Annotated in this window: 50 protein-coding genes and 1 riboswitch (2 of these 51 cut by a window edge); of the genes, 29 read left to right on the top strand and 21 right to left on the bottom strand. The window is 43.6% G+C overall.

Annotated features, from left to right (window positions below; genetic code table 11):
* The 4 genes from T426_RS0105360 to T426_RS0105345 all read left to right on the top strand — a co-directional run.
* Positions 1-761, top strand: the end of a protein-coding gene (locus T426_RS0105360) for a tetratricopeptide repeat-containing sensor histidine kinase (protein WP_025864602.1). It extends 1348 nt beyond the left edge of the window; 761 of the gene's 2109 nt are visible here — the last part of the coding sequence; its start codon lies off the left edge, out of view; it ends in the stop codon at positions 759-761.
* 128 nt (positions 762-889) lie between these two features.
* Positions 890-1165, top strand: a complete 276-nt coding sequence (locus T426_RS0105355; RefSeq protein WP_025864601.1) for a hypothetical protein — start codon at positions 890-892, stop codon at positions 1163-1165.
* A 35-nt stretch (positions 1166-1200) separates the two neighbouring features.
* Positions 1201-1926: a class I SAM-dependent methyltransferase gene (locus T426_RS0105350; RefSeq protein ID WP_025864600.1), complete on the top strand. Its 726-nt coding sequence runs from the start codon at positions 1201-1203 to the stop codon at positions 1924-1926.
* A 1-nt stretch (position 1927) separates the two neighbouring features.
* Entirely contained in the window at positions 1928-3919 is a 1992-nt protein-coding gene (locus T426_RS0105345; protein ID WP_025864599.1) for a DUF4954 family protein, read from the top strand.
* Between the two features lie 27 nt (positions 3920-3946).
* On the opposite strand, the gene T426_RS0105340 is transcribed toward T426_RS0105345, so the two are convergent.
* A complete protein-coding gene (locus T426_RS0105340) occupies positions 3947-5893 on the bottom strand; it encodes an OmpA family protein (protein WP_025864598.1) in 1947 nt (648 codons plus the stop codon).
* 389 nt (positions 5894-6282) lie between these two features.
* Between T426_RS0105340 and T426_RS0105335 the strand changes: the two genes are divergently transcribed.
* From T426_RS0105335 to T426_RS22830, 5 genes are all read left to right on the top strand, one after another.
* A complete protein-coding gene (locus T426_RS0105335) occupies positions 6283-6495 on the top strand; it encodes a hypothetical protein (RefSeq protein ID WP_153637593.1) in 213 nt (70 codons plus the stop codon).
* Between the two features lie 222 nt (positions 6496-6717).
* Positions 6718-7050 carry an iron chaperone gene (locus T426_RS0105330; RefSeq protein ID WP_025864596.1) on the top strand — a complete coding sequence of 111 codons (333 nt, stop codon included), beginning with the start codon at positions 6718-6720 and terminating at the stop codon, positions 7048-7050.
* A gap of 3 nt (positions 7051-7053) precedes the next feature.
* Complete coding sequence (locus T426_RS0105325; protein WP_025864595.1) at positions 7054-7662, top strand: class I SAM-dependent methyltransferase; 609 nt, start codon at positions 7054-7056, stop codon at positions 7660-7662.
* Positions 7663-7809: 147 nt separating this feature from the next.
* The gene (locus T426_RS0105320) at positions 7810-9384 is read left to right on the top strand and encodes a peptide chain release factor 3 (RefSeq protein ID WP_025864594.1); all 1575 of its coding nucleotides are present in this window, start codon (positions 7810-7812) and stop codon (positions 9382-9384) included.
* 67 nt (positions 9385-9451) lie between these two features.
* The gene (locus tag T426_RS22830) at positions 9452-10027 is read left to right on the top strand and encodes a DUF2179 domain-containing protein (RefSeq protein ID WP_025864593.1); all 576 of its coding nucleotides are present in this window, start codon (positions 9452-9454) and stop codon (positions 10025-10027) included.
* Between the two features lie 64 nt (positions 10028-10091).
* Here the strand turns inward: T426_RS22830 and T426_RS0105310 are convergent, their stop codons facing one another.
* The 8 genes from T426_RS0105310 to rpmB all read right to left on the bottom strand — a co-directional run bounded on the left by T426_RS0105310 (position 10092) and on the right by rpmB (position 14231).
* Entirely contained in the window at positions 10092-10268 is a 177-nt protein-coding gene (locus T426_RS0105310) for a hypothetical protein (protein WP_153637592.1), read from the bottom strand.
* A gap of 28 nt (positions 10269-10296) precedes the next feature.
* On the bottom strand, positions 10297-10677 hold the full coding sequence (locus T426_RS0105305; RefSeq protein WP_025864591.1) for a phage holin family protein: 381 nt from the start codon (positions 10675-10677) through the stop codon (positions 10297-10299).
* 29 nt (positions 10678-10706) lie between these two features.
* Positions 10707-10985, bottom strand: coding sequence for a YtxH domain-containing protein (locus T426_RS0105300; RefSeq protein WP_025864590.1), 279 nt, complete (start codon positions 10983-10985; stop codon positions 10707-10709).
* A 174-nt stretch (positions 10986-11159) separates the two neighbouring features.
* Positions 11160-12455, bottom strand: coding sequence for a 30S ribosomal protein S12 methylthiotransferase RimO (gene rimO, locus T426_RS0105295; RefSeq protein WP_199898587.1), 1296 nt, complete (start codon positions 12453-12455; stop codon positions 11160-11162).
* 90 nt (positions 12456-12545) lie between these two features.
* Positions 12546-13493: a signal recognition particle-docking protein FtsY gene (gene ftsY / locus T426_RS0105290; protein WP_025864588.1), complete on the bottom strand. Its 948-nt coding sequence runs from the start codon at positions 13491-13493 to the stop codon at positions 12546-12548.
* A 136-nt stretch (positions 13494-13629) separates the two neighbouring features.
* A complete protein-coding gene (locus tag T426_RS25480; protein WP_081782436.1) occupies positions 13630-13782 on the bottom strand; it encodes a DUF4295 domain-containing protein in 153 nt (50 codons plus the stop codon).
* Between the two features lie 8 nt (positions 13783-13790).
* Positions 13791-13973: a 50S ribosomal protein L33 gene (rpmG, locus tag T426_RS0105280; protein ID WP_025864587.1), complete on the bottom strand. Its 183-nt coding sequence runs from the start codon at positions 13971-13973 to the stop codon at positions 13791-13793.
* 15 nt (positions 13974-13988) lie between these two features.
* A complete protein-coding gene (gene rpmB / locus T426_RS0105275; RefSeq protein ID WP_025864586.1) occupies positions 13989-14231 on the bottom strand; it encodes a 50S ribosomal protein L28 in 243 nt (80 codons plus the stop codon).
* 417 nt (positions 14232-14648) lie between these two features.
* Here rpmB and T426_RS0105270 point away from each other — a divergent pair, with 417 nt between their 5' ends.
* From T426_RS0105270 to T426_RS0105255, 4 genes are all read left to right on the top strand, one after another.
* The gene (locus T426_RS0105270; protein WP_025864585.1) at positions 14649-15296 is read left to right on the top strand and encodes a peroxiredoxin; all 648 of its coding nucleotides are present in this window, start codon (positions 14649-14651) and stop codon (positions 15294-15296) included.
* Between the two features lie 116 nt (positions 15297-15412).
* On the top strand, positions 15413-16228 hold the full coding sequence (locus T426_RS24970; protein ID WP_027585378.1) for a CPBP family intramembrane glutamic endopeptidase: 816 nt from the start codon (positions 15413-15415) through the stop codon (positions 16226-16228).
* A 133-nt stretch (positions 16229-16361) separates the two neighbouring features.
* Entirely contained in the window at positions 16362-17192 is an 831-nt protein-coding gene (locus T426_RS0105260; RefSeq protein WP_025864583.1) for an SMP-30/gluconolactonase/LRE family protein, read from the top strand.
* Positions 17193-17471: 279 nt separating this feature from the next.
* Positions 17472-18566, top strand: a complete 1095-nt coding sequence (locus T426_RS0105255; protein WP_025864582.1) for a hybrid sensor histidine kinase/response regulator — start codon at positions 17472-17474, stop codon at positions 18564-18566.
* Here the strand turns inward: T426_RS0105255 and T426_RS0105250 are convergent, their stop codons facing one another.
* Genes T426_RS0105250 through T426_RS0105235 form a run of 4 tightly spaced genes read right to left on the bottom strand, consistent with a single transcriptional unit; the run spans position 18567 to position 24879 of the window.
* A complete protein-coding gene (locus T426_RS0105250) occupies positions 18567-19874 on the bottom strand; it encodes a glycosyltransferase family 2 protein (RefSeq protein ID WP_025864581.1) in 1308 nt (435 codons plus the stop codon).
* A 10-nt stretch (positions 19875-19884) separates the two neighbouring features.
* Positions 19885-21270 (bottom strand): TackOD1 domain-containing metal-binding protein, encoded by a 1386-nt coding sequence (locus T426_RS0105245; RefSeq protein ID WP_027585377.1) that lies wholly within the window; start codon positions 21268-21270, stop codon positions 19885-19887.
* A gap of 53 nt (positions 21271-21323) precedes the next feature.
* Positions 21324-22424: an HlyD family secretion protein gene (locus T426_RS0105240; protein WP_025864578.1), complete on the bottom strand. Its 1101-nt coding sequence runs from the start codon at positions 22422-22424 to the stop codon at positions 21324-21326.
* Between the two features lie 37 nt (positions 22425-22461).
* A complete protein-coding gene (locus T426_RS0105235) occupies positions 22462-24879 on the bottom strand; it encodes a hypothetical protein (protein ID WP_027585376.1) in 2418 nt (805 codons plus the stop codon).
* A 104-nt stretch (positions 24880-24983) separates the two neighbouring features.
* Between T426_RS0105235 and T426_RS0105230 the strand changes: the two genes are divergently transcribed.
* From T426_RS0105230 to T426_RS0105215, 4 genes are all read left to right on the top strand, one after another.
* Positions 24984-26543 (top strand): hybrid sensor histidine kinase/response regulator, encoded by a 1560-nt coding sequence (locus tag T426_RS0105230; protein WP_025864575.1) that lies wholly within the window; start codon positions 24984-24986, stop codon positions 26541-26543.
* Positions 26544-26606: 63 nt separating this feature from the next.
* Positions 26607-26811: riboswitch (cobalamin riboswitch) on the top strand.
* A gap of 97 nt (positions 26812-26908) precedes the next feature.
* Complete coding sequence (locus T426_RS22820) at positions 26909-28042, top strand: PKD-like domain-containing protein (protein WP_025864574.1); 1134 nt, start codon at positions 26909-26911, stop codon at positions 28040-28042.
* Positions 28032-30092, top strand: coding sequence for a TonB-dependent receptor (locus T426_RS0105220; protein ID WP_027585375.1), 2061 nt, complete (start codon positions 28032-28034; stop codon positions 30090-30092). Before T426_RS22820 ends, T426_RS0105220 begins: the two co-directional genes overlap by 11 nt.
* An 11-nt stretch (positions 30093-30103) precedes the next feature.
* Entirely contained in the window at positions 30104-31180 is a 1077-nt protein-coding gene (locus T426_RS0105215) for a YncE family protein (RefSeq protein WP_199898586.1), read from the top strand.
* A 272-nt stretch (positions 31181-31452) separates the two neighbouring features.
* Here T426_RS0105215 and T426_RS24965 read toward each other — a convergent pair whose 3' ends face one another.
* From T426_RS24965 to T426_RS24960, 3 genes are all read right to left on the bottom strand, one after another.
* The gene (locus T426_RS24965; protein WP_025864571.1) at positions 31453-32454 is read right to left on the bottom strand and encodes a hypothetical protein; all 1002 of its coding nucleotides are present in this window, start codon (positions 32452-32454) and stop codon (positions 31453-31455) included.
* 47 nt (positions 32455-32501) lie between these two features.
* Positions 32502-33212, bottom strand: a complete 711-nt coding sequence (locus T426_RS0105205) for a hypothetical protein (protein WP_027585373.1) — start codon at positions 33210-33212, stop codon at positions 32502-32504.
* 311 nt (positions 33213-33523) lie between these two features.
* A complete protein-coding gene (locus T426_RS24960; RefSeq protein ID WP_199898585.1) occupies positions 33524-34396 on the bottom strand; it encodes a phosphatase PAP2 family protein in 873 nt (290 codons plus the stop codon).
* Positions 34397-34746: 350 nt separating this feature from the next.
* On the opposite strand from T426_RS24960, the gene T426_RS0105195 reads away from it, so the two are divergent.
* Both T426_RS0105195 and T426_RS0105190 read left to right on the top strand, forming a co-directional pair.
* Positions 34747-35337: a DUF4251 domain-containing protein gene (locus T426_RS0105195; protein ID WP_025864568.1), complete on the top strand. Its 591-nt coding sequence runs from the start codon at positions 34747-34749 to the stop codon at positions 35335-35337.
* A 426-nt stretch (positions 35338-35763) separates the two neighbouring features.
* Positions 35764-36342, top strand: a complete 579-nt coding sequence (locus T426_RS0105190; RefSeq protein WP_025864567.1) for a DUF4251 domain-containing protein — start codon at positions 35764-35766, stop codon at positions 36340-36342.
* 138 nt (positions 36343-36480) lie between these two features.
* Here the strand turns inward: T426_RS0105190 and T426_RS0105185 are convergent, their stop codons facing one another.
* The 3 genes from T426_RS0105185 to T426_RS0105175 form a co-directional block, all read right to left on the bottom strand.
* Positions 36481-38190 carry a SusD/RagB family nutrient-binding outer membrane lipoprotein gene (locus tag T426_RS0105185; RefSeq protein WP_025864566.1) on the bottom strand — a complete coding sequence of 570 codons (1710 nt, stop codon included), beginning with the start codon at positions 38188-38190 and terminating at the stop codon, positions 36481-36483.
* 19 nt (positions 38191-38209) lie between these two features.
* Complete coding sequence (locus tag T426_RS0105180) at positions 38210-41278, bottom strand: SusC/RagA family TonB-linked outer membrane protein (RefSeq protein ID WP_027585372.1); 3069 nt, start codon at positions 41276-41278, stop codon at positions 38210-38212.
* Positions 41279-41772: 494 nt separating this feature from the next.
* Positions 41773-43008, bottom strand: a complete 1236-nt coding sequence (locus T426_RS0105175) for an ROK family transcriptional regulator (RefSeq protein ID WP_025864565.1) — start codon at positions 43006-43008, stop codon at positions 41773-41775.
* 475 nt (positions 43009-43483) lie between these two features.
* On the opposite strand from T426_RS0105175, the gene nhaA reads away from it, so the two are divergent.
* Both nhaA and ung read left to right on the top strand, forming a co-directional pair.
* Positions 43484-44827 carry a Na+/H+ antiporter NhaA gene (gene nhaA / locus T426_RS22805; RefSeq protein WP_025864564.1) on the top strand — a complete coding sequence of 448 codons (1344 nt, stop codon included), beginning with the start codon at positions 43484-43486 and terminating at the stop codon, positions 44825-44827.
* A gap of 129 nt (positions 44828-44956) precedes the next feature.
* Positions 44957-45619 (top strand): uracil-DNA glycosylase, encoded by a 663-nt coding sequence (gene ung / locus T426_RS0105160; RefSeq protein WP_025864563.1) that lies wholly within the window; start codon positions 44957-44959, stop codon positions 45617-45619.
* Between the two features lie 31 nt (positions 45620-45650).
* On the opposite strand, the gene T426_RS0105155 is transcribed toward ung, so the two are convergent.
* Positions 45651-46301, bottom strand: coding sequence for an HAD family hydrolase (locus T426_RS0105155; protein WP_025864562.1), 651 nt, complete (start codon positions 46299-46301; stop codon positions 45651-45653).
* Between the two features lie 233 nt (positions 46302-46534).
* Here T426_RS0105155 and T426_RS0105150 point away from each other — a divergent pair, with 233 nt between their 5' ends.
* The 3 genes from T426_RS0105150 (at position 46535) to T426_RS0105140 (ending at position 50877) form a co-directional block, all read left to right on the top strand.
* Complete coding sequence (locus T426_RS0105150) at positions 46535-48616, top strand: prolyl oligopeptidase family serine peptidase (RefSeq protein ID WP_027585371.1); 2082 nt, start codon at positions 46535-46537, stop codon at positions 48614-48616.
* A gap of 180 nt (positions 48617-48796) precedes the next feature.
* Positions 48797-49381 (top strand): penicillin-binding protein activator LpoB, encoded by a 585-nt coding sequence (locus T426_RS0105145; RefSeq protein ID WP_025864560.1) that lies wholly within the window; start codon positions 48797-48799, stop codon positions 49379-49381.
* Positions 49382-49476: 95 nt separating this feature from the next.
* Complete coding sequence (locus T426_RS0105140; RefSeq protein WP_025864559.1) at positions 49477-50877, top strand: COG3014 family protein; 1401 nt, start codon at positions 49477-49479, stop codon at positions 50875-50877.
* 174 nt (positions 50878-51051) lie between these two features.
* On the opposite strand, the gene T426_RS0105135 is transcribed toward T426_RS0105140, so the two are convergent.
* The gene (locus tag T426_RS0105135; protein ID WP_025864558.1) at positions 51052-51507 is read right to left on the bottom strand and encodes a Dps family protein; all 456 of its coding nucleotides are present in this window, start codon (positions 51505-51507) and stop codon (positions 51052-51054) included.
* Between the two features lie 101 nt (positions 51508-51608).
* Here T426_RS0105135 and T426_RS0105130 point away from each other — a divergent pair, with 101 nt between their 5' ends.
* From T426_RS0105130 to T426_RS0105105, 5 genes are all read left to right on the top strand, one after another.
* A complete protein-coding gene (locus tag T426_RS0105130; RefSeq protein ID WP_025864557.1) occupies positions 51609-52556 on the top strand; it encodes a LysR family transcriptional regulator in 948 nt (315 codons plus the stop codon).
* A gap of 439 nt (positions 52557-52995) precedes the next feature.
* Entirely contained in the window at positions 52996-54183 is a 1188-nt protein-coding gene (locus T426_RS0105125) for a helix-turn-helix domain-containing protein (protein WP_025864556.1), read from the top strand.
* 167 nt (positions 54184-54350) lie between these two features.
* Positions 54351-54932, top strand: a complete 582-nt coding sequence (locus T426_RS0105115; protein WP_025864555.1) for an RNA polymerase sigma factor — start codon at positions 54351-54353, stop codon at positions 54930-54932.
* Positions 54933-55085: 153 nt separating this feature from the next.
* Positions 55086-56138, top strand: coding sequence for a FecR family protein (locus T426_RS0105110; protein WP_025864554.1), 1053 nt, complete (start codon positions 55086-55088; stop codon positions 56136-56138).
* 88 nt (positions 56139-56226) lie between these two features.
* On the top strand, positions 56227-57671 hold the 5' end (the start) of the coding sequence (locus T426_RS0105105) for a TonB-dependent receptor (protein WP_051538851.1). Its footprint extends 1927 nt past the window's final position; the window shows 1445 of its 3372 coding nt (coding positions 1-1445); its start codon is at positions 56227-56229; the stop codon falls past the right edge of the window.

The raw sequence follows: 57671 nt of genomic DNA, 5'->3' as shown, positions 1-57671 counted from the left end.
AGTTCAACCAGGCTTATCGGGAAATGAATAAGGAACTACGTACCCTGAATTCAGAAAAAGACACGTTCTTCTCCATTATCGCTCATGATTTAAAAAATCCTTTTCACGCACTACTGGGCTTATCCTTCTTGCTAAAAGAAGACTATCCCAAATTAACGGACAATGAGCGGGTAAATTTCGCCGGCGAAATCAACCAGACCAGTATCAAGATATTTCAGATGCTCGAAAACCTTTTGGCCTGGGCCCGCACACAGACCAACCAAATTGAATATAACCCGGAATACATCAATCTGAGTGAGTTCGCAGAGGAGCTGTACGAGAATACCATCACACAAGCTCATGAAAAAGATATTTCCCTTTCGGTTGACATCCGGAAACAACATCAGGTATTTGCCGATACTTTAATGCTGGAAACGATTTTGAAGAATCTTGTATCCAACGGAATAAAATTCACCCCCAAAGGAGGAGCAGTCCGGTTAAAATCGGAACTGGAACCGGAAAGCGAATTTCTGAAAATTTCAGTATTCGACACGGGTGTGGGACTTACACCAGAGGAACAAGGCAAGCTATTTCGTATTGACAGACATTTGCGCAAAACAGGAACCGAAAGTGAGGAAGGTTCCGGACTTGGGTTACTTGTATGTCAGGAATTCATAAAAAAACACGGAGGTCAGATTGGAGTAAACAGCGAACCCGGTAAAGGCAGTCACTTCTGGATTACGTTGCCCATCTCTGAGAAAACTTCCGGAATGCATAAATAGTTTAAATAACCGCCCTCTCATTTTTCATTCGATGAACAGATCCATACGTTCGTCAGAAAGTTTTCAACCTTTATCAACAAAACTTTTATCTCGCTTGCTCTTTTCGTAAATTAAAGTCAAATAAATCGATGATGGAGCATTTCCGTAAAATAAATTATGCCCATATAAAAGAATACATCCTCCAATCCTCCCGGAATGGAAAGACTCTTCATCTCTCTGATTTTAATGCCCGTTTCTGGTTACACAACGAAAAAGTAAACCTCGACCAGGTAAAAGCAATTTATCGCTTAATGGGTAATATCCAAAATGTTATCATTCCATCGGGAGATTATAAAGGATTATATTTCTTTTCTGAGCAACAGAATATCTATTACAAATACGAACACACCGCTGTTACTGTTTAGGTAATTTGCTTACTTTGCGGGGTCAATCGTATATCATGGGAGTTTTAACCAGAGAGAATGATCCGATGGGAGCTGCCATATGGGATCATTACACAGCTGCCGGAAAGCATCTAATTACAGTAAAGACAGATATTGCGGAAGATGAGGAGCTTTCCCCCGAATACCTTTTCAGAGATTTTAGTCAGATGCCGGATATCGAGCAAACGGCCCTCAAAAAAAGCAAGGGGCATGTCCTTGATGTAGGTGCAGGTGCAGGTTCTCATGCACTTTGGCTGCAGGAAAAAGGACTGACGGTAACGGCAATAGATATTTCGCCATACGCTTGCCAAACGATGGAAGAAAGAGGTGTTCGGGACGTTCGTCTTCAGGATGTCATGCAGTTAGAAGATGAACAATTTGACACCATTTTATTATTGATGAACGGACTAGGTATAGCTGGAACGCCCGATGGATTGAACCTCCTCCTCAAACACTTGAAAACACTGCTAAGACCAGGTGGCCAGATACTGGCTGATTCAGCTGATTTACTGTATCTCTTTACCGATGAAGAAGGTGAAATCTGGGTCGATTTGAATTCAGATACATACTATGGACAGGTTGAATACCGTTTAAGCTACCGTGAGGTGAAAGGCAATCCTTTCAACTGGCTTTTTATCGACCGGGAAACACTCACAGATATTGCACAAGAGAACGATTTACAGGTAATCGAAATGATAGAAGGTTCCCAGCATGATTACCTAACTGTATTAAAAAATATTTGAAATGGACCACACCAACAGAAAACTGACATCCGAAGAAATTGAAATGCTGGAACAACGCCACTGTACCGCAGAAGATTGGACTCAAGTCAGCGTTCCGCACGATTTTGACACAAAAAACCTTCGAAATGTGCATTTCTACGGAACCAATGTTTTGGGACGATTCGATAAAAAAATAAAATTCTTTAACGGAATCGAAAAACCCACCGGGATTTATGATGCTTCGTTGCACAACTGCACGATCGGAGACAATGTTCTCATTCGTGGAGTGCAACACCTGATAGCCAATTACGATATAGAGGAAGATGTAGTCATTAAGAATACAGACCAGGTCGTGGTAACCGAGTCTTCCACTTTTGGGAATGGCACCATGGTAGCCGTTCTTGATGAAGCCGGCGGACGCTCCATCCCTATTTACGACCATCTTTCAGCGCACCTCGCCTACATGATGACGCTGTACCGCCATCGGCGTGACTTGCAAGAGAAACTGCTTGCCTGGGTAGAGAAATATGCCGAAAGTCGCCGTTCAGAAAGAGGGTTCATTGGAAAAGGTACAAGAATTCTCAACTGTCATTCGATTATTAATGTATATTTTGGTCCCTACGCCGTAGCAGAAGGTGTTCATCGGTTGGAAAATGCCACGTTGAACAGTAAGTTGGAGTCTCCGGTAGTGCTAGGTTCGGGTGTAATTGCCCGCAATTTTATCGTTAGTTCGGGTTCCGAAATATCGGATGGGGCCATTGTCGAGAATTGTTTCATTGGACAAGGTTGCCAACTAAGTAAACAGTATTCAGCTGAAAACTCTCTTTTCTTCGCAAACTGCCAGGGTTTTCACGGTGAGGCCTGTTCCATATTTGCGGGACCGTATACTGTGACGCACCATAAATCGACACTACTGATTGCCGGAATGTTCTCGTTCCTGAATGCAGGTTCAGGTTCCAATCAGAGTAACCATATGTACAAGCTTGGACCGATTCACCACGGCATCGTGCAGCGAGGTTCCAAAACAGCCAGTGATTCCTATCTTCTTTGGCCCGCCAAAATTGGCCCATTCACGCTGGTTATGGGACGTCACTATAAAAACTCCGACACATCCGATTTGCCCTTCTCTTATATGATAGAAAACAAGGATGAAAGTTACCTGATGCCGGGTATCAACTTACGTAGTGTAGGTACCATTCGCGATGCCATCAAGTGGCCCCGAAGGGACAGGCGAACCGATCCGGATACACTCGATTTCATCAATTTCAACCTGCTCAGCCCGTTTACCATACAGAAAATGTTACGAGGACAGCGAGTTCTGGAAGACCTGCAGAATATTTCAGGGAAAACATCTCAAACCTATTCCTATAGTTCAACCATCATTAAAAATTCTTCTCTTCAGAAAGGATGGCAGTTGTATAACATGGGAATCACCAAATTTTTGGGTAATTCCGTGATTACGAGGCTGAAAGATTCCGGAATAAAGACAGAAGCAGAAATGCGTCAGCGCCTTACTCCCGACACAAAAATCGGCGAAGGAGAATGGATTGATTTGGGCGGATTGATTGCTCCTAAAAAAGAAATTTCTTCCTTGATGAATAAAATTGAATCAGGTGAAATAGAAAATCTAACAACGACATGGCAGTGGTTCGCCCGTCTTCATAAAAATTACTATGAATACGAATGGACCTGGGCTTCTCACCTTTTGGAAGAAAGACTCGGAAAACCCATTTCCGAAATGACCGTCGGTGATATTAAAGGAATGGTCGAACGTTGGAAAGAAAGTGTCGTTTCGCTCGACAGAATGCTTTATGACGATGCCCGTAAAGAATTCACCCTGAAGTCACAAACTGGTTTTGGATCAGACGGAAATGAAGAAACTCGTTCGCAAGATTTCGAAATGGTGAGGGGAACATTTGAAAATAATCAGTTTGTCAGGGAGATTCTGGATCATATTGAACGAAAATCCCGCCTGGCCGATGTCATACTCGAACAATTAAATCAACTCAAATAAATGAAAGCCGGAAATTCCGGCTTTTTTTTATTGCTGATTAATCTCCAATTTTTTCACAAGACGAAACTCGGTTCTCCGATTACGGGCTCGTCCATCTGCCGTTGTATTGTCGGCAACAGGCTGAGTAGCTCCATAACCTTTGGCAACTAAACGCTGAGAGGAGATACCTTTTTCTTCCAAATAACTAACCACAGCTTGCGCCCGCTGTTTCGAAAGCTTGAGATTATGAACGTCTGTTCCGGTATTATCGGTATGGCCGGCAATTTCCACCATCCACTGCGGATTCTTCTCCATAAATGCTAAAACCTGTTTCAACTGCAGGAAAGATTCCGGCTTCAGCGCTGACGAATCTGTATCGAAAAACACATTTCGTAAAGCGGTTACACTTCCGGCTTTCACTGGCTGAAGTGCAATTTCCAACTGAAATGGTTTCGATTTTTCGTAGGACTTGGTTAAATCAAAATGTTCGGAATAAAACAGATAGCCGGGAGTTTCGACATTTAGCGCGTAATCTTTTCCTGCCGGAAGGCACAAAAGAAAATGTCCGTCAAAAGCATCAGGCCGGGTTTGCTCGTAGATACTATCACTCTGCAGATTAATAATCTGCACAACCGGAGCAAGTGGTTTTGAAGTTTTCGCATCGAATACTTTGCCGGCAACGTAGCTTACAGCATCAGGCCTCAACTCTTCCGGAAGGACAAAATGAAAAATGTCTCTTCCTCCATACCCTTCCCGGTTCGAAGCAAAATAAGCATTCCGTCCTGTCACATCTACAATCAGGCCGTCATCATCTTCGTTCGTATTAATTGGATACCCCAAATTTTCGGGAACTGAAAAACCGTCTCCTTCATTTCTGGATACAAACAAATCTTTCCCGCCCAAACCGGGCCAGTAATCAGACGCAAAGTAAAGTGTTTTACCATCGGCATGTATAAACGGAGACGACTCATTTCCGGGCGTATTAATCGCTTCCATATTGGTTACTTTTCCATAGACCGGTAAACCCGATGGCGTAATGCTGGTTCTTTCAGCGCGCCAGATATCCATTTTCCCTTTCCCTCCTTTTCGGTTACTGGCAAAATAAAGATAGCGGCCATCGGCCGAAACAGATGGCTGCGATTCCCAGCCGCGGGTATTCACAGGCGACATCAGGTTGAGTGGCTTCATCCATTTGCCGTTACGCTTTACCGTAAAATAGATATCGCAACTCCCATAGCCGTCCTCCCGGTTGCAAGCCGTAAAGAATAATAAGTCTCCGTTTGCCGAAATACATTGTGCGCCTTCATTATCGGGAGTATTCACTGGTTTCCCCAATGGTTCAGCCACGGACCAACCGGCACTGTCCAGATGCGAAGAATAAAAATCTTCCTGAGGGAAACGCAGCGACTGTCCGGTCGAATCAACAGTAATCAATCGCGTAAACACCAATTGATTCGCTTCCGCATTCAGGCTGGGCCAATATTCGTTTTCGCTGGTATTAATTGCGGGACCAAGATTTTCAGGATGAAACGGAACCGGATGCTGCACCGCATAACTGGCAAATTCGGCTGACTTCAGCAAACGCCTTGCGCCATTCTCCTTCTTGGGCGAAAGCCTGAAATAACGCTTTAGGTTAACAACAGCCGTATCATACACTCCTTTTTGATATTCGAGCATTGCCAGAAAATAGAATCCTTGCGGGTAATCAACCGAATCAACCGCCAAACCAGCCCTTAAATGTGCTGCTTCCAAATCCTTCTTCTTTTCCCAATGATAAATATCGGCCAGAGCAAAGTGAGCCATTGCGAAGTGATTATCCATTTGAAGCACGTGTTGAAGCTTATCAACCGCTTCGTTGTTTTTCCCTTGCTGAAACAGCTGTTTTGCTTCGTTAAACTCACGCTGAACTCGGGGATTTACCTCTTTTTGTGACTGACCATTGCCAGAAACAGAAAAGCACAATACAAAAAACAGAATAAAAAATAAGTGGCGCATATAATGTAATCAGATTCTTTCCGTTATTATAGAGAGTGTTACAATGAAAAAAAGCGTTTATTTTTCAATTTTAGGTTGCAAACTAATTAAAAAGATTTGTATAATTACCAATAAATAATCGAAGTCGCATCTACGAACATAAACAATTAACAACTAACAAATTAAAAAACAAAAGAATAAATAAGCATCCGCAACAGAACAACCGCCAAATGATGAAAAGGCGATATTCCTTCAGCTCTGGAATGATACCAGAAGATATCCATCCGAATTAAGTTAAAGAGCATACTTTTTCCTTGAATTTAGATGTAAATTTTAAGTTGAAATTAATATCAGAATTTGATAGTTTTATTCCGATATCGCAAGCCGAAACGGATATTAATCATCACGTTATGAAAAAAAAGAATTTTAAAAGAAACCGGGATGTAATGGATGGCCGAGATGATTCGCTCCGTCCGAAAAGAATTCGCCGAAAAGAGAAAAATGCCTATCTCTTAAGCGAAGAAGAACTAAATGAAGATCTGGACGATTGGGAAGAAATTAAGAGTTATAATCAATTAAATGATGATGACGAAGAGGATTTCGACGATGAGGATGATTATTAGTCAAACGATTCGTTATTCCTAACCATTCAAACCAACTGAAAATATAAAGAGGAGAGGCTACTCTCCTCTTTTTTTATCCTTCTTACCGACATAGCGATGCCATACAGCATGCAAACCATGTATCCATCTTGTATGTTTCATAAATTAAAACAGTCACATATCATGATATTTTGTTAACTTGGTACATCCGCTGTACACAAGTCAAACACTAATACGAACGTCATGAAAACAGAAGCCATTACCGTTGATGAGTATCTGACGACAATCCCGGAAGATCGGGCACGGGTTATTGCCAGGGTTCGTTCGATGATTCAGAAATACTTTCCTGATATTGAAGAAACAATGGAATATGGGATGCCTACGTACAAACCATTCTGTGCCATTGCCTCACAAAAGAAATACCTGACGTTTTATCTGTTTGACGGTCGAAAAATTGAGAAATACCGTGATCGGTTTGCGAACGCCAGCATCGGAAGAAGTTGCATTCGTTATACCCATCCGGAAGAACTGCCACTGGATGTGCTGGAAGAAATTTTTGAGGAACTGAAATCGTGAAGAATGGAGTCGTATTGGTTTGCCCGTATTTATGATCCGTTAGTGGAACCGGTATTAACCGGATTAAGAAAAAATCTGACAGAATCGCTGGTCAATTTAAAAATAACGAACATTCTGGATGTCGGCTGCGGAACCGGCAGCCAGCTACGTCGGTTGGCTGACAATGGAATTCAGTGCACCGGAGTCGACCGTTCGGATGGCATGCTAAAAGTGGCTCGTAAAAAATCGTCCGGCATAGATTATGTCCAGGCCGATGCCACCGCATTACCCTTTCGTGACCATCATTTTCATGTAGTACTGATTTCATTGGCATTACACGAAAAAGGCCCGGAAGAAGGACGCCTGATTCTGAAAGAAATGCTCCGTGTACTAAAGCCCGATGGATATTTGATCATTGTCGATTACCATTTCACCGAAAACCGTAAATGGATTGCCGAGAAAGCTGTTTCTTTTGCCGAGTTTATGGTCGGTGGCGACCATTACCGCAATTTCCGTTATTACCGAAAAAATGGTGAGTTGAACAACATTATTGATGGCCTGCCCGTAAAGTATCACTCTTCCCGAAATTTTGCAGGCGGAACCATTGCACTCAACTTCTATCAGCCCGCATAGTCCGGACACTTAAAAGTCTGGTTGCTCCTCACACGAGAGGCGTTTACGAAGTACCCGGAACAGGCACGAGGTAACCCTTTTGTTTTCATTCCCCAAGGTTTCTCCGATGTCCGAAAAAGGCTATCTTTGCCCACTCAAAAGTTAGTTATGGGTTTTAAAGAAGAAATAAAACGCCGCAGGACCTTTGGAATTGTGAGTCACCCTGATGCGGGTAAAACCACATTAACCGAAAAGTTATTGCTTTTCGGGGGTGCCATCCATACGGCCGGAGCGGTAAAAAGCAATAAAATCAAGAAAAGTGCGACTTCTGACTTCATGGAAATTGAACGTCAGAGGGGAATTTCGGTGGCCACTTCCGTGATGGGATTCGAATACCAGGGTTACAAGGTTAACATTCTGGATACACCCGGTCACCAGGATTTCCAGGAAGACACGTTCCGTACGCTGACGGCTGTTGACAGCGTCATCATTGTCATTGATGCGGCAAAAGGCGTGGAACCACAAACGGAAAAACTGATGAATGTATGCCGGATGCGAAAAACGCCGGTAATTGTGTTCATCAACAAAATGGACCGCCCGACAAAAGATTCCTTCGACTTACTGGACGAGATTGAAGAACAGTTAAAAATTAAAGTTCGTCCGTTAAGCTGGCCCATCAACGATGGTCCCGATTTTAAAGGAGTTTACAACATCTTTGATAAAAATCTGAAACTCTTCGATCCCAGTATTACGGAAATTGAAGAAGGTATCAACTTTGAGGATCTCAATTCTCCCGAACTGGAAAATTACATCGGAAACGATGCTGATGTGTTGCGCGAAGAGTTGGAGCTGGTAGAAGGCGTATATCCCGAATTCGATGCAAAAGAATATCTTGCCGGAGATTTGGCACCCGTCTTCTTCGGAAGTGCATTGTACAACTTCGGGGTCCACGAGTTGCTGGATACATTCGTACGCATTGCTCCTCATCCACGCCCGAAAGATGCTGAAGAACGTGATGTCGAGCCGTCGGAGGAGAAATTTACCGGCTTTGTCTTTAAAATTCACGCCAACATCGATCCCAACCACCGAAGCCGGATTGCGTTTGTCAAAATCTGCTCCGGAACCTTCCAGAGGAATACCAATTACAAGCACATGCGATTGGGAAAGAATTTCAAATTCTCCAGCCCGACAGCCTTTATGGCTTCCAAAAAAGAAATTATCGAAGAAGCTTATCCAGGCGATATTGTTGGTATTCCGGATACTGGTAATTTTATTATTGGTGATACGCTTACCGAAGGTGAAGACCTGCATTTCAAAGGAATTCCATCATTCTCACCCGAAATTTTCCGATATATCGAGAATGCCGACCCGATGAAATCCAAACAGCTCAATAAGGGAGTGGACCAGCTGATGGACGAAGGTGTTGCTCAGCTTTTTACCAGCGAATTGAACGGCCGGAAAATTATTGGGACTGTTGGAGCACTGCAGTTTGAAGTAATTGAATACCGGCTAGAACATGAATATAACGCCAAGTGTCGGTGGGAAAATCTTTCGATGTACAAAGCATGCTGGATTGAAAGTGACGACAAAGAGAAACTGGCTGATTTCAAAAAGCGAAAACACAACAAAATGGCTAAAGACAAACACGGACGAGACGTCTTTATGGCCGATTCGCCATTTATATTGGATATGGCTCAACGTGATTTTCCGGAACTAAGCTTCCATTTTAAGTCAGAGTTTTAAAAGATACTACCCGGGACAATTTCCCGGGTTTTTTCATATTTTGCCAAAAACTTAAACCAACAGACCAATGGATGCTAACTTCATCGATTCAAATCTATTCAATTACCTGCTCCTTCCGTTGATGATATTCTTCGCACGGATTATGGATGTAACCGTAGGAACCATTCGCATTGTTATGGTGTCGAAAGGAAAGAAAAATGTCGCGCCGATACTGGGCTTCTTTGAAGTATTTATCTGGATACTGGCCATGAGTAAAATTGTCCAGAACCTCGACAACTGGGTATGCTACATTTTTTATGCAGGAGGTTTTGCTGCCGGAAACTTTATTGGTCTGATGATTGAAGAGAGACTTGCTGTTGGCATTGTCCAGCTTCAAATCATCACCCGGATGGATTCGACCAAACTGATTAATGCCCTGAAGAATGCGGGATACGGTATCACACATCATAATGCAGAAGGAGCTACCGGAAAATGGGTCAGCATGATTTACAGCATCGTGAAGCGAAATGATTTAAATAATGTAGCCGACATAATCAAGCAACATAATCCCAATGCGTTTTATTCCATTGCCGATGTCAAGTTTGTCAATCGTGGAATAACCGCACCTCCGTACGATCTTTCCGGAATTAGAATGGGGAAGTAACCAACAATAAACAAGGGAGCATCAAAAAGTGCTCCCTTGTTTATCCTTTGTAAAGAATCAAATGCTATTTGCTTCGGTTTAACAACCATTGTCTCACCCCCGTAATAATCGGAAGCAAAGCTTTGGCCATCAAGCTTCTCGCAATATTTTCAGGACTTATTTCATTTCGAATGGATAACCAACTGATATTCAACCGATGCTCAGCCATTAATACTTCGTACTCCATTCTGAGACGTTCCATCTCCACATCTTTTAAACTTCGTAGTTTTCTATTCTTTTTCATCATCATCCTCTTGCATTTTTTTCTGAGAGAAAACCATGTTGTAGATATTGGATAGAACCGATTGTTCTATCCACTTCCTGCTTAACAGGTAGAATATAAGTCCAAAAACCACCAGTCCCGCGGCTAAAATAAAAAATCCAAGGGCCGGATTTTCGAGCCACTGACCAATGAGAATAGCTAATCCGATAGAAGCAAAAAACAGTACCAGAATAGCCAGCAGCCAAATGATTGTCGTTGAGAAAAACCGTGAAAAAACACGTGTACTTTCCTCGACAAACGTCAGCTTCTGCAATTCTATTCTGGCCGAAACGTACTCTTTCAAGTTTTGGCTCAGCTTTTCAGCATCTTCTGTCAGGTTATCTTTCATAAGCATTTAATTATTGTCTATAGGATACGTTACTTGGCTTCACTTGCCGTTTTTGACTTCTTCAACAGTTCACTTAGCTGCTTCTCCAGATCCTGAATTTTTTTGTTCAATACCTCTTCAGCTTTTGATTCCTGTGTTTTCAGTTTCTTGCCCATAGCTTCAACTTCGCCTTCAAGCTCACCCAGTTTATCGCCAATCCACTTACGAGTGTCTTCGCCTTTCTGTGGCGCGAACAGTAGTCCTACGGATGCTCCAACTACTGCTCCAATCACAAATGTTCCGAGAATTCCATAACCATATTTGTCCATAGCTTTAAATTTTTAGTGATTAACTTATTAGAAACAACAGCTAGAAGACAAATATGTTTACTAAAGAAGCTTAAATTCTAAGGCATTAGGTAAAAAAAGATAAAAAATTAAGCTAACTGATGGAAACAAAAAAAAGGTATAAATATGCATATTTATACCTTTTCAATTCGGGGTTTATTTTGTTATTCCATAAAGATCATAATCGTTGGTATGGGTAATTTCGACCTGACAAAAAGTTCCTACTTCCAGCTCCTTACCCTGACTATCGATATACACTTCACCATCCACTTCGGGTGAGTCAAATTCGGTACGGCCAACATAAAAGTCTTCGTCTTTGCGGTCGATGAGGACTTTCATTTCTGTTCCCACTTTCTCAGCAGTAATCCCGGCGGCAATCTCCTGTTGGATCTCCATCAGTTCAGCTGCACGTGCCTCTTTTACCTCCTGGGGAACATCATCTTTGTAGTTTTCGCCGGCGTAAGTGTCTTCTTCAAATGAATAAGGAAAAACACCCAGCCGTTCAAAACGCATTTCGCGAACAAATGACTTCAAATCTTCAAAATCCTCTTCCGTTTCGCCGGGATGCCCAACCAACATGGTTGTACGAATATGAATTCCGGGAACCTCTTTCCGGATACGGTTCAACAATTCAATGGTCTTTTCCCGCGTAATATTCCGGCGCATAATTTTCAGCATCCGGTTGCTTGAATGCTGCAAAGCGATATCGAGGTAACGGGCAATATTTTTCCGCTCCCGCATTACCGGCAGAATCTTATGTGGAAAACCAGCCGGATAAGCATAGTGTAGTTTAATCCACTCGATACCCGGAATATCGGCCAGCTTATTGAGCAACTCGTCCAGCATATTTTTTTTGTACCGGTCCATACCGTAAAAGGACAAATCCTGCGCAATAATCAGCAGTTCTTTCACACCTTTCTTCGCCAGCAGCGTTGCTTCCTCAATAATGTCCTCCATCGGTTTGGAAATATGCTTTCCGGTCATGCGTGGAATGGCACAATAGGAACAAGTCCGGTCGCAACCTTCCGATATTTTCAGAAAGGCATAATGAGAGGGCGTTGTTAAGTAACGCTCGTTGCTGAGACTCATATAGTAATTGGCCTTCAGATCGGTGATCATTTTCTTCACCTCAAACTTTCCGTAAAATCCATCCACTTCCGGGATTTCGGCAACCAATTCATCGCGATAGCGAGCCGACAGACAACCAAAAACAAAAATTTTATCGACCATGCCTTTATTCTTGGCGTCGACAAAGTTCATAATTGCTTCCACTGATTCCTCTTTCGCATCCAGAATGAACCCACACGTATTGACTGCCACAATCCGGGCATCGGTATCATTCGAGTCATGCACCACATCGTATCCATTATGCTGAAGCTGGTTCAAAAACAATTCTGAATCAACCAGGTTCTTCGAACATCCCATGGTTACCACATTCACTTTTTTCTTCATCACTATATCCTTTTTACTGAATGTTTTCCGGCATATACAAAAAAAGGATGCACAAACGGCATCCAACAATCTATCGATTTACCGAATCCGTTAGCTAAACAACGAATCGACAAATTCAGTTCGGTTAAATATCTGCAAATCTTCTATTCCTTCACCAATACCAATGTATTTCACCGGAATTTTAAATTGGTCGGAAATACCAATCACGACTCCACCTTTGGCAGTACCATCCAATTTGGTTAAAGCCAGTGCAGTTACTTCGGTAGCCTTGGTAAATTGTTTGGCCTGTTCAAAGGCATTCTGTCCGGTTGAACCATCAAGGATGAGCAATACTTCGTCGGGAGCCCCTGGATAAACCTTCTGCATCACATTCTTGATTTTCGAAAGCTCATTCATCAGGTTGATCTTGTTGTGCAAGCGTCCGGCCGTATCGATAATTACCACATCGGCTCCATTGGATTTGGCCGACTGAAGCGTATCGTAAGCGACTGAAGCCGGATCGGAACCCATTTTCTGTTTTACCAGCGGAACGTCAACCCGGTCAGCCCAAATCTGCAACTGGTCGATGGCTGCTGCACGAAACGTATCAGCTGCTCCCAAATAAACGTTCTTGCCGGCAGCTTTAAACTTGTGAGCTAATTTACCAATGGTTGTGGTCTTCCCTACACCATTCACACCAACGACCATAATCACATAAGGCTCGGGGCGATCGGGCAATTCAAAATCAGATACATCGGTCGAATTGTTCTCTTCGAGCAAAGCGGCAATTTCTTCCTTCAGGATAACATTCAATTCACTCACACCAAGGTATTTGTCTTTGGACACGCGCTCCTCGATGCGTTCAATAATCTTCAAGGTGGTATCGACGCCCACATCTGAAGTAATCAGAACTTCCTCCAGATTATCGAGAACTTCGTCATCGACCTTCGATTTGCCAACCACAGCACGCGAGAGTTTGGAAAAAACGCTCTCTTTGGTTTTGGCCAAACCTTTATCCAGGTTCTCTTTTTTATTCTTGGTAAAACTAAATATCCCCATGGTATCAGATTATTGCAGGGCGAAGATACAAAATTGCCGTTAAAAAGCCCCGGTTCAAATTTGTTGCTGGATATAAAAAAAGAAAGCCTTCATCAGCAATTGACGAAAGCTTTCTTTTCTAGTACGGAAATATGAATTACTTTTTGAAGTAGTCATTAACCATATCGTTGGGAACCATTTCCTCAACGAATGTGTAAGCACCGGTTTTTTCCGATTTCACCATTTTGATTACTTTGGAATAAGATTTTCCGGCACCTTTCTGAAGTGTTGCAACTGCTTTCTTAGCCATGATTCAAATTATTTTATTTCCCGGTGAACGGTTACACGTTTAAGAATCGGGTTGTATTTTTTCAACTCCAGACGATCCGGAGTGTTTTTCCGGTTTTTAGTGGAAATATAGCGGGAAGTCCCTGCCATTCCACTTTCTTTATGTTCGGTGCACTCCAGAATTACCTGTACACGATTACCTTTCTTTGCCATTTTTCAAGCTCCTTTTTAGATGTTATCAATATAACCTTTTGCTTTCGCATCCTTCAGGGCAGCATTCAATCCTTTTTTATTGATGACACGCAACCCGGCGGCAGAAACATTCAGGTTAATCCAACGATCATCCTCGGGAAGGTAAAACCGCTTGTGAAAGAGGTTCACTTGGAACTTTCTCTTAGTTCTGCGCTTTGAGTGAGAAACATTGTTACCCACCATCACCTTTTTTCCGGTTATCTGACAAACTCTTGACATTTCAGTATTTTTTACTTCCGTCCGTTACATTTTTCAAACAGTTCGCAAAGTAACTACTTTTTGATTAAAATATCAAACAGTTATCTGATTTTTTCCATCGGGATTTCAAAAAGAAAACAAATCCTCAGAAACGACTGCTTGTAACGGTTTCAGAAACAAATAAAGTACGAAAAATCGGTTTTACCAACTCTTCATTCCGCTGCATTCGGATGTAAGTTATTGAATACAAAAATCTTTCTTGCGATAGATGGTCTTCAGATATCATTACCGCAAAACACACTCATAATGCTATGTTAAATGTAAACAGTTTTCTATCTGAAAGTTAAGAAGTATGAATCGCCTTGACTTTTGAAGGTTATACTCGTAAATTTAAGTTACTCATGAAAAATTAAAACTAATATCTCAAAAAATTCAATTATGGATGAACATATCGAAAATCCCATGCCCCGTATCGGTGATAAAGCTCCGGATTTCAAAGCTACCACAACGTATGGCGATTTAGTATTCTCGGAATACAACAAAGGAAGTTGGGTGATTTTATTCTCCCATCCCGCTGACTTCACGCCGGTCTGCACAACTGAAATGAGTGGTTTTGCAACCCGGCACAAAGAGTTCAAGGATATGAACTGTAAGCTAATCGGATTGAGCATTGACAGTATTCACGCACATATTGCCTGGGTGAATAACGTGAGAAAACTAAGTGGCGTACTGTTCGATTTCCCAATCATCGCTGATCTGGACATGACAGTTGCAATGAAATATGGTATGATTATGCCGGGTGAAGCAACCACCGCTGCCGTAAGAGCCGTCTTTATTATTGATCCGAATGGGATTATCAGATTGATTATGTATTACCCGTTGAATGTAGGACGAAACATGGATGAAATTGTCCGCGCACTAAAAGCCCTTCAAACAGCCGATAAGCACAAAGTAGCACTGCCGTTGAACTGGCAACCGGGCGACAAGGTAATTGTACCGCCGCCAACCTCGGTAGAAGCGATGGAAGAACGCGAAAAATCGGATTATGAAATGATGGACTTTTATTTGGCGAAAAAGAACATCTAAACTTAACTATGAAATCACTGTTTTAGAAGGAGGAAGCCACAGGGTTCCTCCTTTTTTATGGTTAAGTACAACGAATCATACATTTTTATCTATATTCGGTAATAATTCTCCCAGATTTGAACAGAAAACAGACGCAATACTACCCTACATTCTGGGCAGCAGTCCATTTGGTGGTACTGTACACCTTTATACAGACACTGATTGATTTTCCGCTGGCACTATACGACTATTATCACGGCACCGACTGGCTATATGAACCGTGGGTAAAGGTCCCGGTTTTCTTTGGTTCAACGCTGTTCATTTTATATTGGGGATACCGTAAAACGGGACTAAAGATTGGCAATGTATTTCCATTCAGGCTTTACAACTTTTTTGTGATTCCGGGATTGCTTCTGATGTTGGTAGCGTTACAGCTTTCATTGGGGAAAATAAATGTTGCTTTTGAAAAATTACTTCCGCCACCGGGGTGGTTCATCGAAATGTTCTCGCGCCTCTTCGATTCCGATCTGGGAGTATGGGGTGGAATTATCAGGGTTGTTATCATTGCCCCGATTGTGGAGGAACTGATTTTCCGCGGACTAATTATGCGGGGATTTATCCGGAACTATCCGAAAGCGTTGGCCATATTCTATACCGCCTTGCTTTTTGCGTTGTTTCACCTCAACCCCTGGCAATTTCCAGCCACATTTTTACTCGGCTTAATTCTCGGTTGGGTACGCATACGGACCGGCTCAATACTGGCCGCCATTACAGGGCATGCCATGCATAACGGTCTGGTTTTTCTAACAGTTTATTATCTGACAAAGCTGCATAAGGCGGGTGTTGTTCTCCCTGATTACAAGCTGAATATTCCGGCGGTAGTTCTGTTGTTCCTGTCCGGTGTTGTGGTTACGTTCCTGGCAACGTTCACCAGAAAGAAGTCTGTAGCTTAGGCTTTTCTTTTACTGAAAGCTACCGTATCTTAGATCATCCGGTCGATATTACGATCGGTAATTATTAGACCAATATCTGGAAACTACACCAAAATAATTCCACTAAAATCAGTAAAAACTAAATTATAAAACGATGAAATCACATCTTGGATTCTTGCTCATCCTGCTGCTGGTAGCAGTCACATCGAATGCACAAATTGTTACTCCACTTTGGCAAACTGAAAGAGTGTTAAAAGTACCTGAGTCGGTACTGTACGATGCCGGCCAGAATTGCCTGTTTGTTTCCAATGTTAATGGAAGTCCTACCGAGAAGAATGGCGAAGGCTTTATTTCCAAACTTTCTCCCGACGGTAAAATTATCGATTTGAAATTTGCCACGGGTTTGAATGCCCCAAAAGGAATGGCCATCTACCAAAACAAGCTGTATGTTTCCGATATCGATCGACTCGCCGAAATATCGCTGACGAATCCCCGGGAAGTTAAATTTTATGAAGCGCCCAAAGCACAATTTCTGAACGACGTTGCAGTCGGCAAAAACGGGACGGTATATGTTTCAGATTCCAGGACTGGCAGAATTTATAAATTGGAAAATGGTGTTTTTGGAATTTGGGGAAAAGTAGCTCCTCTTTCCGGCTCTAATGGGTTGTTATGCGAAAAAGGGCATTTACTAATTGGGACAAATAACGGCATCTTTTCTGCCGATCCGGTTAGCGGCAAGGTAGAGAAACTGGTATCACTTTCAGGTGGAATTGACGGCTTGAAAGCAGTTGGAAATGGCAAGTACATTGTCTCCGACTGGAAAGGGAAAGTCCAGATAGTTTCGGCAACGGGTCAATCAGTCCTGTTCGATACGACTGATAAAAACATCAATGCAGCCGATATTGAATTTATACCTTCGAAGAATGTTATGTTGGTTCCAACATTTGCGGATAACCGGGTGATGGCATATAAAGTTAAACTGTAAATCACCTAACCTTATGCTTGAAAAAACTTCATTCCGTTTGCCCGCGACAAAGTGGTTGCTTTTACATTAATGATTACTCTGACGATAAAGTGAATAAACAGCGAATTTTACATGGATGTATTCCCAATAAAATCGCTATTTTGTCGTTAATAATACGAAAGCGTTAATCAACTAAATCACTTAGTGTTATAAAAAGCATCAAACTTAACTTCCCAATGCAACACCTTGAGAACTGATTTCAGGAGTTACATCTGGCGATTAAACACAAATACAACACAGATGAAAGCAAAAATTCTGATTATCGAGGATACCGAAAACGTACGCGAGAATATTGCCGAAATACTGGAAGCAGAAAATTTCGAACCACATACCGCAGAGAACGGGGAAATTGGCGTGGAAATGGCCCGCAAAATTCAGCCCGATTTAATTCTATGCGATATTATGATGCCCGGGATGGACGGATATGAAGTGATTAGAAAGCTTCGGGAGAATGAAATTACGGCAACTACTCCGTTCATTTTTCTCACGGCAAAAAGTGCTGTAGAGAATATCCGCGAAGGTATGTTGCTGGGAGCTGATGATTATATCCCCAAACCATTTACCATTGAACAGCTTCTGGATGCTGTAAACACACGTCTGGAACGCATCGGTGCAATGAAGAAAAAAGCTGACGAAGCGGTGAAAAATCTGACCAACCGTATCGGATTACCCTTCGCTTCCGAACTTCAGGATCCAATGAAAGCAATCGTTGGATTTTCTGAGTTGATTGCTACCGGATATCCCAACATGGAAAAACAGGAGATTGTCGACTTTGTCAACATGATTTTGAAAGCCGGAATTAAACTCCGGAAAACAGTTTCCAAAACATTGGTATTCTACCGTCTCGAAGCTTTATCGAACAAATCTGAAGAACTGAAAACACTTAAGGATTCAGCTACTCAGGGCGTTTATGAAGTAGTTGAACAAACAGCTCAATCGGTTGCCAAGGAAGCAAAACGTGAAAGCGACCTTCGTCTGGCTCTTGTCGATGCTGAGGTACGGATTCCAAGAGACCTGCTAGAGATGGCTGTAAGCGAACTGGTCGAAAATGCTTTTAAATTCTCGACTCGCAAAACCGATGTCAAATTGGTAGCCACAACGGACGACAGTGCATACCGTCTTTCCATCGAGGATGAAGGAATTGGAATGAGCGACGAACAAATTCTGAAAGCCGGTGCTTTTGTCGATTACGAACAACGTGAAGGAAGTGAAAGTGGATTAGGGTTGGGCTTGCATAATGCCAAGCGGGTCATCGAATTATTCGACGGTACGTTAAAGATCAACTCTGCCCCCAACCAGGGAACCATTATAAAAATAAGCCTGCCTCTGATATAATCAGAGGCGGTGCTCTTTAGCCTGTACCGAGGATTTACTCGGATTCCATGCATCATTATAAGATGACGATGTAAGCCACTCGCGGAAATAGGCAATCGTTCTAACAATGCGAAGGTAGTAGCCATCGTATATGGACATGAATGGAATATACATCACCAGCTTAATCTCCTGCCTTCCTCTCTCTGACATCAGGCACACCAAAATCACCTGAACAAAATTACTCATGCCGTAGAGGAACATCTTCATCACTATCATCAGAAAAATGATATCCGGATTCTGAACAACCAACCGAATAACATAGTAAAACCAAAGTGCATCCAGAACAACATTGTAAAACAAGTTTTCGACACTCGAGAAAAAATTGCGAAACTGAAAGTTCTGATCGGGCACAAAAATATCGGCGTGTTTCCTCAGGCGGAACCTGACCATAGAACGGGACCATCGAAAACGCTGATTCGTGAGTTTCTTTATTGAAATTGGAACATTCGTCAAAGAAACGGCGCGTGGCTCAAAAACAATCCGATAACCCATCTTCCGGATTTTAACCGTGATATCACCATCGAGGCCCGGACCAATATCCCAACCGCCAACGCGATCAATCAAATCCTTACGAAAAGCGCCAAACGCACCGGAAACAATCTTGTAAATACCCAGATAAGATGCTACCATACGCCCCATGGTGATGGTCTGCAAATATTCGACTGCCTGGAATCCGGCAATAACAGCCTCTTTGGCATTTCGTACTTTTACGTTTCCCCCAACTGCTCCAATCTCCGGATCGGTATAAAACGGAGTAAGTATCTTTTCAATAGCATCCCGGTCGAAAGAAGTGTCTGCATCAAGATGAACGACATATTTTCCTTTGGCAAAACGGAGTGCCAAATTAGCCGCACTTGCTTTTCCACCTCGCTCTTCATTTCTAAGAAAAAGATCAATTTTTCCTTCTTGCTCCAGTTTGCGGCAAATTAGAGGCGTATTATCGTCTGAGCCATCGTCGATGATGATGAGCTGATAATTCTGGTAAGTCTGCTCTGTCAGGCTCTCCACCAGTTTGGGGATGTGTCTTCCTTCATTTTTTCCGGGGACAATAATGGAAATCAAAGGATTTTCGGCAAACAGTTGGTTATTGGCCGCCTGATAGGATGGTGAATTCCACAACCGTTTCAGCATGAAAAGTATCACCACAATCAGGTCGAAAAGCAAATATCTGGGTACTTCCAGTAAGAAGAAGTACCAGAAAAGCCTGACGATCCGTTCGGGGGGGACATTCAGCCAAAAGTCAAAAAATCGTTGCCAGAATTCAATCATTCAAACAGGGTTAGATGGTTTTCACCTGGTTAATCAACGTATTATATTCAGTGTCTGCATTCAGCGTTTCGAACTGAGCTGCCAGGTTCCACTCGGACTCATCTTCAAATGTATTGACCAGCAATTTCTCAATCGAAGTTCTGAAATCATACAGCATTTTTTCCACTGCCATATCTCCCTTCTCCGGGAAAATCATGAAGAAAGTATTATCACTGGCAAAGGAAAGAATATCACTGGAATCGGTATTATTCCTGATAAAGTCGCTAATATCGAGTACCAATCGCTCAAATTGCTGGCGATTGGAACGCAAGCGGGCTGGCAAATTTAAACTGACACTTCCCATCTGGCTCTCTTTACCCGAAACCTTAACACGCTCTATCTCGAAACGAAGGAAAGTTAAAAACGTTCCAAAATTCACAAATCCGGGAATCGTAAACTCACGCTCCTCACCTTCCACTTTTATGCCGGAGCGAGCAGCGTCACGGCCCAAATCAGTCAGCAGGTATTTATCAAGTACGATTTCCTTAAGATTTTCTACCGGCGTTACGGTTTTACAGTTCAAGCACAAAGCTGTAATATCCGGCTCCTGAAATTCATGGCGACAATCATGGCAGCGATAAATAACCGAAGGCTTATCATAGTCGACTCCAATATGCCTGAGCTGCCTGTTACATTTTGGGCAAACCAATCCCTGCTTCGTCATAAAATCACCTTCTGGCCCCATATAGGCACAAACAAAGTGATGAATCAGACTCTCAGATGAAATATGGGCCGAAGCACACTTGGTACAGACCTCCCTTAGATTCAGGTGTCCCGAATGACAGCTCGGACAAACGTGGGTCTTATCGACAAACGTACCCTGAAAAAAGTCGGTATCAGTACCTCGTCTGAGAATCTTTAGCATCTCCATCGACTCGCCTGCCGGGTAATGAAGCCTAATCAGTGGATATTCATAGCCCATGTGAGCCGCTACATCCACCTCCGGGTTCAATGCCTTATCCCTGGTATACATATACCGGAATAATTTCGTGAGTATCCGGTTTTCAGAACTATTTGTCTCATGCGGCGTAAAATCCTCTCTTCTCTTTTTCACCTGCCGGATGACTTTCACGATAGGTTCTTCCTGCATCACGGACAATTCTCCGTCGGAGAGTGCTCTTTCCGTGTCTCCCACGATACCGTCGGCATTAAAAATAAATACCGGCAACAAATAGATCGATTCGATGAATGAAGATCGAATTTCCTTTAATAAAGCCTTAGCATGATCCGGTTGCTGCCAGTCGAGAACTAATGCATCGGCCAGCGCAAAATTCCGGATATCCTGATCCTGGTAATCCGTAATCAAAAAGATTTCGAAACTACCTGCATTTTGTATTTTTTTCCCTCCGGGAATCATAAGCATTCGTTTTAAATAGACTACTGCCCGTTAGTTAGTTTGTGATTTTCCGGTTAATTCGATGAATCATCATCGACATGCTTCTCTCTATAATTCAACCACCAATGGTAAAACATCTTAGGACGATATATGGTAACTCCCATTTTATAATAAGGCTTCCAATCGTTCACATTTTTGGCATTGACAGGAATGATTCGGGCCAAAACGGTCCGTGGTGTTTTTTGATAGGTTTTATGGAATTCACTGGGTAACTCAGCCGTATTCATATAAATGTTGTTAATTACCCCCAGGCTCTTCAATCCGTTACCAAATTTCACTCCAACCGTATCTCCTACCTTGAAGTATTGAAAATACTCCTGCTCGAGGTACGCCATGATATAAACCTTATTCAAATTGATAAGGTCCATTGCCACTTCCTGTCGATAATTCACCTCATTTTCACGTGACAATATCTGACTAACAATTCCTTCCACCGGTGAAACATAAGCAACGTTTTGTGGCACAACCACCGTCTGACTGGAAACGGTGATCCGTTTTCTTTCCATTTCTCTAAGGCGAATCAAATAGGTGTTCAGATATCGGATCTCTTCCCGAAGCATTTTCTCATCCGACTTCAGACTTTGCAAATTCTCGTTGGTCGTAGTTAAAACACTTGCATTAGACAGGCCGAGATAAACTTCATCTCGTTGCGCTTGTAATTGCTTTTCGCGGCTAGCATACTCGGCTTTACTTCTTTCCAGCTCAATTTTCTTCAGACTGATATTTTTCTGAGTTGTAATTTTCTCACGCTCTATCCAGTCAGTATTTCGCTCATCACGTTGGCTTGTAATCAGCCCCAGGGTATCCTTTGGAGAAATCTCCGGACGCACAATCAAGAGGGTATCTCCGGGTTTGACCAGGTCGTTCTCACTGACCATGTATTTAATTATCTTCACATCATCCGAGAATTTCACTTCGAACTTACTGGTGATAACTTCTCCGAAAGAAGAGACGAAATAGGTTCGGCGAAAAATGTAAATCACCAGACTGGTCAGGATAATAAAGAAAACGATCAGATAAATAATCCGATCCCAGTTGACCCGGTGTTTCGGCAGAGGCTCTTCCTTATAACCCCTGATTACTTTTTCATTTTTATTGTATCTAAACGATTTCAAGACGCTACAGATTAGTTAGTAAACAAAATTCTTCAATTCAATTCACAGTTTGCTTTTCAACATCAGTTCTCAACAGGAACACACCTGAAAAACGGGGTATTTTGCGAAACTCCTTCATAACTGCAAGCCCCTTTTGCAGGCTGTCGAAGGTTCGTATACAATATTTGTAATATCCGTCCTGATGGACAACTATCAGATTTTCCTTAATATCTAATTCTTTTGTAATTTCAGCCGGATCCACCCAGTATTTTGAAGCTGCAACCTGCAAGTGATATATGGCTTTTCCCTCTGGGTTATTCAATGCCGAATACTCTTTAAAAACGGAAGTATCGCCCAAAGATTGTACTTTATCCATCATGTGTAGCGATTTTAAATCATGAATCGCAACTTTTCTGACACCAGTAGAATCAAGCACTTTTTCAATAACCGATTCCATCTGCAAACGAGTGACAAAATCAGTGGGCCTTACAGCCAGTACCGTTTTTTGCGGATCGATCGCTACTTCCTCGGAAATCCGTCTGATGATCGTGGATGCTTTATTGGAGCCGTAAGCCATCAGAAAAACCTGATCGCTGTTACGATAGATCTCTTGCAGGTAATTTTCCGGGAAAAATACCGGTATCGAAACGGAAAATTTCAGGTTATGCGAATCAGCAAATACATGTGCCTTCGAATAAAGATCGACGAGTCGGGCCAGATATTCCTCTTTCAGCGAATCCCACTGCGGTAGCGCCTGCGGTTCAACATCCAGATGAATTCCGTTGAATCCTTCGTCGACAGCCTCCTGAAGCCGCTGGTTAATTTGTTCAGTCGAATCAAAAATCAACTGGTTGTTTCCAATCAAATCATACACCTCAATCCCTTCTGCCTTTATTTGATTCAGAAACGCCGCTAACTTTCCGGTAGCACATGATGAACCTGGCGAAAGAAGCACTTCACGCGTTTCATTCATATCCAAATCGGCAATCAACGTATGGATATCCATCCGACAGAACGTATTTGACCAGATATAAACAGACCGTTTTCCGGAAAACCGTTTAACATATTCATTCATTTCCATCGGTTGAGTAAACGAAGTAACTGGCACATCGTTCAAAACCGATTGAATTTTCAGTATATCGAGGTACATTTGCTTTTTCAAATCAACCAGCTCTGTTTCTACAGCCAGTTTCTGATCGATGTCGGTCAGAAGCTGAACCGGGCTGAATGCCGGGCTTTTCAGCCGGAGAAATGCCTGTTGTTTTCGGATACGCTCTTCTATCTGCGCACGTTTGAAATAGAATTCCAGCAACTGGTATTTTTTATATTGATGATCGTAGAAGTAATTGAACAAGTCCAGCTTCCGCTGAGAAATCCGGTCCTTCTCCTTTGCTTCATAAATCATCTCTTCCGCCTCTGCCAGCCGGTCACTTGACGGACCAAATCGCAAAGGAATAGCTGCAGAAACACCTGCTGAACCGTACTTACGCCAGCTGTCATCTACACCTTGCTGGAAGTTATAACGAATAAAGGGCCGCACACTCCACCCCTCCAGGCTTTTGTATTTCGTCCTGATATTTGCCAGATAGACTGCATCCTTTAAACTGTCTACCGAATGGGTTTCATATAGCACCATCATCCGCGCCGGATCCACATCCAAAAAAGGAAGACTGTCTTTTTCAGCAGGTAATTCATCATAGGCCGATACGTGGTGCTCCAGCTGATAGTTGTAATCGTTGTAGCTACGTTGTATTGACTTCATTTGCGATTCCAGTCCTTTTACTTTCAAAACATCTTCCCAGCTAACCCGTCTGACGTAAAAAAGCTCATGATAGATCTGTTCAAGTCCGTGAAGAAGGTCTAGACGGTTAGCAATCAGTCGCAATTTTTCGCTATTGAAAACATAAATGAGGTAATTGTACCGATACAAGAAATTGTCGCGGGCAGTTTGTTGTGAACGATCGAGCTGATCCACCTGCAAGGCAGATTTCAGCTCCTTCGCCTTCAGCTGATTTCCAAACAGTCCACTGTTACCTAACAAATTCCAGTCGAGTCCGATGTAGGCTCGTTGCCTGTAATACACATCCTCTTCGTCAGCAAATCCTGGTTTGAAGTTATAGTTGTAATATCCGGAAATCCGCAAACCATAGTCGCGTTTCAAACGCTTAATCCGGTAATTGTAAAATGAATCAAAACCTTCTTTCAGGCTGTCGGATAAAAACCGAACGGAAAAAAGGTCGTCTACCTGACTTGTATCGAAAGCTTCGGAATACACATCACGTAACCGATAATGCAATATCAGCATAGAGTCGGCATAAGCCACAATCCTGGAATACCCCGGCACTCCTTTATCAATAGCAACAATCTCGGGTTCATTTGAATCCGAAATGCTTGATTGTGCATATGCTGGCTGAGAAAAACATGCATACAAACACAATAATGTCAGTGGGATGATGTTTTTAAAGGGGTTGCTCATAAGGTTAATCAAAGTGTATATTTTTAGCTTTGGTTTTGGTTTTTGAGGAAACAACACTTGCAAATCGTTAGTTAAATTTACAGAAAAATAATAGAGTAAAAGATATGCGACACTCAATTCTTATCGTTGATGATGACATAATTTCGGCGCGACTTTTACAAAACATTCTGCGTCAGAACGATTATAATGTTCTTCCTATAGCCAATAACGGCGAAGAAGGCATAAAAATTGCGTACGAGCTAAATCCCGATATCATTTTTATGGATATTCAGATGCCAGGCAAGATGGACGGCATTGAAGCAGGAACATTGATCCAACAGGAATTAAATATTCCCGTTGTTTACATCACCGGTGACGACGACCAGCGAACCTTCTCCCGTGCACTGAAAACCAACCCCACCGGCTATATCATCAAACCTTTCCAGGCCGATAACCTAATCATGGTACTGGAAATGGCCATCTTCCGGCACACCATGACGGAAAAGCTCAGGGAAAATGAAGAACTACTGTCGGTTACCATGAAAAGCATAGCCGACGGTGTTATTTCAACCGACCAGAATGGAAACATTATTTTTTTCAACGCTGCAGCGGAAAAACTAACTGGTCTTCAATTAGAAGAAGTTCAAAACATCAATTTCCGGAAAGCACTCAATCTCGAGGACGAAAAGGGGAAACCACTTTTCCCGGAAGGAGATGAAAAACCCGGGCCGGAAGAGACTATTTATAATGAAGCAGTTCTCATCTGTAAGGATAAAACACACCTTCCGATTTCATACAGTCTGGCTCCGATTCGCGATGATAAAAACGAATTTCGCGGCTACATTTTCTCCTTCCGCGATATTTCGCTCATTAAAAAGGCGGAGAATGAACTGAAAAACATGAACCGTATTCTGGAAGAAAAGGTGGCAAAACGGACGGAACAACTAAGAGAGAAAAATATTCTGCTTGAAAAAGCACTGGAAAAGGAGAAAGAGATCAATGAGTTTCGGGCTAAAATTGTCACCACGATTTCACACGAGTTCAAAACGCCCTTAACCACCATTTTCAGTTCGACCGAATTGCTCGAACGATATTTGGACAACGACAGACTACGGGCCAAATCACCACGTCATTTTTCTTTGATAAAGGAGTCGGTTAATCTACTGAGCAGTCACCTATCCGATATCCTTAAATTCCGTGAATACGAAACATTGAATGAAACGCATCCCGAACCGACTAATATTATTGAATTTCTGGACAAAATGATCCAGTTCTACCAATCAGGAGTAGGCAAACACCACAGGGTTGAGTTCACCCACAATTCATTGCCGGAAAAACTCCTCATCGACAAAAAATTGCTTCGTGAAATTGCCGGGAATTTCATTTCCAATGCCATCAAGTATTCCGATAAGGGTAAAACCGTTGAACTAACTGTCGGTTATGCCAATGGTAATTTGAAAGTTTCTGTTCGCGACGAAGGAGTTGGTATTTCGAAAGAGGACCAGGAAAAACTCTTCGAGTATTTTTATCGCGCCAAAGCCACTGAAAATATTGAAGGTTCGGGAGTAGGCCTGGCTATAGCAAAGCAATCAGTGAATTTGCTAAAAGGAAAAATCGATGTAGAAAGTGAACCGGGGAAAGGCTCCACCTTCATTGTTGAGTTTCCGGTACAGGAAGCTAATTGAGTTATTAAAATTAAATGTGCAAAACAATCCGCTTGGTTCACTTCCAGCCATCCAAAATATTTGCTAATTTTGCGACAACTTGGTTCCCATATTGTTGGGGATGAAAAGGGAATCCGGTGAGAATCCGGAACAGTACCCGCTGCTGTAATTTCCGATTCTGCTTTTAGCAGAATAGTAAGTTTTCGGTTACGAAGCCACTGTTAAAGAAACGGGAAGGCAACCGAAAATCGGAATAAGTCAGAAGACCTGCCAGGTTGGTTTAAGCTTTCGGGATCAAAAGCGTGAAGACAACCATTGCCAGTTTGTTTTTCTTCCCCTTAGCTTAAAATCAATTACTCAATATCAAACAATTGATTTTAAGTCTTATGAAAAAACCAATTCTTTTAAGCTACATGCTGCTTGCAGGACTTTTTTTCCTGGTTTCCTGCAGCAAAAACGACTCCCCACTTCTACCAGAAATCACCATGAATATTCCTACTCAGGGATACGAAGTAGCAGCTGGAGAGCAACTTTCGCTAGTGGCACAAGCTAATAATGCCGATGGTGCATCTTATAGTTGGACCAGTGACGGGCAAGTGGTATCACAGGAACAAACCTACAATTTCAGCTCTGATGTTCCGGGTGTTTATCAAATCGAATTAAAAGTAGCCACGACACAGGGAGCGGCCTCAACCCAATTCAAGGTAACAGTTACCTCTTCTCCTTATATCACAAAAGTGTTCGATTATCAATATGGCCCCGGTCAGCACGCATCCGGTATAACCACCAACGAAAGCGACAATTTTGTTGGCGAACCATGGGCCGATGGAAAGAGCTTTGTGCACCTGGGCGGCTGGGGCGGATACATCATTGCCAGTTTCGACCATACGGTGAAAAACAGCGATGGCTACGATTTTGCCGTTTATGCGCAACCGGGTGCTTCCTCCGAGCCGGGCGTAGTATACGTGATGAAGGATACCAACGGAAACGGAAAGCCCGACGACGGAGCCTGGCTTCAGCTAAAAGGCAGTGAATATGACAATACAGAAACGATTCACAATTATGAAGTAACTTACTATAAGCCTGCCGACGGTGGCAATGTAACCTGGAAAGATAACCAGGGCAACACAGGCGAACTGGTTCCTAACTACGGCACCGATAGCTGGTGGTGGGCCGGTTACGGCGATAAAACCGAAGTGACCTTCGATGGCGAACGGCTTCCCAACGCTTATGTGAATACCAGTACCGACAGCAGCACCGAAAGCTGGGCCTTGCGTGACAACCTGTTTACCTGGGGCTATGCCGAAACGTACAACAATCAGGATTACGATACCAAAATGAAAGCCAACAGGTTTGACATCTCCAATGCAGTTAATGCTGACGGTTCGCCGGCCAATCTCGATGGCATCGATTTCATTAAAGTGCAAAGCAGCGTATTCCAGATTGCAGGATGGCTGAACGAAGTATCAACCGAGGTGAGCGGCGCTGTCGACCTGAATATGCTGGACAATGCAAACTAATTCTGAGCCAGATATACACACAACAGATTGGTGTGGCAAATTCATGAAGCGTCTTCCCATCATATTCCTGCTATTCCTGCCACTTTGCCAGGAACTTTACGCACAGTCGCTATCGGACACCTTGAAAATTAAAGAGGTCACCGTTGTCAGCAAGCACCTGCAGAAAAAAGAAGAAGCCGGATTGATTCGCTCAGATGTCGATTCGATGGCCATGATAAAAGCCATGAATGCAACCCTTTCGGAACTTATTTCCGAAAACACGCCCATCTTCATCAAAACCTACGGGCGCGGAGCATTGGCAACCGCTTCCTTCCGGGGAACCGCCCCTTCGCACACGCAGGTAGAATGGAACGGTATCAGTCTGAATTCTCCCATGTTGGGAATGGTCGATTTCTCTACTATCCCGGTTTATTTCGTCGACAAAGTCAGCATCCTGCACGGTTCCGGTTCGCTCACCGAGAAAAGCGGAGCACTGGGCGGCACTATCGAGCTGCAAAGCGATGTCGACTGGAACAACCGGTTTTCAGGAAGCGCCCTCTCCGGTGTTGGCAGCTACCAATCGTACGACGAATTCTTCCAGGTAAAAGCCGGAAACCGGAAAATACAATCAAAAACCAAAGCCTTCCTCAGTCAGTCGGCCAACAATTTTACCTATCGGAACAAGTTCATTGCGACTATCGACCCGGAAACCGGAAAATACATCTATCCGGAACAGCAGAACAAAAATGCCGATTACCGCAATTACGGCGTATTGCAGGAAATCTACTTCCGGCCCGACGATAAGGATGTCATTTCGGGTCATTACTGGTATCAGCACAATTCGCGAAGCATTCCGCAACTAATGACCAACGAAACCTCGGGCGATGGCGGCGTCAACCGGCAAACCGACCAGATTCACCGGGCTGTCGCCGAATGGAATCACTATGGCACAAAAACCTCCCTGAAGGTCAGCAGCGGACTGAATTTCGACAAGATGAACTACTGGCTCAAGGCCAATGTCAATGGCACATCAGGACAAGTTGTCGTCAATTCGTGGTCAAATGCCCAAAGCTGGTTCAATAAAGCATTATTCACCTACCGGGAAAATCAGGATTTATCGGTCACCGCCGGAATCGATGTCGACCGGTACCAGGTGAGTTCCCAAAATTACGCTCCGCTCGCCAACGACTTTGGTTACCACAAAACACGCCTCGAAAGCTCGGCTCACCTGCAGCTAAGCAAAAAATTCGGGAAACGGTTCACCTCCACCTTCCTGGTAAGGCAGGATCTCTACGACCAAAAAGCAGCTCCGATCATGCCGCTGCTGGGACTGGAATATAAACTGCTGAAGAAGAAAAACCTCTACCTGAAAGGTAATGTAGCGCGCAATTACCACCAGCCTTCGCTAAACGATTTGTACTACATCCCGGGAGGAAATCCAGATCTGAAACCGGAAGAAGGTTATACCGGCGATTTAGGGCTCACTTACGAGGAAAACTACGCGCACGTTCACCTATATACAACACTAACTGCCTACACGTCGAAAATCGACAACTGGATTATCTGGCTGCCCACCAACAAAGGTTACTGGGAGCCCTCGAACATGAAGAAAGTAGATGCCAGTGGCCTGGAATACCAGCTTTCGCTGAAAGGCGGGGAAGGACCGTGGCACTGGCATATCAACGGGAATTACGCTTACACCCGCTCCATCAATCATGCCGATCCGGTGAACTGGGCCGACGAATCCATTGGAAAACAACTGCCTTTTATTCCAAAACACTCAGCCAACCTGTCGGTCAATCTTTCCCGGCAAGGATACCATGTTACTTACCAATGGAACTATTACAGTGAGCGGTACACCACCACCAGCAACGAGAAAACCACGTCGCTCGATTACCTCTACCCCTATTTAATGAACGACCTGTTTGCCGGTAAAGACTGGAACTGGAAGACGTACCGGTTAGGGTTGGAATTCAAAATTTTCAACCTGTTCAACGAGGAGTACCGGACCGTGTTGCAACGTCCCATGCCTCGCCGGAATTATACACTGCTGGTTCGCTTCGACTTTTAAAGAATGACAAAATGAAAAGAAATTTTCTCCACATATCGGCTGCATTTTTCCTGGTAAGTTTATTCCTAACGGGATGCATGAACGACAATGCCTGGATAGATGCACACCGGCAGGGACAGTCCGACCAGGTGCTATCCGGCTCCGGCGTATTCATCGTGAACGAAGGAAACTTCATGTCGGGCAACGCTACCCTCTCCTTTTACGATATAACTACCGGCGAAACCACCAATAACCTGTTTTACCGGACCAATGCCCTCCCGTTAGGCGATGTGGCCCAATCGATGAGCATTCTCGACTCGCTGGGATACATTGCCATCAACAATTCGGGAAAAATCTACATCATTAATACTGCAACCGGAAAATACTCCGGGAAAATCACCGGACTGACCTCGCCGCGCTATATCCATTTTGTCAGTCAGGAAAAGGCCTATGTAACCGATTTGTATGCCTCGGCCATCACCATTTTCAACCCGGTTACCTTTCAAATTACCGGAAGCATTTCAACGCCCGGCCATGCATCCACCGAACAGATGGTACAGATCGGCAGCACACTATATGTCACCTGCTGGTCGTCCGACAATACCATCCTGAAAATAGATACCGGGACGGATGCCGTTACCGGGGAAATCAAGGTAGGTAAGCAACCCAAAAGCATGGTGAAAGACAAGAACAACCAGCTCTGGGTACTGTGCGACGGGAATTATGGGAGTACCACATCGGGCGGCCAGGCCGAATTACAACAGGCAAATCCGGAAACCGGACAAATCGAGAAATCGTTCGCGCTTAACTCCGACAATATTGCTTCGGATTTGAGCATTAACGCTACGCGCGACACATTGTATTTCATCAACAACGATGTATGGCAGATGCCCGTCACGGCATCTCAACTTCCGGCAACGCCGGTATTAAAAAACCCCGGAACCATTTATTACGGCCTCGGGGTCGATCCGGAAAATTCGGATATTTATGTGAGCGATGCCATCGATTACCTGCAACAAGGATTGGTTTACCGGCTTACGGCCAAAGGAATTCCTGTTGACACGATGAAAACAGGAATCATCCCCGGCTCATTCTGTTTCAGACAATAGCTGCTCCCCGGGAAATTCATGGGTATTTTCCCTCCCGCAGAGCTACGGCAACATAATGTCGCATGATTTTTCGTTTCCCCGGAGTCAGGGCATGAGAATGTCGCATGATTTTCATGTCCCCTGAGGCCAGGGCACGAGAATGTCACATGATTTTTCGTTCCCCTGAAGCCATGGCATAAGAATGTCACATGATTTTCATGCCACAACGCACCGGACACCACCTCTCTTCATCCGGTATCCTGAATAACACTCAGTCAGTCACCACGGGAGGTTCAGAATTTGAAAGCAACATTTAAATGAAACCCGGTGATGATATGGTGCGTGTCGTGCACCGGGTACCAACCAGTCATATTGGGTGAAATGGTCACGCCTTTCACCGGATTAAACTCGATACCCCCGGTATAAAGCCTACCGTCCTCAATTACATGCCAGCCATCCGGTACCCCGCCAATGTGTTTCGACATCAACTTATCGTAACGGAAAAACAGGTTTGAGTTATTCTTTAGCTTCAGGGTACCATAGAGTGAAATTCCTGATAAATCATGGTCAGCAACTCCGCCATGTTCTTGCTGATTGTTGTATTCAAACCCGGCAGTAAAATTCTTCCCTCGGTAACCTACAAACGCTGCATAAGTCATTTGCGCTTCTATCTTCTTCATGTAGTCGAAGTAAAAACGAACATACAGGTTCTTCAGCGGAACTGCAGTTACTCCGGCGGTGTACATCAGTGTGCTGTCGGACTGCAAATGCTCGTAGCCTTCACCATTCAGGATCGAAAAATCAAAACTTGCCTTAGGAGTTGCCTGCCACCTGAGTGACGTACCCAAATCGGCACTGGAACCAAATTGATATTGTTCCATGAATGATTTGAGCAGGTAGCGGTGTCCCCAGAATGCCTCCTGCAAACGAAACTGGTTGGTCGGAATCAAACCAAATGCAATCTTCAATTTTTCGTTATTGTATTGCAAAAAAGCATTTTTCAAATAGGCAGTCATCTGTAAATTTCCCATGCCTGGATTATCAACATCAAAGTTGATTTTTCCGTAAAATTTGGAGCTGAAGTAATACTCATACCCCAAATACGCTCTGGAAATTTCGAAAGCGGGCTGCCACTTGTAATTCGTTACTTTGTAAGTGAAATCGCTAAAAACCTGGGTGAAAACTTTCCCGTGTGGCTTGAACGCGACGGTATCCTGTGCCAATTCTTTTGACTGAGCATACGCACTGTTTCCAACCATCAGCAGAAACAGCAAGACGACTTGAATCTTTTTCATTGTAAGAACCTGTGAAAAATAAACTTGATTTGTGTGACAGATTGTTTTTATAAGCGGAATCTCAAACCGACCTGGAGGTCATAAAACCGGGTATCGAGATGCGGATGTGGCCTGAGCGGAAATGGATGCCCTGAGGTGTCAACTTTCCATCCTGTAAAAGTTAAAGGAGGAGCATTATCGGCATCGTGAGCCAGCAAATACCTTGCTTCGGCAAAAAGACTCAACCGCTTGTAGAGTTTGTAGTTGACCCCATACAGTAACTGCATGGCCGGTTTGATACTTTTTTCCAAACCGGGTGTGGTTTCTGTAATACCGACACCGACGCCAACGCCCCAATAGCCGTATAACGACTCACTATTGTCTTTCGTTTTTTGTATGAAAGGAATACCCGTCTTATGAAGGAAATCCAGCAAAAACAGATTGCGCGCCTGCTCCATATGTTTAAAGGGGGGAATCTCGGATGAAAGGAATTTAATACCCTTACCATCATTCTTCCAGTAAACGTAACTGACGGCAAACCCAATCTTCTTGTGCCAATAGGTCAAATCCAGGTTGTTCACAGGCGACCATGAGGAAATTGCTTTCGAGGTTTTCAGGTTTTTAACCAGGACACCATTCTCATAGTACCTGAATTTTAAATCCTGTCGGCCAGGACACTGAAGACCATACCCCACACTAACGCTCAACTGACAAAATCCAGTCGAGATTGTCAGGAGATAGATGACGACAGAAGCCGCCAACATTTTCTTTGAAATCATTATCAGAACATTAACCGTTAATACACATGCATTTACAAGCTGCCTCAGTTAAGGTCATCTGATTCAGTTTCGTAGGCTATCAATATAAAAAATCAGGAAAAAAGTAAGTTCAATCACAGCAAACGAATGCCGAAGTCAGCTTTCATCATCCTTCGCATCCCCTATTTTCAAAAATTGGCACATCAATAACTATCCACTTCAGCTCAGATTCAATTTCGAAACCTGAGAAAAAGAGCCAATGATGTATTTTCTTTTGATTGTATTAAAAAATTGTTGATCAACGAAGCAGAGATTTGCTTTCCCGAATCTCTTTAAAATGTATAAGCAAGCGAAACACCGCCGCCTTTGTGATACATCGCCGGAGCAAACACCAGGTTACTTTTCTTTCCCCAGCGGTGTTGATGTGTGAGATATACAAACTCCACCGATAGAATTCCGATACCAGCCCCGGCCAGTACATCCGAAATCCAGTGTTTGTTGTTCATCATGCGCAGGACGCCAACACCGGTAGCGGTAACATAACCTCCCACACTAATCCACGGGGAAATATGACCGTATTCTTTGGCCAGGAAAGTGGCAGAAAGAAATGCCTGCGCAGTATGACCTGACGGGAAGGACGTGAATACTCCTCCATAAGGACGCTCTACCCGGGACACATGTTTGATACCATATACCACCATGGACATCAATAATTCAGCCTTGGCTAAAATCAGGCTTTGATTCAGCAAATCGTTACGTCCTTTTACGCCCGCAGCACCCAATCCCAAGGTTACAACAGCCGGTGCAAACTGCAGATAGTTATCAGCGGTGGTATGAAAATCGGGATTCCATCCATGCATGGTTTCATGAATGGTGTATTTACTTAATGCGGTATGACTTGGAACAGCCATAGTAATCAATCCTGCCGCTATTAATCCGGCAGGAAGAATGGCTTTTCGAACAAAGACAGGACAAGTTTTATTTCCGGACTCCTGCTGAAGACTGTCTTTTTGCATCTTCTCCTGCCAGTAATCATAAACATCGGTTTGCGTTGTCAACAAGGAATTGGTTTTTGCAGATACACCAACATTCTCAGTTGTAATTTTGCTACCCTCCCCCTTTTGCATGTGAAATTCCGTTGCTGCACGGACATTTCCCATCATCACCATCATCAGAAAAACAAACAACAAAAATCGATTAGCCATATTCATATATTTCATTTTTATACGGTTACCGGAGTGGTAACAATTTAACAGTTTGCTGAAAATGTGACAATTTTTCCAGTTGGCTAAAGAACGTTAAAAAAATCCGACCGAAAAATTAGGAAACGGTTAAAATTTATTAATCCTCTCTCTACCAACCCGAAGCCCAATACCCAGGCCTAAAACAATCATAAACAATTCATTACATATAAAAAACTAAGACTACCGGCTTATTTTCACGAAAATGACAAGCAATCATGGTGTAAGTTTTGTATGAATTGTAAGCAACAAATACTGAATACTATTTCAGAGAAAAGAAACAACAGGATTGTCTTACATAAAAATTTGACGTCATGAAAACAAAAGTAATTATTATGATGATGAGTATCATGCTCGGATTTGGAGCCATGACACAAAGCTATGCACAGGATACACACACAAACGTTGAAAAGAACCTGTCGCGGAAAGCAAGAAGAGAACTGCGGAAGAAAGAACGAATTGCCGCTGACCAGTATATGTTTCAAAGTGCAAAAGCAGCATTAAAAGATGGCAACTGGGTACTGGAATCCAATCGGTTAATTACCAAATGGGGAAACACCATACCTGTTGATAGTAACACAAATTTTGTCGAACTACAAAATGGTACAGCTTATATGCAATTAGCCTTTGCCGGACATAACGGACCAAATGGAATGGGAGGAATCACACTGAAAGGCAAGCCTACCCAAATCAAAATGAGTACCGATAAAAATGGCGACGTATACTACCAAATGTCTGTAATTGGCAATGCACTGACTGCTGATATCATCGTCCGCCTAGGGAATGGGGACAATTATGCGAGCGCCCAGGTAAATGCAATTACCAATGGTGCCCGGCTTCAGTTTGCCGGACAACTCGTACCAGCAAGCGATTCGACAGTTTACCGGAGTGGAATGGATTTCTAGGCATGAATAAAAAGAAATGAAAGCGAGGCGAAGAACCCCGCTTTTATTTTGACTGAAAAGCAGAAACCTTACCTCTTCGATTGTAAACATCCAATTATGACTACCACGCCAGAAACCGATTGACGATAGACAACCTCAGTTATAAGAGTGCTTTGCAGGATCCGACACTTCTTCCGGCAGTAATTGATAAAAAGTCCTAATCATCGACATCCTATCGTTAAAAATTATTAATCACAACAACTGACATCTTGTTCACAAAAAGCCGTGAATCGACCGAAAACACTGCCAAGTCAAAACACATGCACCAATTTTATATTCCTCTCATCAATAGAAATATACAAATCATGGTCTAAGTTTTGCAATAGAAAAAGTGAAGTTCATAAAGCAGAAAAACAAAAGAATTGTATAACATAAAAAATTAACGTCATGAAAACAAAATTAGTCATAATGGTGATGGGTGTCCTGCTTGGACTGGGCACTGTCACACAGGTACATGCACAAAACTCCGACCCGATGATGACGCGCCAGGAGAAAAGAGCAATGAGGAAAAAACAACGGACAGCAGCCGATATGGCTCAATTCGAACAAGCCAAACAGGCGCTCGAAAACGGTGACTGGGTATTGGAAGCCAATCGTCTCTACACCAAATGGGGCCGGTTAATCAATGTAAGCGACCAAACCAATTTTGTATCGCTGGAAAACAACACTGCTTACATGCAATTGGCATTCAACGGCTACACAGGTCCCAATGGACTGGGTGGAATCACGCTGAAAGGAAAGCCGACCCAGATTAAAATGACAGAAGACAAGAATGGTAATATCACCTACCAGATGTCAGTTATTGGGAACGCCTTAACGGCTGATATAACAGTTCGGTTGAATAAGGGAAACAACTTCGCTGATGCAGAAGTCAATGCCGCGACGACCAGTGCCAGACTTCGTTTTGCCGGCCAGTTAGTTCCGCTCGACCAGTCTACTACCTACCGCAGTGGAATGGATTTCTAATAAAATGATGAAGAGAAATACAAAAAGCGGGACCTTGAAGGATCCCGCTTTTAATATGGTTAAAGCGAGGGAGCCGAAGCCCCCTCGACAATCTAAACTACCAGTATCTGAGATACTGAGTGAAAGGTCAAGTTAGGTTTATTTTGCCCACCACAATTTCGTGGCCTGAACATCTGGTCCCTGATCAGCAATTGCTTTCTGCAGATTGTCGTTGTTTGTACTGTACGGGCTGGAACCATACCGCATACGTTGCGGGTAAGCACCGTCTAAGTCACCCATAGAGAAAATATCCGCATCCTGCACACCCTGTGCAAGTGAAACAGGATATCCCAGTTTACGGACAACGGCCCACGCTTCAAAACCTTCGGTATAATTAGCTAACCAACGCTGTTCGGCAATTTTTTGCATATCGTTGGTGCCATCCAGATTGGCCATTGGAGAATTTGCCATAAAATCATCTACTGCAGCTAGATAATCATCTTTATTCATTCCAATTCCGTTATTCCACAACAGCAACGCTTGTTTTAAACCTTCGCGATAAAGCGTATTGGCATCGCCGGAACCATATCCATCCAAAGCAGCCTGTGCCTGCATGAAATACGATTCAGCTGTTGTCAACACAATCTCAGGAGCAATGGGTTGTCCCTCGTTCTTCGCCTGAATGATATATTGAGATGGTGTACTGAAAAACTCGGTTCGAGCATAATCGCGCATAGAACCATTAAAACGAACAGGTTGACCAATATAATATTTATTCTTGTCCATCGAAATGACGGTCTCACTTTTGTCATTGATTCGTTCGGTATAGGTAATACCGACATCATCAAATACACTAAGAATAAAATCCTTACGCTTTTGATACATGTCCGCATCGTCAGATTCAGGATGTGGAATAACAAGGCTATCGCCACCAGCTGCCGGTTGAGCATATTTCGACAAACGTGGGTCATCATTTTTTTGTAACAGGTCTATCAAAGATTGACTAACTGCCCAGCCTGAACCGATACCAAGATTATTCCATACATCACCATAGCAGGCACTGCTCCACTGGCTAATTACGTTGTCTTTAGGAAGCAATACGTTATCTGTCGCACTAGTAAGCAATGGATCTGCCAATGCTTCTTTAATAGCTTGGTCAACAAATGAAGCACCGGATGCACCACGGGCACGTAAGGCCACTTTCAATTTCAGTGTGTTGGCTAACTTTTTCCATTTACGAAGGTCTCCTCCATAGAATAAGTCATTTGAGCCCAAATCTTCGAATCCACTCCCTGTAACCGCAGTATCTCCTATCAGCGTCATGGCGGTATCCAGATCATTGATAATTCCTTTGTAAATGTCTAGCTGAGAATCAAATTTAGGATAGAGAATTTGGGTATTCCTAGCCTCCGAATAGGGTATCTCACCAAAGGTATCTGTAAATCTCTGATAAAACAAACTCTTCATAACTAGTGCTGTCGCATAAGCGAGCGGATTTTCCCTTCTTCCTCCCGCCTCAGTAAGTTTCAGATAGGTATCGATGGTACTTGTACACCCCTCAAAATAGTCCCAGACTGCATTCGTATAACCGACATCAAACGTATATCCAAATCCATCAGACCACTTGCAGTCCGAAGCCCCATAGCAAAACATGCCAGAATACCGATCGGCATTCGCCAAAAGAGCTTCCTGATATGAATTAAAACCAGGAGCAAAGAGTCTAACTTGTGCATTAGTCAAAATATAACGTGCATAGACCTGCGTTTCCTGTACTGCATTGGGATTCTTATTGATATCAACAAAATCTGAAGTGCAACAAGTCAACGACAGAGCCATAACAATAAGTACAAGAAATCTAATTAAATTCATAACTTTCAGTCATTAGTAATTAAAACTTCAGATTTAGGTAAACCCCCAGACTACGGGTTGTTGGTAATGGATAGAAAACAACACCTTGCGAACAAGATGACGAAGTATAAATTGATTCCGGATCAAAGTTATCTATCTTTTTATAAAGGAAGAAAAGATTTCGCCCAATTAACCCAAGCGAAGCTCCTTTGACCAATGAGTTATTTAACATATTAACAGGAACATTCCAAATCAACGAAAATTCGCGTAAACGAATATTGGTCCTATCATATACATATTCTGATGCAATTCCACTTACTGTTCCCCAATATTGCTGAGCAGAAATAGGCAGGCTATTAGTTTCCCAGATTGGGTTTTCAACTGTTCCGGTATTAACAACTCCATCAACTACCACGCCTCCGTCACGATATTGCAAGGTGCGTTTGCTAGTACCTGCTGCATCCATTTGGGCATCCAAACCAGAATATACTTTGCCACCGTAACACCCATCAATCAACAAATCTAATCGGAAGTTTCTATAAGTAAAAGTATTTGATACACCTCCTGTCCATTTGGGCTGATAACTTCCCAAGTATATTTTTTTGTTGCTTACCTGCGGCAAACCATCTGCATTCACAATAAGCCGACCGTCATCTGTCCTCGACATTGTAGTTCCATATATATCTCCTATCCCACCGCCAACAGTAGCTGCTACGATAACATCACCATTATCGGCCTCTGAAAAAACATAACGATCGACACCCGGAGCGAGTTGACTCACCTTGTTTTTATTCATGGCAAAATTCATCGCAATATCCCAGGTCAATTTCCTATTACGAACCGGGACTGCTCCCAGCGTCACCTCAACCCCTCGATTCCTAATTTCTCCCGTATTCTCTCTCATTAATTTATAACCAGTGGATGGAGATACGGGTACATCCAGAGACAAATTCTTCGACTTCATATCATAATATGACACATCTGTATACAAACGATTATCAAAAAAATGAAGTTCACAACCCACCTCCAGAGAACTAACCTGTTCCGGCTTCAGGCTGGGATTCATCTTGATAGAATCGCGCGACATGGTTATCTCACCTAAATAAGATCCACTAATCCCTGAAGCCCCATAAGTATTATATAACTGAAAAGGAGGTGTAGCATTACCGGTTTTCGCCCAACTTAACCGAACTTTTGAGTAATTCATGATAGAATTTTTCAACTCCAATAAGTTATTTAGCAATATGGAGGTACTAATCGCCGGATATAGATAGGACCAGCCGTTTTCCGGAAGAGTCGATGACCAGTCATTACGTGCTGAAACATCAAGATATAACCAATAATTAAATGAAAGACTAGCGGTTCCGTATAGTGAATTGATTTTCTTTTTCTCCAGAGGATAGAAACCTGGATGCAAAACAGATGCACTCAAGAAAGGAGCAGCTTCCGGGACAAGGAAGTCCTCACCACTGATTTCGTGCCCTCGAAAACTCTGTTGCATAGCATTTCCACCTATAGCTGCACTCAGGCTAATCCTTGGAGTCAATCCCTTCTTCGCCAGAAAGAGAAAGTCTGCATTCGTCTCCTGTATTTGACTTTCAAGATAATTAAATTTTCCCGTTGGATAATTCCAATTTCCATACTGGTTGACCGTTTCAATATTCATATTTGTTGCATCAGTACCGATACGGGCATAAGCAGACAACCAACTAGCTATATCATACCGTACTTTGACAAATCCTAAGAAACGATCCTTCCTAGCATCATAACGATCATGAAAAGTCGTCCAATATGGATTTGAATTTTGAGTAGTAGCTCCTACCGAGCTAAACGTTGTAGGCTCCTGATAATTTTTATAATCATTGATATCAACATTTCTTGGGATATTGAATAAGGAGGACATCAATCCTTCTGGTCCTGATCCCTGAAAGTTTTTATCATATTGTTCCAAATAGGTAGCTCGCGCATCAATAGTCAATTTGTTTGTTAGTCTTGCAGAACTTCTTAGGTTAAAATAATTCTTATCAACCCGGGAATTAGGAATGGTCAGATTTTTACTAGTATTAGTAAATGAAAAGCGCATCTTGACTTTTTCACGTCCACCAGTCAGGGCCAATGTGTTAATAAAAGTTGAACCCGTATCAAAAAAATCTTTAACATTATCCGGTTGTGGACTGTAAGGATGATTTTCACCGGTATAATACAGCTGGCTGGAACCATCCATTTTGGGTCCCCATGAACCTCCGCTCTGTTTCAATAAATCAACAGTCGAAGGAATCACCCCATGTGTTCCCTGACCATATTCATTCTGATAATCAGGAAGCAACATCGGATTTTCAAAAGTGGTATTCGATGAGAAAGTCACACCAATACCTTTCCGAGCCGAACCTTGCTTAGTTGTAATCATAATGACCCCGTTGGCAGCCCGCGAACCGTAAAGTGCTGCAGCATTTGGTCCCTTCAATACTGATATTGACGCGATATCATCCGGATTAATGTCAGCCATACCAGAACCGTAATCCACCAGAGAAAATACACTACTCTGATCCATGGGTATACCATCGACAACATAGAGCGGTTCATTACTACCTGTCAGTGAACTACGCCCTCGAATAATCACACAGGAATTACTGCCTGGCCCAAATGAGCCAGGGGTGATACTCACTCCGGCAATCCGACCTGCCAATGAGTTGACTGGATTGGTTTCTTTTATAATGGAAAAATAATTGCTACCGACCCCAGCAACAGCATATCCCAGTGATTTCTTTTCACGGGGAATCCCCAGGGCTGTAGTCACAACGTCATCGACATCTACCCCTTTGGTTATCATCGAGATATTAATTTTCGAACGACCATCTACAGGGACCTCTTTATTTTCCATCCACACAAATGAATATACAAGAACAGCATTTCCCGATTGAACAGCAATGGAGTAATTGCCATTGGTATCCGTAACGGTACCATTGTTTACTCCTTTCTCAACGATAGATACCCCGGGAATAGGCTGACCGTCGGACTCGGAAACAACTGTTCCTGTAACCGTGTGCTGGGGATATGCACTACTGATAAGTGCAAGCCACACCACCAAAGCCAAAAAAATTTTCTTCATAAGACTTTTATAAATTCTACAATAAAAACAGAATTTGTAAAATATTATTGCGACGTATGAAAGAAATGTAAATATTATCCAGCTTGATTTTTACTCCAAATAAGTATAGGGGCTCTTGGTCTCATTTCCCAAATGTTTTAACCATATTGAATTTGTCCGTTTTGATCCATTCAATGTCTTGCAAATACGATATAGGAAGATTCTACAGGACATTACATTTAGGCATTCCTGTCTTACACACTACGATGCCACTCTCCTATCAATGCCAACCATTTGCATCCTTAAATGACTTACCAAAACGAGGAATATGATATCTGTCATTAATCATTTACCTAACAGCCATTCAAAATATGCAAAGCTGCACTAAGAAATATATGAAAAACTGTCAGGCATAAACTGTATTTAATTCTCCACTATTCACATTATAGATAAAGACCAAGCTGTGAACTAATGCAAACAAACCAAACTGGTAACGCCTCCCTAAATAAATCTACTTATCTAATTTCATCCATTGCGTCACCAAAAACCTTTTGAAAAAGCATGGCAGCTATTCCGAGCAAACCCGAGTGCTCATCGATCTCCGAAATTTCGAGACGTACATTACTGCAGATATTTTCCAGGCAATACTGGTTTAAGGACTGTTGGATAGGTGTCATAATGTATTGATTGGCTTGTGAAATAGGACCACTCAGGACTATCAATTCCGGGTTAAGCAATTGAATCAGAATGGAAAGTCCTTTTCCTAAAGCACTGCCTACTTGATTTAAGATAGAGATGGCGAATTCGTCACCGCCGCGTGCGGCATTAATTACATCTTCCGTCTGCATCTCATCCGGATTGTTCTTGAAAATCCGGGTTAATTGCGAAATCGTGCCGTTCTTAACGCCACTTTTTGCCAGGTTGAGCAGTTTGTTGGCTGATGCCATGGTTTCGATACAACCCCGCTTACCACAGATACACAATTCGCCTTCATCTTCCAGCCTAATATGACTGAACTCGCCGGCAAACCCACGTGAACCGCTGTAAAGCTGGCCGTTTAATATCATCCCAACGCCAAGTCCCCAGCTCCAGTTCAGCACAACCGAATTCACGGTATTCTGCGCTTTACCGAAAACAAATTCACCAAAAGCCTGCATCCTGGCATCGTTATCGATGTAAACGGTCTTTTGAAACTTGGCACCGAAACGCCTTTTTACATTCTGTAAAGAAGCATTTTTAATGGTATAATTGATTCCTTCCACTGAATCAATCAATCCGGGCATATCGACACCAACAGCCACGATCTTTTCTTCGGGGATACCAGATTCGCGAACCAGTTCATTCGCCGCTTCGTGAAGCTTATCCACCAGTTTCGGATCGTCAATATTGGTTTCAATAAAACGAATAGGGGTTACTTCTTCGTTGTGGCAATTAAATATCGTCGCTTTCGCTTTATAGCGTCCCATATCGACGGCAACAATATAAAAAGCTTCAGCAACCAAACTGTAAAGAGCCGGTTTTCTTCCCCCCCGCGACTCTCCAATACCGCTGGTTTCAACCGCTTTTAAGGCGATTAACTCATCAAGCAGCGTTTTAGTCGTAGGCAGGCTAATACGAACCTCCTTACTCAGATCTGACGCCGACAGCGAACGGTGTTCATACAACAAACTCAGTATCTGCATGCGCTGACGATAGCGCTTAATACCGTTCACAGTCAACCTTCGACTTTCCTCTTTACCTATTAGAATCATTTATAGCGTTTCCAATATTTGCAGATACTAATTAAAGATAAATTTACATTTAAGTCAAGTCATTGTTAAAATTTTTTAAAAAGATTTAATAGTTGTGCATCTTTACTCAGAAGATCTTGTCATAAACACAATACTCAAAATAGGTCTTACTGAATTGTGTATGTTTGAACATTTTGCATTAGTTCGGCTTCTTATATTCTTTTTTCTCTTAAAACATCAACCAAGTGTTGAACCTCTGGAAAAACCGGAGTATTTCGGTATATTCCCAACCAAGGCATTGATGAAACCCAGTTGATCTCTTTCCCAATCAACATCGTTGCTTCCACATCAAACTTCACCGGCAATTTTTTGTTATCTTGTATCAAGCAGTCTGACTGGAAATTTTCCCCGACAACGGGAATTTTTTACCTTAGCAGGATTATTTTTCAGGCCGCTTGGTCAAACGATTTTCTTAACCTGACGACAAATTCACCTTATGCAGGAAATGGTTTCCAAAAGAGTTATCCAGGCATCCCGCCGAAGATTTCACCAATTTCTCGAGAACGATGCCTCGGGAGGTATTTTACTCATCGTCTGTACGATTGCAGCTCTCCTCTGGGCCAACTCGGCCTTTCATGCATCATACGAACATTTGTGGCATACCGAAATCGCTCTGAAAGTGGGTAGTTTTGAAGTGGGAATGCACCTGTTGCACTGGGTAAACGACGGGTTGATGGCCATTTTCTTTTTTGTTGTCGGATTGGAAATCAAACGGGAAGTCATTGCCGGTGAACTATCGAGCATGCGGAAAGCGGCACTTCCGGCGTTGGGAGCTTTGGGAGGAATGGTTTTACCCGCCCTACTGTTTTCGGCACTTACCATCGGGAAAGACGGCGCACAGGGATGGGGAATCCCCATGGCCACCGATATTGCATTTTCATTAGGTATCCTTAGTTTGCTGGGAAAACGGGTTCCGCTTTCGCTGAAAATATTTTTGGTGGCACTGGCCATAGTCGACGACCTGGGTGCCATTATGGTGATTGCCATCTTCTATTCCTCGAACCTTCAACTGGAATACCTGATGCAGGCGTTCGCTCTTATTTCGCTCCTGCTCATCATCAACTGGATGAAAGTTCGCAAGCCCTGGGTTTATGTGGTCATTGGAACCATTGTCTGGTATTTCTTCCTGAAGTCAGGCATACACGCAACCATCGCAGGAGTGTTGGTCGCCTTTACCGTTCCGGTCCGGCGCAACCTGATGACCAACGAATTCAACGAGCATGTCGAAAAATTCAACATGTGCGACGATTGCGCCACCTCATATACCCTTCCTGACCAGGAAATACATAAACTCGATAATCTGAAACGCCAAATCAAACTGGTCCAGAGCCCGGCCCAGCGCATCGAACACATGATGCACAAAATGGTGAATTACTTCATCATGCCAGCATTTGCTCTCGGAAATGCCGGTGTAGTGCTCGATGGCGGCAACATGGGCCCGTACGGATATTTAAGTCTAAGCGTGGCCCTTGCCCTATTTGTGGGAAAAGCGTTGGGTATCACGCTCCTTTCATGGGGTGGAGTGAAGCTAGGGTTAGCCGAATTACCACAAAATATCAAATGGTCGCACATGTTCGGGGTTGCTATTCTGGGAGGATTGGGATTTACTATGTCGCTCTTCATCTCTAACCTGGCCTATTTCGACCTTTCGATGTTGAACGCTGCGAAATTGGGTGTATTGGGAGGTTCACTGGTAGCTGGAGTTGTCGGATATTTACTACTGTCCAAAATTCTTCCCCGACCGAAAAATGAGGAATTCAGCTATCCCGTGGAACCGTGAAGACAGTGAACAATGAGAAATAAAAAATAAAGTTAAAAGAGTAGGCTCAGACAAAGACAAAGGCGAAAAAAATGAAAAAAGCAGGTCTGAAATCTCAAGTCTAATATCTAACGTCTATTATCTCGTTCTATGGATGTCAAAATAGAAGAAAGCTGGAAGAAAGTTTTAAACGAAGAATTTGATCAACCCTATTTTGAAACGTTGGTACAGTTTGTAAAAGACGAATACGCCCGTCACAAGGTATATCCTCCAGGTAAATGGATGTTCAATGCGTTCGATACCTGCTCGTTCGATGATGTAAAGGTGGTGGTACTCGGCCAGGATCCCTATCACGGTCCCGGACAAGCACATGGACTTTGTTTTTCCGTTCAGGATGGCGTAGCTTTTCCCCCTTCGCTTCAAAACATCTTTAAAGAATTGGACAACGATTTGAATATTCCTATGCCCAGAAGCGGTAATCTTGAACGCTGGGCACATCAGGGAGTATTTCTGCTTAACGCTACACTAACTGTTCGTGCCCGTCAGGCTGGTTCGCACCAGAACAAAGGCTGGGAAACTTTTACCGATGCAGTCGTTCGTAAACTAGCCGAAGAAAAGGAACACCTGGTTTTCTTGCTGTGGGGAGCCTACGCCCAGCGCAAAGGCGAATTCATCGACACCAATAAGCACCTCGTGCTAAAAGCACCGCACCCATCACCCTTCTCCGCTGACCGCGGCTTTTTCGGTTGCCGGCATTTCAGTAAAACCAATGCGTACCTGGAACAACACGGAAAAACACCTATTGAATGGTAAAACTGAATTGATAATGGAGAATGCGGGTTATTTAGTTCTCCTTCAAAAACTCTCCCAACTCCTCAACCGAGCCAACCAGTTTCCATGCACCGTTTTCATGGAGCTCTTCAGCTGAACCGTATCCGTAGGTAACGCCAACAGCTTTTATGTTGTGAACGCCCGCTCCTTTCATATCGTGCAGCCGGTCACCAATCATTAATGATTCATCCGGAACTATGCCATACACCTGGATAAGAAATTCAATCACTTCCGCCTTGTAGTTGCGGGTACCGTCCAGTTCAGGACCGGAAATTCCATCGAAAAAGGGCAACAGACCAAAATGACGAAGAATCTCAGTAGCATACACTTTCGGTTTACTGGTCGCCAGGTAAATCTTTTTCCCGGCGGTTTTCAATTGCGTCAGCAGCTCCGGAATTCCGTCATACAAATGGTTTTCGTACATCCCTTTTTCAGGAAAATAAACACGGTAGAGCTCCACCGCTTCCTCGGCCGCGTCATCCGTAAGGGAAAAATGATGTTTGAATGAATCGAAAAGCGGCGGACCGATAAAAGAAAGCAGTTGCTCTTCTTCTGGCGTCTCGATATTCATTTCGCGCAAAGCGTAACGAATAGAGTTAAAGATTCCCTCTTTCGGGTCGGTCAGTGTACCATCAAGGTCGAAAAGGATATTCCGGTAGGCCATGAGTGTTTTCGCGCAAAGATAAAAAAGTCAGCCGGCATCTGTCAAATTTATTCCGATCGGAAAACATGGATAAAAATCATCGCAGGGAAAAAGGATATTGATTTACTTAACAAAATCTGTATTTTCACAGTAATCATTACACTGACCTATCGATGTACCGCTTTAAAGATTAACCGAGAACTCTGCTTTACAGAGATTCCGAACAGGAACACCGATGCAATTAAAGACGACCAATGAAAAAATTGATGACCATCCTTTTGCTTTTACCTTTTACATTAACAGCTCAACCGCTAATCTATCCACCCGCAAAGAAAAGTGCTACAGTGGATACATTTTATCACCATTATATCGTTCCTGATCCCTATCGATGGATGGAGAATTTGCAAACTCCCGAGCTAAAAGAATGGCTGGAAGCGGAAAAAGAACTTTCGAAAAAATACCTGAAGAAAACCGGCTATCAGTTCTCGACTAAAACCAAAATCGATCAGTACAGCTATGCCAAATACAAAATTGTCAGGAAGATAGGCAAGTACTACTTCGGATATGGCTATTACAACAACCTTGGTGTTGCGGCACTGGTTTTCAAAGATAATCTCAAAGCAGACTGGAACCTCTTAGTCGATCCTAACTACATTTCGTCTCACGACAAAATAACGCTCAGATACTATCGCCCGAACAAAAGTTCGAAGCTGTTGGCGTATGAGTACGTTCGCAACGGAAGTGACTGGGCAGAAGCCAACATTGTCTCACTCGAATCTGGACATCACCTGAAAGATCATTTGGTTAACCTCAAGTTCTCGCCCCTGGCCTGGCGAGGCAATGGTTTTTATTACAGTCGTTACCCAAATGAAAAAAGGCTTGAAAAGACATTGAATCAGGAAGTATTTTACCATAAAGTGGGAACGTCGCAGGACGAAGATCAACTGGTTTTCAAACGTAACGATCCGACACGACAATTCGATTTTAATACCACCAAAAACGAACGTTTTTTCGTTCTGAAGGAAGAAGTTCCTGCGACGGGAACCTGCAATATTTTTTACATCGATTTTAATGATCCCAATCCCATACTCAAACCACTGTTGATGAAATTTCCGGACGATATCAATATCGTTGGAGCATGCAATGGTAAGTTCATTGCAAAAACATGGCATAATTCACAAAATGGTATAGTGGTCGAAATTGACCCCAAAAATCCATATCAATGGAAGACGTTGGTTCCTGAATTTCCGAATGCCGTTCTTACAGACGTCATCCTCACAGATGAAAAATTAGTAGTAGCTCACCAAAGCCCGTTTCAACCTATCCTATCCGTTTACAGTTATGAAGGGAAATTGCTTCATTCAAAAGAATTGATGCTCGGAACCGATGTTTCCGGATTCAGCGAAAGCGCGGATGGTGAAGAACTCCTATATTATCTGTCAGGGTTCACTTTGCCAAGAGTACTTTTCTCGTTGAATCTGTATAACTACGAAAACAAGCCGGTTGAGAAAACAGAAGTATCCTTTGACTACGAAGATATTGTGGTAAAAAGGGCTTTTTATACCGCTCGCGACAGTACTCAGGTTCCCATCTTTCTGGTGTATATGAAAGGCATGGAAAAGAATGGAAATAATCCCATGTTACTGGAAGGATACGGAGGTTTTGGCGTGCTGTCCACTCCTCATTTCGATCCGGGGATTATTTTGTTCCTGAAGAAGGGTGGCATTTTCGCCTATGCGGCGGTACGTGGCGGTGGCGATTTGGGTAGTGACTGGGTCCTGGCCGGACAAAATTTGCACAAACAAACCTGCATCAACGATTTCATCGACGGGGCCACCTGGCTCATCAGCCAGCAATATACGAATCCAACTAAACTGGCCATTACCGGGGCATCGCACGGTGGAATGCTGGTAGCGGCCGCGGCCATTCAGCGTCCGGAACTATTCCGGGCTGTAGTGCCGCAAGTAGGAGTATTCGATATATTAAGACTGGAAAAATTCACGGTGGGAAATGTCAACACATACGAATTTGGGACAGTCACCGACTCCACTGAGTTTGTTAATATGCTTAGCTATTCCCCGCTGCAGAACATTCAACCCGACGTGGATTACCCGGCCATGCTCATTATGACGTCCGATAACGACGACCGCGTGCCACCATTCCAATCCTATAAATTTGCTGCTGCGCTACAGAACCGCCCGGCACAAAAGCATCCGATTCTGTTACGAGTGGAAAATAAAGCAGGTCATTACGGTTCCGTAACACTACGGGATGACATTGACGCGACAGCCGATAAATATTCTTTCATTTTCGATCAATTAATTAAAAAGAAATAACCTGTTTTTTAAGGGCAGCTCCATGATGAAAATGGTTAACGCCTTTTCACAAAATATGCCATAATTTTTTGTCGATTGAAACGACTCATTTAATGCATTTTTCGAACAATCGCCTTAACTTACGGCATATGTTTTGTAAAAGAGAAAACGGAAAATAGATTGTAACCAAAAGACATCATCATGAAAAACCAAATTCGACTAATCGCACTGATAACTTTTGCCCTTGTTTTGGGCTCCTGTTCACGACAAGTAACCCGCGTTGCCACCGACCAGGCCATCGACCTAAGCGGCCGCTGGAACGATACCGACTCGCGCCTCACGGCCGAAGCCCTTACCGAGCAAGTGCTCAACCAACGTTGGCTACACGATTTTGAACAGTCTCACGGGCGCAAACCCGTAGTAGTGGTTGGATTGGTGTACAACAAATCAACCGAACACATCGACACCGACACCTATATAAAGGACGTCGAACGGTCGTTCATCAATAGTGGACAGGTACGCCTCGTACAGGCTGGTGAAAAACGCGAGGAACTCCGTGCCGAACGTCAGGATCAAAATACCTACGCCGCCCCGTCTACCGCAGCCAAGTGGGGCCGCGAACTGGGTGCCGATTTCATCATGCAGGGCGACATCAGCTCCATCGTTGATGCGTACAAACGAAATAAGGTGGTTTACTACCAGGTAAACGAGGAGCTCACCAACCTCGAAACCAATGAGGTAGTTTGGATGGGCGAAAAGAAAATCAAGAAAGCCATCCGCAACTAATTCCCTAATAAAAAATACCACAGCCCTGTTTCGTTCACCGGAAAGAATGGGGCTGTGCTTCCTTTTTCTGCAACCCGGCCAAATCTTTTCCCGGCATGAAGAAAATTGTTGTCCTCATCGGATTATGTATTCTTCCGTTGTTTTTTTTCACCGGATGTGCCACCTATTACCAAAAAAATCAGGCTTTTTACCAAGCTTTCGAAAGCGGCAATATCGACAATGCTGAGAAGATTATTGTTCAGGCCAAGAGTAAAGTGAAGCCCAAAGACCGGTTACTCTATCTCCTCAACCGGGGAGTAACTACGCGTATGTTAGGTGACTACCGCGAGAGCATCAAACTGTTTGGTGAAGCCGACCATATGATTGAAGATTACAGCACCAATTACGGTGCCGAAGCGCTGGCGCTGATTTCCAATCCGATGGCCACTCCGTACCGTGCCGAAGATTTTGAAAAGGTGCTTATCCATTTTTACCAGGCCCTCAACTACATCGACCTGAAGCAGTACGACGATGCACTGGTAGAGTGCCGCCGCATCAATCTGCAACTGTACGCCATCAACGACAAGTATCCCGACCACAAAAACCGGTATCAGGACGATGCTTTTGCTCAACTGCTCACCGGTCTTATATATGATGCCCTGAAGGATTACAACAACGCTTTCATCTCCTACCGGAATGCTTATAACGTGTACCAAAACAGTTACGCCAAAGAATTTGGCCTCACGGCACCCGAACAGTTGAAGCACGACCTGGTGCGCACCGCTGCTCTCACCGGTTTTGGGCAGGAACAGCATAAGTACGAAGCAGAGTTCGGTTTCCAGTACCAACCGACCGATACCATTGGTTCCTCGGCAGTATTCTTCTGGCTCAACGGTCTTGGCCCGGTAAAGAGCGAATGGTCGGTGAATTTTGCCTTGGTGAAAGGCGAAGGAGGCTGGGGAACTTTCGTGAACGACGAGTACGGACTCTCTTTCCCTGTCTATCTGGGGGGGTTGTCGTCGAATGAGAAATCGGGACTCAATGATTTGCGCTTCATCCGGGTGGCCATGCCCCGCTACTCCGACAGGCAACCGGTATACAACGAAGCAACCCTGACGACAGCATCGGGAAAAAGTTATCCGTTGGAAATTGCCGAAGACATCGACGCCATTACACACAAAACGTTGCACGACCGGTTACTGCGCGAAATGGGAAAAGCCATTCTCCGCTTGGCTGCAAAAAAGAGCGTTGAAGCGGTAGCCACCAAAAAAAACGATGCACTGGGCATGCTGGTAAGTCTGGCAAATGCCGTTACCGAAAAAGCCGATACCCGCAACTGGCAAACCTTGCCTTATGAGGTAGGCTATATTCGCATTCCGCTGAAAACCGGCTCCAACAACCTCACGTTGCACCTCGCTCCTGGAAATCAAACCCAAACCTTCAACGTGAATGGGCAAAGCGGCGAAACACGCTTTATCACGTATCACACGTTGGAAAGCTTTCCTCCGAAACCGTAGAAAATTCTGATACAACATAAAAAAAGGGTACCTGCCAATGCAGATACCCTCAGGGTTAATACTATCAGAATATGGGAACAGAACTTATTTCTTCACCACGCTTTTCATTCCGGGTCATCGATACTACTTCCCATGCTTTTCCGATAGTTTGCTTTTTATTCGAACGTTCTGACTTTAGGATAATGTAGTATTCAGCATCCACAGCTTTTTCTCCGTAGAGGCAATTAATTCACTGATCAGCGCCACCGTTCCCTCGTCACCATTATTCGACGCAGCTTCCAGTACCTCACGATACTCGCCCAGCAGGTGCTCAAAATTCTCCACGGTGATTTTCAACGTTTCCTTGCCGCGAGGAACTTCAGCTACCGGCTCTACGCTGGTCTGGTCGAGGTATTCGCTGAACTGATGGTACGGCACACCACCCAGTGTCAGAATCCGCTCAGCCACATCATCTACCACATCGGACAGTTCGGTATAAAAACCTTCGTACATCTTGTGTAACTGATAAAAATCGGGGCCTTTCACCAGCCAATGCATCGCCCGCATATTTTGATAAACGACCTGTAAGTCGGCCAATACATTGTTCAGTTGATTCACTACACTGTTGTTGTTTGTTCTTTTTGTTTCCATGATTCGATATTTAAATTGTTTGTTATTCTGTTTTGTTACTACAAAGATGATATTTTCTATTTTTATAAATATTTATAGATACATAAGCAAAAGATTATACCATGACCTTATTACAATTGTCGTATGTACTCGAATTGAGCCAGCATGATTCATTCTCTCTAGCAGCCAAACGGCTTCACATTTCCCAACCGGCACTGAGCCTGCAAGTCAGCAAGCTGGAAGAAGAGCTGGGGATGAAGCTGTTCAAGCGCTCTCCCAACCGGGTAGCACTAACGGCCGAAGGGGAACTGTTTGCTGAAAAGGCCCGTGAACTCCTGCAATTGGCCGATAATCTGAAGGATTTGCCTTTCGAGCTGGAGAAAAAGCCTGAAGGAGAATTGCGGGTGGGTGTCATCTCAACATTGGCACCATACTGGTTCGCTATGTTCATGGACCAATTCGCACAAGTCTACCCTAACATCCGGTTAACCGTCAAGGAATTAAAGACCGAGGAGATAATCGGCCAACTCAAAAACGGACAGCTGGATGCCGGCTTCATTTCGACTCCGGTTTCGGCAGCGGGAATGGTCTTCCGCCCACTCTTCTATGAAAGATTCTATCTGTATGTGTCGGAACAACACGAACTGTACGCCTCCGAAAGTATCGATCTGGACAAGGTTGATTTAAAGGAGATGTGGTATCTACAGGAGGGAAACTGCTTCCAGAACCAGGTCGATTCGGTATGCATGTACGCGAAGGAACCGGGCGAATACCAGAACATCGTTTACCTGTCGAATTCCATCGAATCGCTTTGCCGCGTAGTGGAAAACAGTGGCGGAATTACTTTCATTCCGGAGCTGGCCACCCTTTCGGTGAGCCCGGAAAAAGAATTGATGATCAAAGAAATAGACAGAACACCACCGGTACGTGAAATTAGTCTGGCAACCACCCGCATTTCGAAGAGCGACCGCCTCATCGGATTTCTGCTGGAGGAGGCTTTGAAGGTCATTCCCAAACGAATGCTGGCCAAACCGGTAGAGAAAACGCTGGATACCGGATTGAAGTTCTAAAATGAATATATGCTGTCTCTATTTAAGCCCTAAAACCATTAAATTTCATCTTAGTGACGAATTGCATTGCATCCAAAAATGAAAAAAGGGTGCCCCGACCGGAACACCCTTTATGTGCAGATGGCACAAACATTTGCCTTTCACCTGAAATGTAACCTAAGCACAAAACTCAAAATGTGTAATGTGAACCAAGTTGCCACCTGCAGCTGTGACAGACACAAACGACAGGAGAGAGAAACAGGTGTATCTACTCCAAAAAAACACCCAAAAAAAACACTGTATTCATTTACCTTAATGCGAATGAAAGTATGACAAAAAGATTATTTGTACCTTGCAGAAGGTAAAAACCAATTTTCAATTGGTACATTTTTCCTCCCCCCTTGGTAGTTGATCGCATTTTGTAGCTTTCAAGAATTAATTGTTTTACTGTACCAACCTTATGATACGTTACCTGGCTGTGCTCAATCCACTGTACGCGACCCTTTTTTGGGCCATTGTTCTCGTTATGGGAACATACCGGATGAACCGCGCCAAGTTCATGCTTGGGGTATTCATGACGGTGGCTTTTTTGCTTTACCTGGGACATGCTTTCTACTTTACACGCGAGTTCCGGATTTTTACCTGGTACGAATGGATATATACGCTCACCAGTCTATCGGTTTTTCCTTTGTACTACCATTATATCAGACTATTGACCGTACAGGTAAAACTAACACTCTCCGATTTCCTTCATTATATTCCGGCTCTAATTATTGCCATAACTAGTTTGTTGCTCATCATTTTTATGGGGCCAATAAACCGTCTGACCTACCTTCATCAGCTGGAGCATGGTTCGCACAACTTCTATCTTTCCGACAATCCGTGGATTGATGCCTATCAAATGCTTTTCATACTGAGCCGCCTCGTTTTTGGAATCCAGGTTTTTGCTTATCTGGGACTGAATATCCGGCTCATCCGGAAGCACAAGGAAAATATTGCGCAATACTATTCCAATCCGGAAGAACTGAGTCTGAACTGGGCACAACTAATGTATATTTTTCTTTTGCTCACCTCGGTGGCAGGTTTTATTTTCAATGTCATGGGGCGAAGTACCTTTCTTGACAACAGCCTGAAACTGCTCATCCCGTCGTTCACTTTCTCCGTACTTCTGTTTATCATCGGTTACCTGGGCAACCGCCAGGACCAGATCGTGAAACAGATTGTCAAACTCGATGAGATGTACCCTGAAGGAGATGCGACAGAGAATGAATCAAACGATGTGGTTGTCAAACTGGAAGCGTATTTCACTTCGCAAAAAGCCTACTTAAACAAAGACCTGAAAATATGGGAGGTCTCGAAAATACTCAACAGTAACCGAACATATATTTCAGGCATCATAAATAAGCATTACGGAATGAATTTCTGCAGCTACGTCAATCATTATCGTGTCGAAGAAGCACGCCGGATGCTCGAATCTGAATCATTTGACGGCTATACACTGGATCATATTGGTGACCTGTCGGGATTTGGTTCGCTAAACTCCTTCATCCGTGCCTTTCAAAAAGAAACCGACATTACGCCAGGAAAATATCGCGAAGACCGCAAAATCAGGAAGAGCGAGCAAGCATTTGCCCGGACCAAATCATAAGCACTGGATTACACCTTAATTTTCTGTATTCCCGAAAGGGACTTACCTGCACTTTACTCCTCATGATCCCGATTGAAGATGTGATTTTTTTTTCTCACTTTTACCATTCGAAACGGGAAAAGAATGGTAAGCTGACAAAAAAATGATAGGTTGCCTTAACTGAAACAATGAACGAAACCACAGACCTGAAACTAATATCCAGCCTGAAAAAAGGGAATCACAAAGCATTCGACACACTTTACGGAAGGTATGCCGAAGGATTGTATGCTTTTATTACCAGCATCCTGAAAAATCCGGCGGATGCCGAAGAGATTGTGCAGAATGTTTTCGTCAAGATTTGGGAAAGGCGTAACACCATCGAAGAAAAATTCTCGTTCAAATCATACCTATTCACCATTGCCTACCGGGATGTCATTACTCTAATCAGAAAACAAAACCTGTTGGCATCCATTCAATCCGATAGCAATCAGGAGTTACCGGTAAATGATGACAATGCCGAACTGGAAATCGAGTTCTTCAGTATCGATAAAATTTATCATGACATTCTGGAGAAACTACCGGAAAAACGAAAAGAGATATTCCTGCTAAGCAGGGAAAAGGGATTATCGAACAAAGAAATTGCTGAACAGCTAGATATTTCTGTAAAAACAGTGGAAAACCAGATGACCGCAGCCTTGCGCACATTCCGGGAAAAACTATCGAAATACGGCATCCTGGGCATGCTCTTTTTCTTCCTTTTTGTTCGGTAAACCGCCGAAAGCCAAACAAACGACCATAACAGCTAAGCCTTTACTCAGAAAGTGAAAACGGGACACCCCCACTCCAAAAATGTGTTATAAAACACACCAATAGGGGTTGAGAGGGTTCCCCACGTATTATCTGTGTAAAACGATTTGCTGTTGATGAATAAAAACTTGCTCTTACAATATTTAAGTGGAAAACTGGACAAGCACGCCGCCCGGGAAGTAGTCACATGGATGGCCCTTCCGGAGAACGAGATGTTGGTGCGTAGCTACCTGGCCGAAATTTGGGAGGAGAACCGGCTAGCCATAAAAGGGCCGGCTCCCGATTTCGATTCCATGCTGCATTCCATTCACCGCCGCATAGAGTTGCTTGATGAAGACAGCCCGGAAAAGATTAACCGGTCAACATCACGTACCAAGCGCTTTATCGACGGATTCCGAAAGGTGGCGGCAATACTTGTTGTTCCGCTACTGGTTTTAACCGGATGGTGGTCCGTTCGTCACTACCAGTCTACACGTACCCAGGAACTCACCTACCGGGAAATATTCACCAAACCCGGCTGCATTACCAAAGTGGAGCTGGCCGATGGCACACAGGTTTGGCTTAACGACGGGACCCGGCTGCGTTATCCGGAAAAATTTGCCCGAAAAGAACGCCGGGTTTTTGTCGACGGAGAAGCCTATTTTAAAGTAACACACAACTCCAAACGGCCGTTCATTGTCGAGAATCCGCTCATGACCACCACCGTCACCGGAACCGAGTTCAACCTGAATGCCTACTCACAAGACAAATACTTTGAAGCAACGTTAACCCGGGGGCATATTTCCCTCACTTCGGAACACATTAACAAGAAAGTAGATATTATGCCGGGCCAACAGGCTCGCCTGAACCTCGAAAATAAAACCTTTACCATCAATCAGGTTAACCCGATGCAATATGCTGCATGGCGCGAGGGAAAACTGATTTTTGTGGACGAAAAACTAGAAATCGCCATTAAGAAGCTAAGCCGGTGGTACAATGTCGATATCATCCTGGCAGACGCAATCCTGAAAGATATGCCGATTACGGCCACATTCCAAAAGGAACAATTGATGCAAACTCTGAACCTGTTGAAAAAAGCCCTGCCCATTCGCTATGAGGTTACGGCGGAAAAACAGCGGGCAGATCAAACATATTCACGAAAACAAATTAAAATCTATGCAAAACTGTAAATGAAAAAGGCCGGTGAGATTGGGCAGAACCTCACCGGCCGAAAAACCATATCCGTAAATATAGTTTAATCAAAAGTGTTTCAAATCTATGAAAAAAGTCTTTAAACAAGCACCTCCTTCCATAAAGGAAATGTGGGGAGCTAAAATCTTTGTCAAGATGAGAGTGACGCTACTCATGGTCTTACTGGCCACATTCAGCTCATTTGCGAACAAAACAACCGCGCAAAACGCCAGCTTATCGCTGAGCGTAAACAACATGACCGTCAGGAATGTCCTGAAAAACATCGAGAAGCAAACCGGTTATTCCTTTATCTACAGCAGCGAATTGATTGATGTCAACCGCAGAGTTAGTCTGGATGAACAGGAAACCAGCCTGCAGGATGTGCTCGACGCCTTATTCGCAGGCACACCGGTTAGCTACAGCATCAACGATGATCACATCGTACTTTCCCGCGCTTCGGGAGATGCCACTGGCAAAGCACAGCCGCAGGGGCATACCGTAACCGGAAAGGTAACCGACGGCAGTGGAGGCCCGCTTCCGGGTGTAACCGTTGTGATTAAAGGAACCACACACGGAACCATCACCGATGCCAACGGCGTTTATCACCTGGCTGATGTTCCGGCCAATACGACCCTGCTTTACTCCTTTGTAGGAATGAAGAATAAAGAGATTGCCTACACGGGTCAAAGCGCCATCAATGTGAAGATGGAGGAAGAAACCATCGGTCTGGGCGAGGTTGTCGCTGTAGGATACGGTGTACAAAAGAAAAGCGTTGTAACCGGCGCCATTGCCAGCGTTAATTCGTCTGACATCGGCAACACTTCGGTTTCGCAGGCACAGCAGGCACTTCAGGGAAAAACTTCCGGTGTGCAGGTTATTAACGCATCCGGAGCTCCGGGAGCCCCTATCAAAGTGAGGATTCGCGGATATTCATCGAACAACAACTCCAATCCGATCTACATTGTCGATGGTATCAAAACCACCGATATTTCTAACCTCGATCCGGATGATATCAGTTCCATGGAGGTATTGAAAGATGCCGCATCCACAGCCATTTACGGAGCCGAGGGTGGTAACGGTGTTGTCATCATCACCACGAAAAAAGGTAAATCAGGGAAACCCACCATTACTTACGATTTCCAATATGGATTGCAGAGCGTAGGACACACCCCTAAACTGATGAATACCTCGCAGTACAGCACCTTCATGAACGAAGCGGGATTAATTTCAAATGTCGACCAGACCTACAACACCGACTGGCTGGGTGCCATTTTCGAAACAGCTCCCATGCAGAAACATCACATCTCCTTCTCCGGAGGTAAAGATGGTTCCACCTACATGCTGTCGATGTCATACCTCAATCAGGATGGTATTGTGGTAGGTCCGCAGGACAAATACAAACGCTACACTGTTCGATTGAACTCCGATCATCAGATTCTGCCCTGGATGAAAGTCGGAAATACATTCGCCTACTCCAACAGCCAACGTGCCGCCATCAACGAATCAGGTGGTGAATTTGGAGGTGTCATTGG

Source organism: Prolixibacter bellariivorans ATCC BAA-1284 (assembly GCF_000621705.1).
GTDB classification, from domain to species: domain Bacteria; phylum Bacteroidota; class Bacteroidia; order Bacteroidales; family Prolixibacteraceae; genus Prolixibacter; species Prolixibacter bellariivorans.
Note: the sequence above shows the minus strand (reverse complement) of the source record. Positions and strands in the feature narration are given on the sequence as shown.

Coding starts and splice junctions, on each gene's coding strand:
- T426_RS0105190 (WP_025864567.1), top strand. CDS start 35,764: ATGAAAACAAAATTAGTCATAATGGTGATGGGTGTCCTGCTTGGACTG.
- ftsY (WP_025864588.1), bottom strand. CDS start 13,493: ATGGGGATATTTAGTTTTACCAAGAATAAAAAAGAGAACCTGGATAAA.
- T426_RS0105350 (WP_025864600.1), top strand. CDS start 1,201: ATGGGAGTTTTAACCAGAGAGAATGATCCGATGGGAGCTGCCATATGG.
- T426_RS0105175 (WP_025864565.1), bottom strand. CDS start 43,008: ATGATTCTAATAGGTAAAGAGGAAAGTCGAAGGTTGACTGTGAACGGT.
- T426_RS0105250 (WP_025864581.1), bottom strand. CDS start 19,874: ATGATTGAATTCTGGCAACGATTTTTTGACTTTTGGCTGAATGTCCCC.
- T426_RS22820 (WP_025864574.1), top strand. CDS start 26,909: ATGAAAAAACCAATTCTTTTAAGCTACATGCTGCTTGCAGGACTTTTT.
- T426_RS0105155 (WP_025864562.1), bottom strand. CDS start 46,301: ATGGCCTACCGGAATATCCTTTTCGACCTTGATGGTACACTGACCGAC.
- T426_RS0105230 (WP_025864575.1), top strand. CDS start 24,984: ATGCGACACTCAATTCTTATCGTTGATGATGACATAATTTCGGCGCGA.
- T426_RS0105270 (WP_025864585.1), top strand. CDS start 14,649: ATGGATGAACATATCGAAAATCCCATGCCCCGTATCGGTGATAAAGCT.
- T426_RS0105260 (WP_025864583.1), top strand. CDS start 16,362: ATGAAATCACATCTTGGATTCTTGCTCATCCTGCTGCTGGTAGCAGTC.
- T426_RS0105345 (WP_025864599.1), top strand. CDS start 1,928: ATGGACCACACCAACAGAAAACTGACATCCGAAGAAATTGAAATGCTG.
- rpmB (WP_025864586.1), bottom strand. CDS start 14,231: ATGTCAAGAGTTTGTCAGATAACCGGAAAAAAGGTGATGGTGGGTAAC.
- T426_RS0105130 (WP_025864557.1), top strand. CDS start 51,609: ATGACCTTATTACAATTGTCGTATGTACTCGAATTGAGCCAGCATGAT.
- T426_RS0105330 (WP_025864596.1), top strand. CDS start 6,718: ATGAAAACAGAAGCCATTACCGTTGATGAGTATCTGACGACAATCCCG.
- T426_RS0105340 (WP_025864598.1), bottom strand. CDS start 5,893: ATGCGCCACTTATTTTTTATTCTGTTTTTTGTATTGTGCTTTTCTGTT.
- T426_RS24960 (WP_199898585.1), bottom strand. CDS start 34,396: ATGGCTAATCGATTTTTGTTGTTTGTTTTTCTGATGATGGTGATGATG.
- T426_RS0105205 (WP_027585373.1), bottom strand. CDS start 33,212: ATGATTTCAAAGAAAATGTTGGCGGCTTCTGTCGTCATCTATCTCCTG.
- nhaA (WP_025864564.1), top strand. CDS start 43,484: ATGCAGGAAATGGTTTCCAAAAGAGTTATCCAGGCATCCCGCCGAAGA.
- T426_RS0105320 (WP_025864594.1), top strand. CDS start 7,810: ATGGGTTTTAAAGAAGAAATAAAACGCCGCAGGACCTTTGGAATTGTG.
- T426_RS0105245 (WP_027585377.1), bottom strand. CDS start 21,270: ATGATTCCCGGAGGGAAAAAAATACAAAATGCAGGTAGTTTCGAAATC.
- T426_RS25480 (WP_081782436.1), bottom strand. CDS start 13,782: ATGGCTAAGAAAGCAGTTGCAACACTTCAGAAAGGTGCCGGAAAATCT.
- T426_RS0105235 (WP_027585376.1), bottom strand. CDS start 24,879: ATGAGCAACCCCTTTAAAAACATCATCCCACTGACATTATTGTGTTTG.
- T426_RS0105300 (WP_025864590.1), bottom strand. CDS start 10,985: ATGGACAAATATGGTTATGGAATTCTCGGAACATTTGTGATTGGAGCA.
- T426_RS0105110 (WP_025864554.1), top strand. CDS start 55,086: ATGAATAAAAACTTGCTCTTACAATATTTAAGTGGAAAACTGGACAAG.
- T426_RS0105140 (WP_025864559.1), top strand. CDS start 49,477: ATGAAGAAAATTGTTGTCCTCATCGGATTATGTATTCTTCCGTTGTTT.
- rpmG (WP_025864587.1), bottom strand. CDS start 13,973: ATGGCAAAGAAAGGTAATCGTGTACAGGTAATTCTGGAGTGCACCGAA.
- T426_RS0105305 (WP_025864591.1), bottom strand. CDS start 10,677: ATGAAAGATAACCTGACAGAAGATGCTGAAAAGCTGAGCCAAAACTTG.
- T426_RS0105335 (WP_153637593.1), top strand. CDS start 6,283: ATGAAAAAAAAGAATTTTAAAAGAAACCGGGATGTAATGGATGGCCGA.
- T426_RS0105255 (WP_025864582.1), top strand. CDS start 17,472: ATGAAAGCAAAAATTCTGATTATCGAGGATACCGAAAACGTACGCGAG.
- T426_RS0105195 (WP_025864568.1), top strand. CDS start 34,747: ATGAAAACAAAAGTAATTATTATGATGATGAGTATCATGCTCGGATTT.
- T426_RS0105125 (WP_025864556.1), top strand. CDS start 52,996: ATGATACGTTACCTGGCTGTGCTCAATCCACTGTACGCGACCCTTTTT.
- T426_RS22830 (WP_025864593.1), top strand. CDS start 9,452: ATGGATGCTAACTTCATCGATTCAAATCTATTCAATTACCTGCTCCTT.
- T426_RS0105145 (WP_025864560.1), top strand. CDS start 48,797: ATGAAAAACCAAATTCGACTAATCGCACTGATAACTTTTGCCCTTGTT.
- T426_RS0105115 (WP_025864555.1), top strand. CDS start 54,351: ATGAACGAAACCACAGACCTGAAACTAATATCCAGCCTGAAAAAAGGG.
- rimO (WP_199898587.1), bottom strand. CDS start 12,455: ATGAAGAAAAAAGTGAATGTGGTAACCATGGGATGTTCGAAGAACCTG.
- T426_RS0105185 (WP_025864566.1), bottom strand. CDS start 38,190: ATGAATTTAATTAGATTTCTTGTACTTATTGTTATGGCTCTGTCGTTG.
- T426_RS0105220 (WP_027585375.1), top strand. CDS start 28,032: ATGCAAACTAATTCTGAGCCAGATATACACACAACAGATTGGTGTGGC.
- T426_RS0105325 (WP_025864595.1), top strand. CDS start 7,054: ATGGAGTCGTATTGGTTTGCCCGTATTTATGATCCGTTAGTGGAACCG.
- T426_RS24965 (WP_025864571.1), bottom strand. CDS start 32,454: ATGAAAAAGATTCAAGTCGTCTTGCTGTTTCTGCTGATGGTTGGAAAC.
- T426_RS0105180 (WP_027585372.1), bottom strand. CDS start 41,278: ATGAAGAAAATTTTTTTGGCTTTGGTGGTGTGGCTTGCACTTATCAGT.
- T426_RS0105355 (WP_025864601.1), top strand. CDS start 890: ATGATGGAGCATTTCCGTAAAATAAATTATGCCCATATAAAAGAATAC.
- ung (WP_025864563.1), top strand. CDS start 44,957: ATGGATGTCAAAATAGAAGAAAGCTGGAAGAAAGTTTTAAACGAAGAA.
- T426_RS0105135 (WP_025864558.1), bottom strand. CDS start 51,507: ATGGAAACAAAAAGAACAAACAACAACAGTGTAGTGAATCAACTGAAC.
- T426_RS0105150 (WP_027585371.1), top strand. CDS start 46,535: ATGAAAAAATTGATGACCATCCTTTTGCTTTTACCTTTTACATTAACA.
- T426_RS0105310 (WP_153637592.1), bottom strand. CDS start 10,268: ATGGAACGTCTCAGAATGGAGTACGAAGTATTAATGGCTGAGCATCGG.
- T426_RS0105215 (WP_199898586.1), top strand. CDS start 30,104: ATGAAAAGAAATTTTCTCCACATATCGGCTGCATTTTTCCTGGTAAGT.